At 41.1% G+C, this 57671-nt stretch carries 51 protein-coding genes, 2 tRNA genes and 1 pseudogene (1 of these 54 running past the window's edge); 40 read left to right on the forward strand and 14 right to left on the reverse strand.

Features of this window, described 5'->3' with window-relative positions; genetic code table 11:
- The first annotated feature begins 41 nt into the window (after nucleotides 1–41).
- From ACE3G9_RS10745 to nfsA, 3 genes are all read left to right on the forward strand, one after another.
- Nucleotides 42–118: transfer RNA gene (locus ACE3G9_RS10745), tRNA-Asp, on the forward strand.
- Nucleotides 119–186: 68 nt separating this feature from the next.
- Nucleotides 187–263, forward strand: a tRNA-Trp gene (locus tag ACE3G9_RS10750).
- Nucleotides 264–479: 216 nt separating this feature from the next.
- Nucleotides 480–1202 carry an oxygen-insensitive NADPH nitroreductase gene (nfsA, locus tag ACE3G9_RS10755; RefSeq protein WP_449219117.1) on the forward strand — a complete coding sequence of 241 codons (723 nt, stop codon included), beginning with the start codon at nucleotides 480–482 and terminating at the stop codon, nucleotides 1200–1202.
- Between the two features lie 93 nt (nucleotides 1203–1295).
- Here the strand turns inward: nfsA and ACE3G9_RS10760 are convergent, their stop codons facing one another.
- The 3 genes from ACE3G9_RS10760 to rdgC all read right to left on the reverse strand — a co-directional run bounded on the left by ACE3G9_RS10760 (nucleotide 1296) and on the right by rdgC (nucleotide 4049).
- A complete protein-coding gene (locus ACE3G9_RS10760; protein WP_027696743.1) occupies nucleotides 1296–1550 on the reverse strand; it encodes a YfhL family 4Fe-4S dicluster ferredoxin in 255 nt (84 codons plus the stop codon).
- Between the two features lies 1 nt (nucleotide 1551).
- Nucleotides 1552–2955, reverse strand: a complete 1404-nt coding sequence (trhP, locus tag ACE3G9_RS10765; RefSeq protein ID WP_449219118.1) for a prephenate-dependent tRNA uridine(34) hydroxylase TrhP — start codon at nucleotides 2953–2955, stop codon at nucleotides 1552–1554.
- 182 nt (nucleotides 2956–3137) lie between these two features.
- The gene (gene rdgC, locus ACE3G9_RS10770) at nucleotides 3138–4049 is read right to left on the reverse strand and encodes a recombination-associated protein RdgC (protein ID WP_417879455.1); all 912 of its coding nucleotides are present in this window, start codon (nucleotides 4047–4049) and stop codon (nucleotides 3138–3140) included.
- Between the two features lie 258 nt (nucleotides 4050–4307).
- On the opposite strand from rdgC, the gene phoB reads away from it, so the two are divergent.
- Genes phoB through ACE3G9_RS10785 form a run of 3 tightly spaced genes read left to right on the forward strand, consistent with a single transcriptional unit; the run spans nucleotide 4308 to nucleotide 7320 of the window.
- Nucleotides 4308–4997 (forward strand): phosphate regulon transcriptional regulator PhoB, encoded by a 690-nt coding sequence (gene phoB, locus ACE3G9_RS10775; protein ID WP_237296403.1) that lies wholly within the window; start codon nucleotides 4308–4310, stop codon nucleotides 4995–4997.
- Nucleotides 4998–5033: 36 nt separating this feature from the next.
- A complete protein-coding gene (gene phoR, locus ACE3G9_RS10780; protein ID WP_417879454.1) occupies nucleotides 5034–6341 on the forward strand; it encodes a phosphate regulon sensor histidine kinase PhoR in 1308 nt (435 codons plus the stop codon).
- Between the two features lie 16 nt (nucleotides 6342–6357).
- Nucleotides 6358–7320: a PstS family phosphate ABC transporter substrate-binding protein gene (locus ACE3G9_RS10785; protein ID WP_417879453.1), complete on the forward strand. Its 963-nt coding sequence runs from the start codon at nucleotides 6358–6360 to the stop codon at nucleotides 7318–7320.
- Nucleotides 7321–7457: 137 nt separating this feature from the next.
- Here ACE3G9_RS10785 and ppx read toward each other — a convergent pair whose 3' ends face one another.
- Both ppx and ppk1 read right to left on the reverse strand, forming a co-directional pair.
- Nucleotides 7458–8999 (reverse strand): exopolyphosphatase, encoded by a 1542-nt coding sequence (ppx, locus tag ACE3G9_RS10790; protein ID WP_417879452.1) that lies wholly within the window; start codon nucleotides 8997–8999, stop codon nucleotides 7458–7460.
- A 10-nt stretch (nucleotides 9000–9009) separates the two neighbouring features.
- Entirely contained in the window at nucleotides 9010–11085 is a 2076-nt protein-coding gene (gene ppk1 / locus ACE3G9_RS10795; RefSeq protein WP_417879451.1) for a polyphosphate kinase 1, read from the reverse strand.
- 214 nt (nucleotides 11086–11299) lie between these two features.
- Here ppk1 and ACE3G9_RS10800 point away from each other — a divergent pair, with 214 nt between their 5' ends.
- From ACE3G9_RS10800 to phoU, 4 genes are read left to right on the forward strand one after another with little or no spacing between them, the layout of a single operon-like run.
- Nucleotides 11300–13591, forward strand: a complete 2292-nt coding sequence (locus ACE3G9_RS10800; protein WP_449219119.1) for an ABC transporter permease subunit — start codon at nucleotides 11300–11302, stop codon at nucleotides 13589–13591.
- A 57-nt stretch (nucleotides 13592–13648) separates the two neighbouring features.
- Nucleotides 13649–15310, forward strand: a complete 1662-nt coding sequence (gene pstA, locus ACE3G9_RS10805; RefSeq protein WP_449219120.1) for a phosphate ABC transporter permease PstA — start codon at nucleotides 13649–13651, stop codon at nucleotides 15308–15310.
- Between the two features lies 1 nt (nucleotide 15311).
- Nucleotides 15312–16130 carry a phosphate ABC transporter ATP-binding protein PstB gene (gene pstB / locus ACE3G9_RS10810; protein ID WP_417879448.1) on the forward strand — a complete coding sequence of 273 codons (819 nt, stop codon included), beginning with the start codon at nucleotides 15312–15314 and terminating at the stop codon, nucleotides 16128–16130.
- Between the two features lie 46 nt (nucleotides 16131–16176).
- Nucleotides 16177–16869 (forward strand): phosphate signaling complex protein PhoU, encoded by a 693-nt coding sequence (phoU, locus tag ACE3G9_RS10815; RefSeq protein WP_417879447.1) that lies wholly within the window; start codon nucleotides 16177–16179, stop codon nucleotides 16867–16869.
- A 97-nt stretch (nucleotides 16870–16966) separates the two neighbouring features.
- On the opposite strand, the gene ACE3G9_RS10820 is transcribed toward phoU, so the two are convergent.
- Nucleotides 16967–17710: a copper homeostasis protein CutC gene (locus ACE3G9_RS10820; protein WP_417879446.1), complete on the reverse strand. Its 744-nt coding sequence runs from the start codon at nucleotides 17708–17710 to the stop codon at nucleotides 16967–16969.
- Between the two features lie 89 nt (nucleotides 17711–17799).
- Nucleotides 17800–18411, reverse strand: a complete 612-nt coding sequence (locus ACE3G9_RS10825; protein WP_027696756.1) for a peroxiredoxin C — start codon at nucleotides 18409–18411, stop codon at nucleotides 17800–17802.
- Nucleotides 18412–18612: 201 nt separating this feature from the next.
- On the opposite strand from ACE3G9_RS10825, the gene ACE3G9_RS10830 reads away from it, so the two are divergent.
- The 6 genes from ACE3G9_RS10830 (at nucleotide 18613) to secF (ending at nucleotide 25184) form a co-directional block, all read left to right on the forward strand.
- The gene (locus ACE3G9_RS10830; RefSeq protein WP_417879445.1) at nucleotides 18613–19518 is read left to right on the forward strand and encodes a hydrogen peroxide-inducible genes activator; all 906 of its coding nucleotides are present in this window, start codon (nucleotides 18613–18615) and stop codon (nucleotides 19516–19518) included.
- Nucleotides 19519–19611: 93 nt separating this feature from the next.
- Complete coding sequence (queA, locus tag ACE3G9_RS10835; protein ID WP_417879444.1) at nucleotides 19612–20664, forward strand: tRNA preQ1(34) S-adenosylmethionine ribosyltransferase-isomerase QueA; 1053 nt, start codon at nucleotides 19612–19614, stop codon at nucleotides 20662–20664.
- Nucleotides 20665–20751: 87 nt separating this feature from the next.
- Complete coding sequence (gene tgt, locus ACE3G9_RS10840; RefSeq protein WP_417879443.1) at nucleotides 20752–21903, forward strand: tRNA guanosine(34) transglycosylase Tgt; 1152 nt, start codon at nucleotides 20752–20754, stop codon at nucleotides 21901–21903.
- Between the two features lie 102 nt (nucleotides 21904–22005).
- Nucleotides 22006–22338, forward strand: coding sequence for a preprotein translocase subunit YajC (gene yajC, locus ACE3G9_RS10845; RefSeq protein WP_417879442.1), 333 nt, complete (start codon nucleotides 22006–22008; stop codon nucleotides 22336–22338).
- Nucleotides 22339–22373: 35 nt separating this feature from the next.
- Complete coding sequence (secD, locus tag ACE3G9_RS10850) at nucleotides 22374–24224, forward strand: protein translocase subunit SecD (protein ID WP_449219121.1); 1851 nt, start codon at nucleotides 22374–22376, stop codon at nucleotides 24222–24224.
- Between the two features lie 9 nt (nucleotides 24225–24233).
- Nucleotides 24234–25184, forward strand: a complete 951-nt coding sequence (gene secF, locus ACE3G9_RS10855; RefSeq protein WP_417879440.1) for a protein translocase subunit SecF — start codon at nucleotides 24234–24236, stop codon at nucleotides 25182–25184.
- 137 nt (nucleotides 25185–25321) lie between these two features.
- On the opposite strand, the gene suhB is transcribed toward secF, so the two are convergent.
- Complete coding sequence (suhB, locus tag ACE3G9_RS10860) at nucleotides 25322–26125, reverse strand: inositol-1-monophosphatase (protein WP_144388254.1); 804 nt, start codon at nucleotides 26123–26125, stop codon at nucleotides 25322–25324.
- A gap of 176 nt (nucleotides 26126–26301) precedes the next feature.
- On the opposite strand from suhB, the gene trmJ reads away from it, so the two are divergent.
- The 19 genes from trmJ to der all read left to right on the forward strand — a co-directional run bounded on the left by trmJ (nucleotide 26302) and on the right by der (nucleotide 44165).
- Nucleotides 26302–27033: a tRNA (cytosine(32)/uridine(32)-2'-O)-methyltransferase TrmJ gene (trmJ, locus tag ACE3G9_RS10865; protein ID WP_449219168.1), complete on the forward strand. Its 732-nt coding sequence runs from the start codon at nucleotides 26302–26304 to the stop codon at nucleotides 27031–27033.
- Between the two features lie 101 nt (nucleotides 27034–27134).
- Entirely contained in the window at nucleotides 27135–27659 is a 525-nt protein-coding gene (gene iscR, locus ACE3G9_RS10870; protein ID WP_417879439.1) for a Fe-S cluster assembly transcriptional regulator IscR, read from the forward strand.
- A 33-nt stretch (nucleotides 27660–27692) separates the two neighbouring features.
- Nucleotides 27693–28907: an IscS subfamily cysteine desulfurase gene (locus tag ACE3G9_RS10875; protein WP_449219122.1), complete on the forward strand. Its 1215-nt coding sequence runs from the start codon at nucleotides 27693–27695 to the stop codon at nucleotides 28905–28907.
- A gap of 33 nt (nucleotides 28908–28940) precedes the next feature.
- Nucleotides 28941–29324, forward strand: a complete 384-nt coding sequence (iscU, locus tag ACE3G9_RS10880; protein ID WP_089123499.1) for a Fe-S cluster assembly scaffold IscU — start codon at nucleotides 28941–28943, stop codon at nucleotides 29322–29324.
- A gap of 92 nt (nucleotides 29325–29416) precedes the next feature.
- Complete coding sequence (gene iscA, locus ACE3G9_RS10885) at nucleotides 29417–29740, forward strand: iron-sulfur cluster assembly protein IscA (RefSeq protein ID WP_089123498.1); 324 nt, start codon at nucleotides 29417–29419, stop codon at nucleotides 29738–29740.
- Between the two features lie 111 nt (nucleotides 29741–29851).
- Nucleotides 29852–30367, forward strand: a complete 516-nt coding sequence (gene hscB / locus ACE3G9_RS10890) for a co-chaperone HscB (protein WP_417879437.1) — start codon at nucleotides 29852–29854, stop codon at nucleotides 30365–30367.
- Between the two features lie 67 nt (nucleotides 30368–30434).
- Nucleotides 30435–32285 (forward strand): Fe-S protein assembly chaperone HscA, encoded by a 1851-nt coding sequence (gene hscA / locus ACE3G9_RS10895; RefSeq protein WP_417879436.1) that lies wholly within the window; start codon nucleotides 30435–30437, stop codon nucleotides 32283–32285.
- Nucleotides 32286–32381: 96 nt separating this feature from the next.
- Entirely contained in the window at nucleotides 32382–32720 is a 339-nt protein-coding gene (gene fdx, locus ACE3G9_RS10900; RefSeq protein ID WP_449219123.1) for an ISC system 2Fe-2S type ferredoxin, read from the forward strand.
- 25 nt (nucleotides 32721–32745) lie between these two features.
- A complete protein-coding gene (gene iscX / locus ACE3G9_RS10905; protein ID WP_417879434.1) occupies nucleotides 32746–32943 on the forward strand; it encodes a Fe-S cluster assembly protein IscX in 198 nt (65 codons plus the stop codon).
- A gap of 393 nt (nucleotides 32944–33336) precedes the next feature.
- Complete coding sequence (pepB, locus tag ACE3G9_RS10910; protein WP_417879433.1) at nucleotides 33337–34632, forward strand: aminopeptidase PepB; 1296 nt, start codon at nucleotides 33337–33339, stop codon at nucleotides 34630–34632.
- Between the two features lie 76 nt (nucleotides 34633–34708).
- Nucleotides 34709–35134, forward strand: coding sequence for a nucleoside-diphosphate kinase (gene ndk / locus ACE3G9_RS10915; RefSeq protein ID WP_237296382.1), 426 nt, complete (start codon nucleotides 34709–34711; stop codon nucleotides 35132–35134).
- Nucleotides 35135–35301: 167 nt separating this feature from the next.
- On the forward strand, nucleotides 35302–36420 hold the full coding sequence (locus ACE3G9_RS10920; RefSeq protein WP_449219124.1) for a bifunctional tRNA (adenosine(37)-C2)-methyltransferase TrmG/ribosomal RNA large subunit methyltransferase RlmN: 1119 nt from the start codon (nucleotides 35302–35304) through the stop codon (nucleotides 36418–36420).
- Nucleotides 36421–36467: 47 nt separating this feature from the next.
- A complete protein-coding gene (pilW, locus tag ACE3G9_RS10925; protein ID WP_417879431.1) occupies nucleotides 36468–37229 on the forward strand; it encodes a type IV pilus biogenesis/stability protein PilW in 762 nt (253 codons plus the stop codon).
- Complete coding sequence (rodZ, locus tag ACE3G9_RS10930) at nucleotides 37219–38196, forward strand: cytoskeleton protein RodZ (RefSeq protein ID WP_449219125.1); 978 nt, start codon at nucleotides 37219–37221, stop codon at nucleotides 38194–38196. Before pilW ends, rodZ begins: the two co-directional genes overlap by 11 nt.
- A 7-nt stretch (nucleotides 38197–38203) precedes the next feature.
- A complete protein-coding gene (gene ispG, locus ACE3G9_RS10935) occupies nucleotides 38204–39325 on the forward strand; it encodes a flavodoxin-dependent (E)-4-hydroxy-3-methylbut-2-enyl-diphosphate synthase (protein WP_417879429.1) in 1122 nt (373 codons plus the stop codon).
- A gap of 30 nt (nucleotides 39326–39355) precedes the next feature.
- The gene (hisS, locus tag ACE3G9_RS10940) at nucleotides 39356–40624 is read left to right on the forward strand and encodes a histidine--tRNA ligase (RefSeq protein ID WP_449219126.1); all 1269 of its coding nucleotides are present in this window, start codon (nucleotides 39356–39358) and stop codon (nucleotides 40622–40624) included.
- Nucleotides 40625–40659: 35 nt separating this feature from the next.
- The gene (locus ACE3G9_RS10945; RefSeq protein ID WP_417879427.1) at nucleotides 40660–41277 is read left to right on the forward strand and encodes a YfgM family protein; all 618 of its coding nucleotides are present in this window, start codon (nucleotides 40660–40662) and stop codon (nucleotides 41275–41277) included.
- A gap of 12 nt (nucleotides 41278–41289) precedes the next feature.
- The gene (gene bamB, locus ACE3G9_RS10950) at nucleotides 41290–42456 is read left to right on the forward strand and encodes an outer membrane protein assembly factor BamB (protein WP_449219127.1); all 1167 of its coding nucleotides are present in this window, start codon (nucleotides 41290–41292) and stop codon (nucleotides 42454–42456) included.
- Nucleotides 42457–42659: 203 nt separating this feature from the next.
- Nucleotides 42660–44165, forward strand: coding sequence for a ribosome biogenesis GTPase Der (gene der, locus ACE3G9_RS10955; RefSeq protein WP_089123484.1), 1506 nt, complete (start codon nucleotides 42660–42662; stop codon nucleotides 44163–44165).
- 1054 nt (nucleotides 44166–45219) lie between these two features.
- On the opposite strand, the gene xseA is transcribed toward der, so the two are convergent.
- Nucleotides 45220–46551 carry an exodeoxyribonuclease VII large subunit gene (xseA, locus tag ACE3G9_RS10960; RefSeq protein ID WP_449219128.1) on the reverse strand — a complete coding sequence of 444 codons (1332 nt, stop codon included), beginning with the start codon at nucleotides 46549–46551 and terminating at the stop codon, nucleotides 45220–45222.
- Nucleotides 46552–46900: 349 nt separating this feature from the next.
- Between xseA and guaB the strand changes: the two genes are divergently transcribed.
- Nucleotides 46901–48364, forward strand: coding sequence for an IMP dehydrogenase (gene guaB / locus ACE3G9_RS10965; RefSeq protein WP_417879423.1), 1464 nt, complete (start codon nucleotides 46901–46903; stop codon nucleotides 48362–48364).
- Between the two features lie 188 nt (nucleotides 48365–48552).
- Nucleotides 48553–50130 (forward strand): glutamine-hydrolyzing GMP synthase, encoded by a 1578-nt coding sequence (gene guaA, locus ACE3G9_RS10970; protein ID WP_449219129.1) that lies wholly within the window; start codon nucleotides 48553–48555, stop codon nucleotides 50128–50130.
- Between the two features lie 87 nt (nucleotides 50131–50217).
- Here guaA and ACE3G9_RS10975 read toward each other — a convergent pair whose 3' ends face one another.
- Nucleotides 50218–50370 carry a hypothetical protein gene (locus ACE3G9_RS10975; RefSeq protein ID WP_449219171.1) on the reverse strand — a complete coding sequence of 51 codons (153 nt, stop codon included), beginning with the start codon at nucleotides 50368–50370 and terminating at the stop codon, nucleotides 50218–50220.
- On the opposite strand from ACE3G9_RS10975, the pseudogene ACE3G9_RS10980 reads away from it, so the two are divergent.
- Nucleotides 50322–50696 (forward strand): annotated as a pseudogene (locus ACE3G9_RS10980) (tyrosine-type recombinase/integrase); the annotation flags it as partial. The gene ACE3G9_RS10975 and the pseudogene ACE3G9_RS10980 sit on opposite strands and share 49 nt — an antisense overlap.
- Nucleotides 50697–50980: 284 nt before the next feature.
- On the opposite strand, the gene soxR reads toward ACE3G9_RS10980, so the two are convergent.
- Nucleotides 50981–51421 (reverse strand): redox-sensitive transcriptional activator SoxR, encoded by a 441-nt coding sequence (gene soxR / locus ACE3G9_RS10985; protein WP_017634100.1) that lies wholly within the window; start codon nucleotides 51419–51421, stop codon nucleotides 50981–50983.
- Nucleotides 51422–51733: 312 nt separating this feature from the next.
- Here soxR and ACE3G9_RS10990 point away from each other — a divergent pair, with 312 nt between their 5' ends.
- Nucleotides 51734–52615: a DMT family transporter gene (locus ACE3G9_RS10990; RefSeq protein ID WP_449219130.1), complete on the forward strand. Its 882-nt coding sequence runs from the start codon at nucleotides 51734–51736 to the stop codon at nucleotides 52613–52615.
- Nucleotides 52616–54201: 1586 nt separating this feature from the next.
- On the opposite strand, the gene ACE3G9_RS10995 is transcribed toward ACE3G9_RS10990, so the two are convergent.
- The 3 genes from ACE3G9_RS10995 to ACE3G9_RS11005 all read right to left on the reverse strand — a co-directional run bounded on the left by ACE3G9_RS10995 (nucleotide 54202) and on the right by ACE3G9_RS11005 (nucleotide 56734).
- Nucleotides 54202–55116 carry a pirin family protein gene (locus ACE3G9_RS10995; protein ID WP_417879398.1) on the reverse strand — a complete coding sequence of 305 codons (915 nt, stop codon included), beginning with the start codon at nucleotides 55114–55116 and terminating at the stop codon, nucleotides 54202–54204.
- Nucleotides 55117–55184: 68 nt separating this feature from the next.
- The gene (ycaC, locus tag ACE3G9_RS11000) at nucleotides 55185–55811 is read right to left on the reverse strand and encodes an isochorismate family cysteine hydrolase YcaC (RefSeq protein ID WP_417879397.1); all 627 of its coding nucleotides are present in this window, start codon (nucleotides 55809–55811) and stop codon (nucleotides 55185–55187) included.
- Between the two features lie 62 nt (nucleotides 55812–55873).
- The gene (locus tag ACE3G9_RS11005; protein WP_449219131.1) at nucleotides 55874–56734 is read right to left on the reverse strand and encodes a pirin family protein; all 861 of its coding nucleotides are present in this window, start codon (nucleotides 56732–56734) and stop codon (nucleotides 55874–55876) included.
- Nucleotides 56735–56836: 102 nt separating this feature from the next.
- On the opposite strand from ACE3G9_RS11005, the gene ACE3G9_RS11010 reads away from it, so the two are divergent.
- On the forward strand, nucleotides 56837–57671 hold the 5' portion of the coding sequence (locus tag ACE3G9_RS11010; RefSeq protein WP_449219132.1) for a LysR family transcriptional regulator. It continues 71 nt past the right edge of the window; only the first 835 of its 906 coding nucleotides appear in the window; its start codon is at nucleotides 56837–56839; its stop codon lies beyond the right edge, outside the window.

Consider the following 57671-nt stretch of genomic DNA (forward strand, 5'->3'; position numbering starts at 1 on the left):
AAATCTAAAGGCAAAAGATTGAAATACTGAATAGACACTGCGGAGTGGTAGTTCAGTTGGTTAGAATACCGGCCTGTCACGCCGGGGGTCGCGGGTTCGAGTCCCGTCCACTCCGCCACTTTTTTAAATATTAGAAAAAGATAATTTACTTTATTAGAAATTATAAGGTAATATAAACAAAGTTTTAGGGGTGTAGCTCCAATTGGCAGAGCAGCGGATTCCAAATCCGCGTGTTGGGAGTTCGAATCTCTCCACCCCTGCCATATTAAAGGCCTTAGCAGAAATGCTGAGGCCTTTTTTAGGTCTAATGGATCTGATACAAAGGATAAGGTTCTCGTAATATAAGACTAGTCATATTGTACTTTAAGATTTAAATTCAAGTATAAATATGACTTTTATTCATATTCTCTTTGTATATTCTCAATTAAAGCAAAGCGAGATAGTGTGGTAAAGTTACGGCAATATTAGAGGAGAAAGATATGAATTCGACTATTGAAACTATGCTTAACCATCGCTCAATTCGTAAGTTTACCGAGCAATCTATCGCCTCTGAGCAATTAGAGTCTATCTTGTCTGCAGGTATCTCAGCATCATCATCTAGCTTTCTCCAAACTACCTCGATCATTCGTGTTACCGACCCTGCTAAACGTGCTGCATTGGCTGAGTTTGCCGGCGGGCAAAAATATGTTGAAACGGCAGCTGAATTTTTAGTGTTTTGTATCGATTATCAACGTCACTTTCAATTATCACCCGAAGTGAAACCAGAGTTCACTGAACTGACATTAATTGGCGCGATTGATGCCGGTATTATGGCGCAAAATACATTACTTGCTGCAGAGTCTCTAGGGTTGGGTGGTGTTTATATTGGCGGGTTACGTAATTCACCTAAAGACGTCGATGAATTGTTAGGTCTTCCGAAATATTGTGCGGTGATGTTTGGAATGTGTTTAGGTTACCCAGATCAAGATCCAAAAATTAAGCCTCGTTTACCACAGAAGGTCATGATCCATCAAGATGAATACCAACCGCTTTCAGAGCAAGCGGTCGCAGAATACGACGCTGAGACTAGTCATTATTATCAGACGCGCGGTAGTAATCAAAAATCAGGATCTTGGTCGGATCATATTAGTAATCGACTAAGCCAAGAGTCACGTCCGTTTATCCGTGATTACTTAAATTCCAAAGGGCTAGCGACGAAGTAATTCATCTTTAAACAAGTATAAAAATGGCCTGTTACATGATAAATATAGCAGGCCATTTTGTTTATAGAATTTCAATTAGCTAACAGTTGATGATTAGGCCAAGTTTTGGATAACCACAAACTTTTCAAGTAGCTGATCTTCCGTTTCTATATGCTTAGGATCGGTAATGATGCAATTGTTAATTGGGCATACCGATTGGCAGGTAGGTTTATCGTAATGTCCTTTACATTCAGTGCATAGGTTATGATCAATTTCATAAATGCTATCACCCATGCTGATTGCGCCATTTGGGCATTCGGGGTCGCACATATCACAATTGATGCACTTATCTGTAATTAATAAGGCCATATTACTTTGCTTCTGCTGTCGCGACTGAAACTGGATTACGCGTATTTTGTCCATTAGACAGATTACGCATTAATAAACCGTAGCTTAAATCTAGATCTTCCGGTACTGGGATAAATACAAAGTGTCCGTTACCTTTGGCGTCATCCACTTTTTCTGACTTACGATTTTCCATTTCTTCTAAAGTGAAGTTGATATTTCCGTTTGGTGTCATTAGCTCTAAGCTATCACCTAGCAAGAATTTATTTTTCACTTCAACTTCAGCTAAATGTCCACGGCGTTTACCAGTAAATTCACCAACAAACTGTTGAGAGTCCGATACTGAATAGCCGTAATCATAGTTTTGGTATGAATCGTGAGTATGACGACGTAAGAAGCCTTCGGTATAACCACGGTGAGCAAGGCTTTCTAGTGTACCCATTAGGCTTTCATCGAAAGGATTACCCGCTACCGCATCATCAATCGCCTTGCGATAAACTTGAGCAGTACGTGCGCAGTAATAGAAAGACTTAGTACGGCCTTCAATTTTTAATGAATGAACTCCCATTTTTGTTAAGCGTTCAACATGTTGGATCGCACGTAGATCTTTCGAGTTCATGATGTAGGTACCATGCTCATCTTCAAATGCCGCCATTTTTTCTTCAGGGCGGTGAGATTCTGACAGTAATACTACTTCATCAGTTGGTTTACCAAGGCCTAAGGTATTTTCAGGACGTTGCTCTTGAACTTCAATACCTTGTGCTTGGCTTGGATCGAATTGTTCAACGATCTGGCCAGCATCATTTTCGGTGCCTTTTTCTACTTTATATTCCCAGCGACAAGCATTCGTGCACGTTCCTTGGTTTGGATCTCGTTTGTTCATGTAGCCAGATAACAAACAACGGCCAGAGTAAGCCATACATAGCGCACCATGAACGAAAATTTCTAATTCAGTTTCTGGGCAATGTTCACGAATTTCTTCAATTTCTTCTAGAGAAAGCTCACGCGATAAAATCACACGCTCAACACCTTGAGTCGACCAGAACTTCACAGTTGCCCAGTTAACTGCATTGGCTTGAACTGATAAGTGGATTGGCATTTGAGGAAAAGCTTCACGTACCATCATGATTAAACCTGGATCCGACATGATCAACGCATCCGGCCCCATATCAACGACGGGCTTTAAGTCACGAATAAAAGTTTTAAGTTTCGAATTGTGTGGTTGGATATTACATACCACATACAATTTCTTACCTAAAGCATGCGCCTCATCGATACCGATTTGCAGGTTTTCATGATTGAATTCATTATTACGTACACGCAGGCTATAACGTGGTTGTCCCGCGTAAACCGCATCGGCACCATAAGCGAATGCATAGCGCATATTTTTTAGGCTGCCAGCAGGAGACAGTAGTTCTGGTTTAAACATAATGTATTTCTCTAGGTCTGATTTCAGGTCAGATTTATACCACCAAGCGGTATAAATTAAGGGAGCGAATTTTACGCCAAGTTAAGAAGAAAAGCGAGAAAAGCACAAAGGAAGTAGGGAATAAAAAAACAACAGTGCTTTGCGGTGTCACAAAGCTCTGTATCGTTGAGAGGAGCACATGATTAGTCGTTTTTTGGTAATCCACCTAGTGCATCAAATAGTTGTGGGAAAAATGCGTCGAATTCACTGCACATTAGAACAAAATCGGCATCAAAACGTTGCGCTTGGTCTTCACGAGGAATGTCTTCATTGGTGTCTTTTAATTCATCGTTGAACTTTAAACGTTTAATGCTTGCATCGGCCGCCAGTACAAATTCAATACGTTCCTGCCAATCAAGTGCCAGTTTTGTTACCACTTTATCGGCAGCGATATGGTTTTGAATTTCTTCTGCGCTTAGTTCTTGTTTCTTACAGCGAATGATCCCGCCTTCTTCTTGCAGAGAGTGGAATTCAGCTTCATCTAATAGTTGCAGGCCTTGTGGTAGGTCACCGGTTTTTACCCACTCGGTTAAGCTGGTTTCAATTGCAACTTCAGGAATAGCTGGCACAACGGGAAGACTTCCTAAGGTTTTGCGTAGTAGAGCTAGCGCATCTTCTGCTTTTTTACTGCTGCTTGAGTCCACCACAATAAAACCAAGTGTTGGCATGATTAAAATTGATGTGAAGTTATGACGACTAAACGCGCGTGGTAACAAGTCGATTAAGATTTCATCTTTAAGATCATCTTTTTCTTTTTTCTTAAGAGGTCGACCTTCTTGCTGCTCAAGCAGATCAATTTTATCTTGTAGAGAGTCTTTAATAACGGAGGCAGGAAGCAGTTTCTCTTCTTTTTTTGCTTTGATCAGAATGTGATCACCAGCGATGTGAGTTAATACATCTGAGTGCTTATTCAGTACACTCGTCCAACCAAACTTTTGCTTATCTTGGCTACCACAAGGCGTGAACTTAAATTCAGCGAGTTGAGATTCGAGCTTATCAACATCAAAGTTAATTTCACGATTGAAACGGTACACTAAACAATTCTTAAACCACATAACTCTCATACACTCAGTCTGGAAATTGGACGCCTATCATAGAAGATTTATTCACTTAATCAAAGTGAAGGAGAGAATTCAAAGCAGTTCTGACTTAAAGAAATGGTGCCTATGACAAAATAACCATGATTGGTTGACAGTTATATGAAAATTACTTTGCAGAAGTCACAAAACTGTCATACTTAAGACACATAATAAGTAGCAGATTAATTTTGGCTAATTTAAATTAGTAAAGTAGACGCGAAAGGATTTTTGGGTATGTCGAGAAGAATTTTGGTTGTTGAAGATGAAGCTCCTATCAGGGAAATGTTGTGCTTTGTTTTAGAACAAAAAGGGTATCAACCGGTTGAAGCTGAAGATTACGATACCGCCATTAATAAATTGTGCGAACCCTATCCGGATTTGATTTTATTAGATTGGATGTTACCAGGTGGTTCCGGTATTAATTTTATTAAACACCTTAAGCGTGAAGAGCTAACTCGAAATATTCCTGTCGTGATGCTTACTGCACGTGGTGAAGAAGAAGATAAAGTTCGCGGTTTAGAAGTGGGGGCGGATGATTACATTACCAAACCTTTTTCTCCTAAAGAACTCGTTGCTCGCTTAAAAGCGGTTATTCGTCGTGTTACACCTACAGCAGTAGAAGATGTCATTGATGTGCAAGGATTAAAACTTGATCCTGTTTCTCATCGTGTGACAGCAAATGATTCTCCACTCGACATGGGGCCGACTGAGTTTAAAATGCTACATTTCTTTATGACGCATCAAGAGCGAGTCTATAGTCGTGAACAGTTATTGAATAACGTTTGGGGTACTAATGTTTATGTTGAAGATCGTACGGTAGATGTCCATATTCGTCGCTTGAGAAAAGCGTTGGAGCAAGAGGGACATGATAAGCTTGTTCAAACTGTACGTGGTGCTGGTTACCGTTTCTCAACACGAGCTTAATTTATATTTTATCCGAATGACGGAGTATCTAACTGAATGGTTGAAAGGTTAACCAGAAAAAAGCTAGCTTGGTCGCTGGCTTTTTTTTACCTTCCGTGGCTAATAATTGGCTGGTTTTTTGGTTATATGGGCTGGCTCTTATTTGCCGCTACCGTATTACAACTCTTATGGCAATTTCATAACCAAATACGCTTATCTGAATGGCTGTGGGATGAAAAACGCTTGAGCCCACCTTCAGGTACTGGCCATTGGGAACCCGTATTTAACGGTATTTATCACTTGCAACAAAAGCAGCGTCGTCGTAGAAAAGAACTCGCTAATTTAATTCGTCGTTTTAGAAATGGTGCAGAATCCTTACCCGATGCCGTGGTGGTATTTCGCAGTGAAGGTAATATCGTTTGGTGTAATAAACTTGCACAATCGCTGCTTGGCTTTCGTTGGCCAGATGATTCAGGGCAACCGATCGCTAATTTAATTCGTACGCCTGATTTTATTAAATACCTTTCTAAGCAAGACTTTACTGAACCGCTTGAAATGCTATCTCCGCTTACGCCTGAGCGTATTTTAGAATTACGTATTGTGCCTTATACCGATGGTGAGCACTTGATGGTTGTGCGTGATGTGACGCAATTAAAACAACTAGAAGGGATGCGGAGAAATTTCTTTGCTAATGTTTCCCATGAATTAAGAACGCCAATGACGGTATTACAAGGTTATCTTGAGATGACTGAAGATCCTGAAATCTTAGCAGGACCAATGTGGTCGAAGGCACATGGTGTGATGACTGAACAATTATCTCGTATGAATGCTTTAGTCGAACAATTACTGACACTCTCTAAGATTGAAGCATCACCGATTCATGAGCTTGATGAAATTGTTAATGTTCCGGCGATGTTAGAGATTTTAGAAAAAGAAGCTATTGCATTAAGTGGCGATAATCAACATAAAATCGTGTTTGATATCGATAAGAACATGATGGTATATGGTGATGAAGATCAGCTACGCAGTGCCATTTCAAACCTTGTATATAACGCGGTTAAGTACACCCCTGCTGGGGCAGATGTACATGTTAAATGGTATGAAACATCTAATGGTGCATGTTTATCGGTTGAAGACTCTGGAGATGGTATTGAGCCTCAACATATTAACCGATTAACCGAACGTTTCTATCGAGTAGATAAAGCTCGATCTCGTGAAACAGGTGGTAGTGGGCTTGGTTTGGCGATTGCTAAGCATGCATTAAGTCATCATGAATCTTATTTAGAGATCACCAGTGAAGTCGATAAAGGTAGCTGCTTTTCGTTTGTATTGCCCAAAAAGCTTATCGCGCGCTCAACTTTATAACTTACAAAGGAAGCATATGCGTAACGCAATACTCGTTTATTTGATGGTCGCATTTTCAATGCCTTGTTTGGCAAAGGAAATCGTTAATGATGAGCTTGATAGCTATGATAAAATATCCGGAATGTCTGGAACTATTTCTTCTGTAGGTTCGGACACCCTTGCGACCTTGACCTCTGTGTGGGCGGAAGATTTTCAACGTATTTACCCTAATATTAATATGCAGCTTCAATCTTCAGGCTCATCAACGGCACCAACAGCTTTGACCGAGGGAACGTCACAACTAGGCCCAATGAGTCGCCCTATGAAAGTCAAAGAATTGGAGGCTTTTGAGCGTCAATATGGATATCCACCGATTCAATTAAAAATCGCCATTGATGCAATTGGTATTTTTGTACATAAAGATAATCCAATTGAAGGTTTGAACTTTTCACAAGTGGATGCCATTTTTTCATCCACATTAAAATGTGGGGCAACTGCGCCATTAAATAAATGGCAACAACTAGGGATAGATACCGAGTGGGCTAAGTTAGGTTTCCAACTGTTTGGTCGTAATTCGGTATCAGGCACTTATGGTTACTTTAAGCAACATGCACTGTGTAAAGGTGATTTTAAAAGGCAAGTGAATGAACAACCTGGTTCGGCTTCTGTTGTGCAATCTGTCGCCTCATCAATTAACAGCATTGGTTATTCTGGAGTGGGTTATCAAGTATCAAAAGCGAAATTGATTCCTATTGCTCTGAAAGGGCAAGATTATATTTACCCAACCAGAGATAATATTTTAGATGGTCGTTATCCACTCGCTCGTTATTTATATATTTATGTAAATAAAAATCCATTAAAGCCTCTGCCCCGGCCACAGGCTGAATTTTTAAAGTTTATCTATTCCAAACAAGGGCAGATAGGAGTAGAGAAGGATGGTTATGTTGCGTTATCACGTGAACTGGCCAATGCTCAACTGCAGAAGGTCGGCTTGCGTTAATTTATTCGAGAATTCATTAGAAAAATGATAAACGTTTTCTAAACAGCTTAGGTATAATCTCTAGCAATAAAAACAGTCTTGGAAAAGGCTGTTTTAACGATCAAAAAAGTTGTAATGGCAATCAAGGGTATATCACTTTAAAAACTGAGGTTCCAACCCGCATTGGTCCAATATTGCTGCTCTGTTTGTAAGTCGGCATGTAATAAGCGATTATTATCTAGCCAATCTTCATCTTCACAAGCCAGCTTCCATCGTTGATCTGTGCCTTCTTCATCCTTTCCACCGTTTATTGTTTCCACGGAAATAGTCAATTTAGGCAGCTCATTTTCTTCTTTTCTCTGTCCATTAACGACGATCGCTAAACGTAATATGGCAATTAAAGGCAGTATTTGTTTTTTCTTATAAATGGTTAATTCGGGCATTTCTTGCAGTTTAAGGGCTTTACGTTGAAAGCGAACTAATGCAGCAAGAACTTGTTGTTGTTCTTGGTTAAATCCCGGCATGTTGGTGTGTTGAAGGATATAAGCAGAATGGCGATGAAAGCCTTTATAGCTAATACTAAGCCCTACTTCATGTAGTAAGGCTCCCCAGGATAATAAGCTGCAAAGTCCACTTTTAGGTTTTATATCGAGTTCTGAACCTACTTGTTTTAAAAAGCGCTCTGCTTGATTGCGTACATTTTTAGCATGACTCACATCAACTTGATGTTTATCGGCAAGGTTTTCTGCGGTACGCATGCGAATATCTGAACGCTGGAATCGTTCTTCCATTTCATACATTAAACCTTCACGTAATGCACCATCGGAAAAATGCAGTTGTTTAATGCAAAACGATTCAAATATAGCTAATAAAATTGCAACACCCGCTGCAAATACAGGTTTACGTTCATCGGTTAAACCTTCGAGCTTAATATCATCAATTTGATCGAGTTTGCACAATTCTTCAACCAGTTGGTTGAGTCGTTCTAAGGTGATTATGCCATCTTCATGCCCCATACCAATGAGGACTTCTCGGATTGCTTTTATCGTACCCGAAGATCCTATTGCCGCATCCCAACCTAACTTCTTATATGGTTTACATAAGGCTTCTAACTTTTGCTGAGCCGCTAAGATAGCTTTAGAGAAATTCTTTTTGGATAATTTTCCATTGTGGAAAAACTTATTGGTATAACTGACGCAACCTAACTGCTTACTATTAAGTCGTTGAGGTTCAAAGCCTGCACCAATGATCATTTCAGTACTACCACCACCGATATCAATAACAAACTTTTTCTTCCATTCAGGTTGAGTATGAGCAACGCCTAAATAAATTAAACGCGCTTCTTCAACACCATCAATCACTTCAATTGGAAAGGGTAATATATGGCGAGCACGAGAGAGAAATATATGGGCATTATTGGCTTGGCGAAGCGTGTGTGTAGCCGCGATTCTAACGTTATCGGCATCGAAGTCTTGTATACGTTCAGCAAACATGGCGAGACAATCCAAGCCACGTTGCATTGCGGTATTGTCTAGGTTCATGTGTGAGTCCAAACCATCAGCTAACCGAACACGTTGTTTATGGCGACTGACAATTTGCAAATCATGATCAGTGACTTTGGCCACCACCATGTGAAAACTGTTTGAGCCTAAATCGATAGCGGCAATGTGCCTAATACTTAGTTCGGTTGCTAGATTCATAAATACCTATTTATTCTGTTTTTAAACGAGCCTTCCTTTCAATTTGCTTTAAATAATCATAAATAGCAATTTGTGAACGAACTTTTTTTCGGTTGCCGCGTGGTACATAGTTGTTACTCATCTCTTTATCGATACGCCTAGCTTTGACGGTATCAATAAAATGAATATTGAGAATATCGATGATCCGTTGTTTTAATCGTTGAGAGTGGATAGGAGTGGCAACTTCAATTCGATAATCTAAGTTACGTGTCATCCAGTCGGCTGAAGAAATATAAACTTTTGGATCGCCATTATTTTCAGTCACAACGACCCTAGGGTGTTCTAAAAATCGGTCGACAATACTAATAATTGAGATGTTTTCACTTACCCCAGGGATGCCAGGTACTAATGAACACATACCGCGAACGATCATGCGGATTTTAACCCCAGCATTGCTTGCACCGTATAACTTATTAACGAGGCCTTTATCGACTAGGTTGTTTACTTTTAAAGTAATACCAGCGGGGCGACCTTCTTTAGCAATGGCGATTTCATTGTCTATTAATTTATAAATTTGTTGGCGAGCATTACGTGGTGACACCATTAATTGAGTGAATTTGACTGGGCGATATGGATTTTCGATATAGCCGAAGACACTTTTCACTTCGCTGGTTAATTGTGGATCTGCAGTTAACAAAGCGAAGTCGGTATAAATTCGTGCGGTTTTTTCGTGAAAGTTACCAGTACCAATATGAGCGTAACGCTTTAATTCATCATCTTCTCTACGAGTAATCAGTAATAGTTTTGAGTGTATTTTTAATCCTGGTGCGCCGAAAATAACATGTACACCGGCATCCGTTAGTAATTTAGCCCATTCAATATTGGCTTCTTCGTCAAAACGAGCTTGCAGCTCAACCACAACAGTGACTTTCTTTTTGTTGTGTACCGCATCCATCAATGAATTCATTAGCTTTGAGTTTTTGGCAACACGATAAATATTGATTTTGATACTGATTACTTTGGGATCAAAAGATGCCTGTCGAACCAACTCGGTAATATGGTCAAAGCTGTGATACGGGTAATACAATAAAATATCTTGCGCACTGATGGCTTCAAAGTTATTTGGATAACCATCAAAATCAGCACATTTAAGTGGAGCTAACGGTTTGTTTTCTAAATAATCTCTTCCTACGTTTGGAAAGCCAGTGAAATCTTTGAAGTTATGATAACGACCACCAGGAATTAAGCTGTCATAACTACTCATATTGAGTTTTTCACATAAATATTTCAGTAGATCTTCTGGCATATCTCGTTGATAGACGAGTCGCACAGGCATAGCAGTCAGACGTTGGTTGACCCCTTCCGACATCTGCTCTAATAAACTGTGTTCAACCTCATGGCGTAAATCATATTCAGCGTCACGAGTCATGGTCATGGTGTAACAATTAAGCTCATCGTATTGAAAGAAGCCTTTGAAAATATCATCCAGACAAAAGCGAATAATATTATCAAGCAATATAATTGTTTTACGCCTCTTACCTTTTTGTTCCGGTACCATAATGAAGCGAGGGAGATGATCGGTTGGAATATCAATTAAGGCATAATTCTTTTGGTCTTGATGAATGATTTCCGCAGTAAGGTAAGAATGTTCATCCTTTAAAAAGCTCAGTACATCGGTATCTTTATTCATCAAAAAGGGAGTGATGTGAGGAAGCACTTCACGTTGGAAATATTTTCTGATCCATTTTTGTTGAGATTCTTGCAACTGTGATTCATTAACTAAGAATATGCGACGTCGAGCCATTTCAAGTATTAATTCATTATATAATTCATCAAATCTTTGATTTAGCTTTAATACTTTTGACTGCATCTTGGTTAAAAGATGTTTAGGGCTGTCGTTATTACCACTTTCTTGGCTAATTAAAATACGGCGTTTTACATCAGCAAAGCGAACTTTATAAAACTCATCTAAATTACTAGAAAAGATCCCTAAAAAACGTACACGTTCAATCAGGGGAACGGTTTTATCGGCCGCTTCTTGTAAGACTCGTTCATTAAAAGATAGCCAACTTAGTTCTTTTTCTATGTAGAGTTTCTCGGAGCTCATTTTACCATCCAGCATGTATTAGTAGAGAAGGGGAGAATGGAATCCTTTATCATATCTAATAGAGTACGTTAGTGGTTTTTTGTGACACTTTTATTTCAATGAGGCTTATATAAAGAAGCAATGGTAGTAAAATCAAGTACAAATCAAAGTATAGTAATAAAACTGTCACACAATCGACATATTATGTCATTAATCAAAAAAGGTACTGTGGAACATGGCTCAAGTCGATACTTTCTTTCAACAACGAGATAAAAGGCGATGGCTAACAGATCGCTTTGCAAGCTCGGTGATTAAACTGGGGGGGATTAGTGTTCTTATCGCTTTAGTATTACTGATTTTCTATTTGATTGTAGTCATTGCACCTATATTTTCTCCTTCAGGTATAAAGCTAAAAAGTGAATACTTACTTACCCCTGGTCAATCTATAAATAAAATACTTGCTGTTGGTGTCGATGATGATGGTAGTACGGTTTTTCGTTTTACTGATGATGGGAAATTAGTTTTTTCTACACTCAACCCATCTTTAAATTCCTCTGTTAACACTAGTCAAAAGGTCGATCCGTTATTGGTGAGCCAAATTGTTGAGCACCCGGTAGCCTTTAAGGCAGCTGAAATCAGTTCTCGTTGGTATGCTTATGCCGATAACCAAGGAAGAATCTATGCGGTTCAACCCAAGTTTACGACTGTGTTTACCTCTGATGGTCGTCAGTCTTCTCCCAGCTTTAGTTCTTTTGCCGATAATCCAGTCTCCCTTGATCGTGATGGGGTCGCGATTCGCCAGTTTGATTTTTCTATACAGGCGAAACAGGCGACCTTTGTTGGTATTAATCAGCATGGTGAGTGGCGCGCTATTGGTTATCAAAATACTTCTCAATTTGGGGATGTTGAATCACACTGGCAAAGCTCTTCATTGAATCTACCCAGTTTATCTCCTAATGTGAAAGATTTTGTACTCACACAAGATGGGCAGACCTTATATGTGCTATATCCTGATTCGATCAGTGTTTTAAAGCGTAATGATGCAGGTTTTCTATTGCGGGAAAGTGTCGCTTTAGTGAGTACTTCTATTAAGAAAGATACTCAAAAAGAAAAGGCGCCATCGGTACAAGGCGTTAAGCTGGATTTACTTTCTGGGGCTTATTCCGTTTTAGTTACTCAATCGGATGGTACGGTTTCTCAATGGTTTGATGTATTGAAAGAAGGAAAGCGACAGTTTACTCACATTCGTGATTTTGATTCAGGTAACAAGATCAAAACGGCTTTTGTTTTGCCAGACTTTTATCGTAAAGGTTTCTTTTTGTTTGATGAAATGGGGCGAGTCAATAATTTTTATACAACTTCAGATGATAAAGTATTCTCGAAAAAAATTGCTCAAACATTACCTATAGCTGCGGCGACCTCATCCAATGAGCAATTTTTAATTACCGCTTTTCAAGACAAACTATCGCTATTTAAGGTTGATAATCCTCATCCTGATATTTCGTTTACCTCTTTATGGAAAAAGGTATGGTATGAGGGATACCCTGAACCTGAGTTTATTTGGCAATCTACAGCTGCTAGCAATGATTTTGAAGTGAAGTTTAGTCTGGTTCCTATCGCCTTTGGTACTTTAAAATCAGCATTATTTGCCATGATCTTTGCTGTGCCAATTTCTATTTGTGGTGCGGTTTATACGGCGTACTTTATGACACCAAAAATGCGCCGTTACGTAAAACCGACTATTGAGTTAATGGAAGCTTTGCCTACGGTGATTATTGGTTTTCTAGCGGGCTTATGGTTAGCCCCAATTGTTGAGTTAAATTTACTCAATACCATCTTGTTTATCGTGTTGTCACCTGTGGTGATTTTACTCGCAGCACTATTGTGGCAAGCAATGAGGAAATTTACTGGGATAGGTGAATATCAAGGTTGGATAGCGTTATTTCTAGTGCCTGTGATTATCGGTTTTGCTTGGTTGGTATTCAGCTATGGCCACTACCTTGAACATTGGTTGTTTGGTGGTGATGTTCGATTATTTATGTCCAATATGGGTATCGACTTCGATCAAAGAAATGCATTAATTGTTGGTTTTGCAATGGGTTTTGCGGTAATACCAACCATTTTTACCATTGCGGAAGATGCTATATTCTCCGTACCAAAACATTTATCCGATGGTGCTAGTGCACTTGGTGCGACGCCTTGGCAATGTTTAACTACCGTAGTGTTAGTCACTGCATCTCCCGGGATATTTTCAGCGGTGATGATGGGACTAGGGCGCGCGGTTGGTGAAACCATGATTGTACTGATGGCAACCGGTAATACTCCTGTGATGGATTGGAATATATTTGAAGGCATGCGTACTTTATCGGCCAATATTGCGATTGAGATGCCGGAATCAGAAGTCGGCAGTTCTCATTTCAGATTGTTGTTTTTATCGGCTTTCTTATTGTTTATTTTTACCTTTGTCGTCAACTCGATAGCAGAGCTAATCCGCCAACGTTTAAGGGATAAGTACAGTGCTTTATAGTTCATCGACAAAAGGTGGCTTGATATTTGGAGTGATACTTGGATTAAGAGGTCTGCCATGTTAAGCCGTTATCAATTTATTTGGATCAAATCTGGCAATCCTTGGGTATGGCTGACGGCTGGCGCGGTGAGTATTAGCCTTATTTCAGTATTAGGCTTACTGTTATTAATTGGCTGGAAGGGGCTGGTGTACTTTTGGCCTGCACCTTTATATCAATGGCAAGATGAGCATGGGCAGCGCTTGATAGGTCAGATTTATCAGCAAAGTTATGTTTCTCTTGATCAGCTATCAAATCAAGATAGGACGTGGCCAGACTCTGTATTGCAATCAGGGCAAGCACAGCGATTATCGATCAAGGTGGCTAACCGTGATATTTATCCGCGAGATTTTATTTCGGTATTATCAATAGATTTATATCATCAAGATACGCCTCGAGATCTTGCTGTTTTTGAGCGTACACATTCCGGGGACTTTTTTGGTCAACCCATATCATTTGAAAGCGAAGGCCAAGTTTATAAAAACTCATTACCTAAGCGCATTGCGATTGCGATACAAAATGCGGATGCGGTTCGAGAGAAAATTGATCATATTTTACAAAATGAGCTACAAGTTGTGACTCAACAACTTAATAAGTTACGTATTGAGAGGCTATTAAAGCAGAAAAAAGGCAAAGTGGCAGTCGTTAATCTTAAAACCTTAGATCAACGACAAGATGCGTTAGAATCTAAGTTTACTTTGGCTGAAAGTAAGATTTTAGCATTGCAGGAACAACTATCATCAGCACGAGTGCTAGTGAAAGATATGAAAGGTGAGATTATTTCTTTACCTTTAGACTCAATATTAGATGTTTGGTACCCCAACGCAATGAGTTGGGGAGAAAAGGCTCATCATTGGGTTAAACAAGTTGGGAAGTTTTTACTCGATAATCCAAGAGAGTCGAATTCAGAGGGAGGTGTCTTTCCGGCTATTTTCGGTACAGTATTATTAGTGATTATCATGTCGGTGGTGGTGATGCCACTTGGTGTTATTGCTGCAGTTTATCTGCATGAGTACGCCGGAAATACCATGCTTACACGATTGATTCGAATCTCAGTAGTTAATCTCGCTGGTGTACCATCGATTGTCTATGGCGTGTTTGGTCTAGGTTTCTTTGTCTATACTATAGGTAATTCGATTGATGAGTTGTTCTATTCTGATACCTTACCTACGCCGACGTTTGGTACTCCTGGTTTGCTATGGTCTGCGATGACGTTAGCAATATTAACTTTACCCGTAGTGATTGTTGCTACAGAAGAAGGATTAGCTCGGGTCCCAAACTCAGTTCGACATGGCTCTTATGCTCTAGGAGCAACTAAGTTCGAAATGCTATGGCGAACCGTGTTGCCTATGGTTAGTCCAGCAATTATGACGGGTTTAATTCTTGCGGTTGCAAGGGCGGCAGGAGAAGTGGCCCCTTTGATGCTGGTAGGGGTTGTGAAGTTGGCTTCTAATTTACCAGTTGATGGTAATTTCCCATTCCTACACTTAGAAAGAAAATTTATGCATCTTGGTTTTCACGTTTATGATGTGGGTTTCCAAACGCCGAATATTGAAGCGGCAAGGCCATTGGTATTTGCGACGTCATTTTTATTGATCACAGTAGTCGTCGGTCTCAATATTACTGCAATCATGATCCGTAATAATTTACGCGAAAAGTTTAAGATATTAGGAAACGATTAATATGCTTTCGATTCATTCGGCGCTTGGGTATCCTGAACCTTTAGATGTTCATAACTTAACTGAAAAACAAACGGCGATTTCTATTGATGGCTTGGACTTGTTTTACCATAAAACTCAAGCCTTAAAAGATATTAGTATGCGTATTCCTAAAGGCCAGGTGACGGCTTTTATCGGACCTTCTGGTTGTGGTAAATCGACCTTGTTGCGCTGTATCAACCGTATGAATGACTTGGTAGATGGTTGCCGAGTGGAAGGCGAAGTTCTTTTAAATGGTAATAATATTTATCACCCTAATGTCGATGTCGCGAGCTTACGTCGACGAGTGGGGATGGTATTCCAACGTCCTAACCCTTTCCCTAAATCAATTTATGAGAATGTGGTGTATGGGTTACGTTTGCAAGGGATCAAAGATTCTCGTTCTTTAGATGATGCTGTTGAGCGTTCATTACGAGCGGCGGCCTTATGGACTGAAGTCAAAGATCGCCTACATGAAAGTGCTTTTGGATTATCTGGTGGTCAGCAGCAACGTTTAGTGATAGCTCGCGCCATCGCCATTGAGCCTGAAGTCTTATTACTCGATGAACCGACATCTGCTTTAGATCCGATTTCGACATTGACGATTGAGGAGCTGATCTCGGAATTAAAAACCAAATACACAGTGGTGATTGTTACACATAATATGCAGCAAGCTGCGCGAGTAAGTGATCATACCGCTTTTGTGCACATGGGACAGCTGGTGGAGTATAGCGATACCGATTCAATTTTTACTTCGCCAAGAATGAAGAAAACTGAAGATTACATTACTGGACGATACGGTTAATCTATTGTCAGTAAATAAGTGATGGTAAATAAGGATTTAAAATAGCATGCAACTTGGTCGTCATATTTCAGGGCAGTTTAATGTCGAACTTGAATCCATTCGTACTCACGTATTAGCGATGGGTGGCTTAGTTGAAGAGCAACTTTCTCTGGCATTACATGCGCTGTATAAACGCGATTCTCAATTAGCCACTAAGGTTAAGCGTAATGATGACAAAGTGAATCAAATGGAAGTGGCGATTGATGAAGCTTGTACACGCATTATTGCCAAAAGGCAACCAACCGCAAAAGATTTACGTTTGGTGATGGCGATCATTAAAACTATTTCCGATCTGGAACGAATTGGTGATGTCGCGACTAAATTAAGTTATGTCGCACAAGAAGCATTTGCACCGAAACAAGAAACTTTGATTGTTTCAGTCGAAGCGTTTGGTCGCATGGCGGTCAATATGTTACATCAAGTGTTAGATGCTTATGCTCGCATGGATGTTCAAGCCGCAGCGGCGGTATATCGTATGGATGATCAGTTAGATGCAGAACATAAAAAAGTTCAGCAGCAGATGATCAATTTTATGATGCAAGACCCTAGTTCAGTACCCAAAGTGATGCAAATAGTTGCCTGCGCTCAATCGATAGAAAGGGTCGGTGATCGTTGCCAGAACATCTGTGAATACATCATTTACTTCGTACAAGGTAAAGATGTTCGTCATGATAAGGATTATTTAGAATCTTTAATGTAAGGTAAATAGTTAGCTTTTCATTGTGAAAATGGCGACCAATTGAGGTCGCCATTTTTATTCAATTGCTATTAAATGCCTGTTTTTAAATGTCTACTTTTCAAAAGCACTGGATGGTTTGCTTCACCGCTTGAATGATTTGTTTACTGGTTACCGGAATTGCAAAATCATCGATTGAATCTGAACCCATTTTTGCGCTATCAGCGTGCAGTTTCATGTGACTAGGGCGAGTAGTTTTTCCTGAAAGGTGAATCTCGTGAATGCCAGTTTGCTTGATTATTTGCGCTGCATTATCAATGTTGACACCTGCGCCAGCCATAATCGAAAATCGCCCTTGAGCTTGTTCAACCATTTCCGCGATAACGTTAATACCTTGTTCTGCGGTACTTGCCAGCCCTGACGTTAATATGCGCTCACAACCTAGTTCTGCAATATCTTCTAATGCTTGTTTAGGATCTCGACATTGATCAATCGCTCGGTGAAAAGTCACGCCCATACCTGAAGCCGCTTCGATAAGACGCTGACATATTGCTTTATTTACCTCACCTTCTTCGGTAAGTGCACCAATTACAATGCCTTGCAAGCCCGCTTGTTTAGCGCAAAGCACATCTTCTAACATCGATTCAACATCTTGCTCGCTATACAGAAAGTCACCTTGGCGAGGGCGAATCATGGCGTAAACCGGGACACTTGAGTATTGCGCGGCTTTCTTCATAAAACCATAGCTAGGAGTTAAGCCACCTAACGCAAGGGATGAACATAGTTCAATACGAGTCGCACCACCTTCAATCGCAAGGTGTAGGGATTCTAAATTATCAATACAGACTTCTAATTCAATGGTCATGATAAGCTCTAAGCTAAAAAGTGATGGTGTATTGTAAAACAAAAAAAGCCCCGCACAATGGCGGGGCTCAATAAACCGTTTAGGCTAAATTATTTTTTGCCTAGGTCATCTGAGTGCTCAGATAGGAACGAAGCAACACCTTTTGGAGATGCGTCCATACCTGCTTTACCTTCTTCCCACTGTGCTGGGCAAACTTCACCGTGTTTTTGGTGGAAGTTTAGTGCGTCAACCATACGCAGCATTTCATCAATGTTACGACCTAGAGGAAGATCGTTAACCACTTGGTGACGTACAAGACCATCTTCGTCGATTAGGAAAGAACCACGGAAAGCAACGCCTGCTTCTGGGTGCTCAACATCGTATGCTTTAACGATTTCGTGTTTAACGTCAGCAACTAGAGGGTATTTAACTTGACCGATACCGCCGTCAGCGATAGCAGTGTTACGCCATGCGTTGTGTGAGAATTGTGAATCGATAGAAACACCGATTACTTCAACACCTTTAGCTTGGAAATCTTCGAAACGCTTGTCGAAAGCGATTAGCTCTGATGGGCAAACGAATGTGAAGTCTAGAGGGTAGAAGAAAACAACGGCTTTCTTGCCTTTAGTGAATTCTGCAAAGTTGAATGTATCAACAATTTCACCGTTACCTAGAACTGCTGCTGCTGTGAAATCTGGGGCTTGACGACCTACTAGTACCATTTTATTGCTCCTAAATTTTTCTTTGATATAAAAATCAATACTCAAACTTCTGTGTCTGAGTTTTGTTTCAACGCGACAAACTATAGTACAAGTTGTAGTATGAAAAAAAGCGAAATAAACCGATTAACCTTATCGAAAAAAGCGATTATCTTTAATTTGTGATCGCAGCATGATTTCACGACAACTTCATCGAAATTTAATATGACTAAATGGCCAAGTTTAAAACAGCTACATTATCTGGTGACGCTTTATGAAACACGTCACTTTAGCGAAGCGGCAGAGCGTTGCTTTGTTAGTCAATCGACTTTGAGTAAAGGTATTCAAAATTTAGAATCCTTAATTGGTTGCCCACTTTACGAAAAAAAAGATAAAAAGAGCCCGCTGGTTTTTACTTTGGCAGGTAAGCAAGTGGTGAAGCAAGGACGGGACCTCTTAGCCAAAAGCCAAGATCTACTTGAATTAGGATCGTTGTGTCAGGGTCATACGATGCAAGGTCAATTAAGAGTTGGCTGCATTCCTACCATTGCACCGTTTTTACTGGGAGGATTGGTACAGGAAGTTAATCAACGCTTTCCGCAACTGACTTTATTATTACGTGAAGATACTACGACCAATTTATTAAAAGCTTTGCGTAATGGTGATTTGGATGTGTTGATCTTGGCGATGCCGATGGAAATTGATGGAATGGAATGTAGAATCGTTGGCCAAGACCCGTTTCGTATGATCATCAGCCGAGAGCAGGCCGGTTCGATCCGCATTCCTCTGCGTTATGATGATCTTCCGGATGAATCGGTGTTCTTGCTTGAAAATGAACATTGCTTAACTGAGCACGCGGTGTCGGCATGTAAATTAACCAAGAAAGAAAAAATTAACCCATTTTCCGCCACTAGTTTGCATACTTTAGTGCAAATGGTGGCCAATGGATTAGGCACGACTTTTATTCCTCAAATGGCGATTAACCACGGTTTAGTGGATAACCAAAACATTGTTATAATTGAGCCTCCGGAGAAAAGTGCTCACCGTCAAATTGGTTTGATTTGGCGACCAAGCTCAAATCGTACGACGACCTTTGAAACATTAGCCAATGTAGTAGAAGGTTTACTTTGATTCAATGAGCATCAAACTCTATACTAGCGCCAGATTTTTACACCGCTAATATCCAAATTGAATAATTGTTTAGCCTTAAAAAAGTGACCCTTCATGCAAGTATCTGATTTTGACTTCGAACTACCCGATGAGCTGATCGCTCGTTACCCTCAGCCACAGCGTACAGCAAGCCGACTATTACAGTTAGATGGCAATAGTGGTGATCTAACGGATGGGAAGTTTACCGATGTGTTGGATCTCGTTCAGCCGGGTGACTTAGTGGTATTCAATAATACTCGTGTTATTCCTGCTCGTGTGTTTGGACGTAAAGAGTCAGGCGGTAAAATTGAAGTATTAGTCGAGCGTGTATTGGATGAACATTCGATTCTTGCTCATGTCCGTGCGTCAAAATCCCCGAAGCCAGGAAATGCACTATTTTTAGGTGAAAATGACGAATATCAAGCCACCATGGTTGCGCGTCATGATGCATTATTTGAGATTCATTTTGATCATGAAAAAGGCGTGTTTGATATTTTAAATGAAATCGGCCACATGCCACTCCCGCCTTACATCGATCGCCCTGATGAAGATACCGATAAAGAGCGTTATCAAACCGTCTATAATCAAAAGCCAGGTGCGGTTGCCGCGCCAACCGCCGGATTGCATTTTGATAATGAACTTTTAGAGAAAATTAAAGCCAAAGGTGTCGAGTTTGCGTATGTGACTCTACATGTTGGTGCTGGTACTTTTCAGCCAGTTCGTGTCGATGATATTAACGACCACCACATGCATTCTGAATATGTGGAAGTGCCACAAGATGTGGTTGACGCTATTAACGCGACTAAAACTCGTGGTGGACGAATTGTTGCCGTAGGAACAACTTCGGTGCGTTCATTAGAAAGTGCAGCGCAAAATGCTAAGCAAAAAGGCACCGAGCTTGTCCCATTTTTTGGTGATACAGAAATTTTCATTTACCCAGGTTATGAATATCAATTAGTTGACGTACTTATCACTAATTTTCATTTGCCTGAGTCTACTTTGATTATGTTAGTGAGTGCTTTTGCTGGCTATGAGCATGTGATGAACGCTTATCAACATGCTGTAAATAAAGAATATCGCTTCTTCAGTTATGGTGATGCGATGTTTGTTACAAAGCGAGACTCGTAAGCTCGAATCTCGTTACTCGATATACGAGGCTCGATAGACGAGCCTCGATTTTTCGTTGGACTGTTTATCCGACATTTTGGAGGCTTCGTGAAATACGAACTAATTAAAAAAGACGGCGTCGCTCGTCGTGGACGCTTAACCTTTAAGCGTGGATCGGTTGAAACCCCTGCATTTATGCCGGTGGGTACTTATGGTACTGTTAAAGGTATGACGCCAGAAGAAGTGAAAGATACTGGTGCGGAAATTTTGTTGGGTAACACTTTCCACTTATGGCTTCGTCCTGGTCAAGAGATCATGAAATTACATGGTGATTTGCATGACTTCATGAACTGGCAAGGCCCTATTTTGACCGATTCAGGCGGCTTCCAAGTATTTAGCTTAGGTAAAATGCGCAAAATTACCGAAGAAGGCGTGCACTTTCGCAATCCTGTAAATGGTGATCGAATTTTTATGGACGCAGAAAAGTCGATGGAAATTCAAAAAGATCTAGGCTCTGACATCGTAATGATTTTCGATGAATGTACGCCATATCCTGCTACCTATGAAGAAGCGCGTAAGTCGATGGAAATGTCATTACGCTGGGCACAACGTAGTCGTGACCATTTCGATAAGCTTGAAAATCCAAATTCTCTATTCGGAATCGTTCAAGGTGGTGTGTACGGTGATTTACGTGACGTTTCAGTCAAAGGCTTAACGGAAATTGGCTTTGATGGTTACGCGGTGGGTGGTCTTGCGGTAGGTGAACCGAAAGAAGATATGCACCACATGTTAGAGCATACTTGCCCACAACTACCGGAAGACAAACCTCGTTACTTAATGGGAGTTGGCAAACCGGAAGATTTAGTTGAAGGTGTACGTCGTGGTATTGATATGTTCGACTGTGTGATGCCAACTCGAAATGCGCGTAACGGGCATCTGTTTGTAACAGGTGGCGTAATTAAGATTCGTAATGCGTCACATAAAACGGATACATCACCGCTTGATCCACAGTGTGATTGTTACACTTGTAAAAATTACTCAAAGTCTTATTTACATCATCTTGATCGTTGTAACGAGATTTTAGGTGCGCGTTTAAACACTATTCATAATCTTCGTTATTATCAACGTTTAATGGCAAGCATTCGCCTTGCAATTGATGAAGATCGTTTTGAAGAATTTGTACAAGAGTTTTATGCTCGTCGTGATCGAGAAGTACCACCACTACAAAAAGAACTACGAATGAGTGATTCATCACAATAACATCGTATTTTAAGTGAGGTAAGCGGCTCTTTGCCTTGAAAAAAGTAGAGAGCACCCCAATCTAAAACCAAATTATCAAAATCAGAAAAAGGAAATGTTTTAATGAGCTTATTTATTTCAGAAGCACACGCTGCAAGTGCTGGCCCAACTGGCGGTGGTATGGAAATGTTCATCATGCTTGGTATGTTTGCGTTGATCTTTTATTTTATGATCTACCGCCCTCAAGCAAAACGAGTAAAAGAGCATAAAAACTTAATGGCTGCGATGTCAAAGGGTGATGAAGTGATTACTGGTGGTGGCCTTGTAGGTAAAATCGTTAAGATTTCTGACGATAACGACTACATCCTACTAGCTTTAAATGAAAACAATGAAGTAACAATCAAGAAAGATTTCGTTACGGCTGTGCTACCTAAGGGTACACTTAAATCTCTTTAATTATAGTTAGCTATAAAAGCTAAAGGATACCCGCTGTGCTAAACCGTTACCCGTTATGGAAGTATCTGATGGTGGCTACTGCCATCTTAATCAGCGCGCTCTATGCCCTTCCAAATATTTACGGTGAAGATCCTGCGGTACAAGTCACTGGGGCGCGCGGCGCCTCAGTTGACATGTCTACACTGGATTCTATTAATACCGTATTAAAAGAAAACGATCTTGAAACACAGTCTGTTGCACTAGAAAATGGTTCTGTTCTCATTCGTTTCAAAGATACTGACTCTCAAATCAGTGCTCGCGATGTAATCAGCCAATCTATGGGTAAAGATTATATCGTTGCGTTAAACCTTGCCCCAGCGACACCGAACTGGCTTGACTCAATCGGTGCTACCCCAATGAAGCTTGGCCTTGATTTACGTGGTGGCGTTCACTTCTTAATGGAAGTGGATATGGATGCTGCGATGGAAAAACTCGTTGGCCAACAAGAAGAATCTTTCCGTAGTGATCTTCGTGATGAACGTATTCGCTACCGTGCTATTCGACCTTCAGGTAAAGATGCTGTTGAAGTGGTTTTACGTAATGAAGAACAGCTTGATCAAGCGAAAAGTATTCTTTCCGATAAGTATCGCGATATGGTGTTTATTGAAGGTAAAAACAATACATTGATCGCTAAGTTTAATGAAGCTCGCTTACTTGAAATCCGTAACTACGCGGTTGAGCAAAATATTACGATTTTACGTAACCGTGTTAATGAACTAGGTGTTGCTGAACCACTTGTTCAACGTCAAGGTGCAAGCCGCATTGTCGTTGAATTACCAGGTGTTCAAGACACTGCGCGTGCTAAAGAAATTCTTGGTGCCACCGCAACGCTTGAATTCCGTCAGGTTGATGATAAAGCTGATTTGGCTGCCGCTGCCGCAGGTCGTGTACCAGCGGGTAGTGAAGTTAAATTTGATAAAGATGGCCGTCCGGCTGTACTGAAAAAGCGTGTAATTCTTGGCGGTTCAAGTATTACTGATGCAAGCTCTAGTACCGATGAGTATGGTCGCCCTCAAGTAAATATTTCTCTTGATAGCGAAGGCGGCAATAAAATGGCTGACTTCTCGAAGAAAAATATTGGCAAGTTAATGGCGACAGTCTTTACAGAATATAAAGACAGCGGTAAACGTACACCAGAAGGTAAAGTGGTATTGGCTAAACACGAAGAAGTGATTAACCAAGCAACCATCCAATCTGCTCTAGGCCGTAGCTTCCGTATTACTGGTATTGATTCAGCAGCTGAAGCGCATAACTTAGCACTATTATTACGTGCTGGTGCTTTGATTGCACCTATTTCAATTGTAGAAGAACGCACCATTGGTCCATCAATGGGGCAACAAAATATTGATAAAGGTATTCAAGCTTGTGTTTGGGGTATGGTGGCAGTAATGCTATTTACTCTGATCTATTACCGTCGATTTGGCTTTATTGCCAATATGGCATTAATGGCTAACTTAGTGTTAATTATTGGTGTGATGTCGTTGATTCCTGGGGCAACAATGACCCTGCCGGGTATTGCTGGTATCGTATTAACAGTTGGTATGGCAGTGGATGCGAACGTTCTTATCTTTGAGCGGATACGTGAAGAGCTAAAAGAAGGGCGTAGTCCTCAACAAGCGATCCACCAAGGTTATGCTAATGCCTTTAGTACCATTGCAGATGCAAACATTACCACGCTTATCACAGCAATTATTCTATTTGCAGTGGGGACTGGTGCGATTAAAGGCTTTGCGGTTACTCTGTCTATCGGTATTTTAACGTCTATGTTTACCGCTATCATTGGCACACGTTGTGTGGTTAACCTGATGTATGGCGGCAAACGTAATATCAAGAAATTGTCGATCTAAGGAAGAGTCATGTTTCAAATATTGAAAGCTAACAAAGCGATCGACTTTATGAGTTGGTCTAAGTTTGCCTTTGTGTTCTCTGGACTAATGATCGCAGCATCTTTGTTTACCATTTCAACTAAATGGTTTAACTGGGGGCTAGATTTTACCGGTGGTACTTTGATTGAGGTGTCATTTGAACATCCAGCCAACCTGCCGGTGCTACGTGAATCACTAGCTAAAGATGGCTTTGCCGATGCTACTGTTCAAAATTTTGGTTCTGCGCATGATGTGATGGTGCGTATGCGTCCACGGGAAGATGCAAAAGGTGAAGTCATTGGTAACCAAGTCCTTGAATCATTAAAACAAGGTACTGGTGATCAAGTAACACTTAAGCGTATTGAATTCGTTGGACCTAACGTTGGCGATGAGTTAGCCGAAGCGGGGGGGTTAGCGATTCTGATTTCTCTCCTTTGTATCTTAATGTATGTATCGATGCGTTTTGAGTGGCGTTTGTCTGCGGGGGCGGTATTATCACTCGCACACGATGTCACCATTACTCTCGGTATCTTCTCATTGCTACAAATTGAGATTGATTTGACCATCGTGGCAGCCTTGTTGACGGTAGTCGGTTACTCACTTAACGATACCATCGTAGTATTTGACCGTATCCGTGAGAACTTTCGTAAGATGCGTAATGGTCTACCGGGCGATATCATGAACTATTCAATCACTCAGACATTGAGCCGTACTTTGATTACATCTGGTACCACTTTGTTTGTGGTTATTGCTTTGTTCACTCAAGGTGGGGCGAATATTCACGGTTTTGCACTAGCATTATTGCTTGGTATTACTGTAGGTACTTACTCGTCAATTTACGTAGCTTCTGCACTAGCATTGAAACTAGGCTTAACACGTGAGCACTTGATGCCAACACAAGTTGAGAAAGAAGGTGCTGATCAAGAGTCAATGCTCCCTTAATTGGATATCAGCTCAAAAACAAAGGCTTTGGATTTTGGTTCAAAGCCTTTTTTATATTGAGTAACGCACAAACAAAAACGCCCGCAGAATATCAGCGGGCGTTTCTTCTATTCAATAGATATCCATCAAAGGATGAATTATTTCATCATACCTTCGTTAGAATGTTCACGAACGTGTTTTAAGATATGTTTCACACCACGTGCACTTGAAGCAACTAAGTTACCAGAAGCTAAGTAGTTAGTACCGCCAGCAAAATCAGTTAAGATAGCACCTGCTTCACGAGCGATAAGTTCACCTGCTGCGATATCCCAAGGCTTCAAGCCAAGTTCAAAGTAACCATCAACACGACCAGATGCTAAGTAACATAAATCTAGAGCTGCAGAACCAGTACGACGGAAGTCTGAACATTCTGTGAATAGGCCACCAACGATTTTTACGAAGCTTTCAGCGTGTTGTTTTTGTTTAAATGGGAAGCCAGTAGCAAGAATAGCACCATTCAAATCTTTAATAGGGTTAATACGTAGACGAGCGTTGTTTAACTGTGCGCCAGAACCACGTTGAGCGGTAAATAGCTCATTACGAATTGGATCGTAAACACAAGCAACTTCAGTTTTACCGCGCATACGTACAGCAATTGATACTGAGAAGTGAGGGAAACCTTTTACAAAGTTATTAGTGCCATCCAGTGGGTCAATGATCCATTGAACATCAGTATCTTTACCTTCGATAGAACCACCTTCTTCACCTACGATGCAGTGATCAGGGTAAGACTTCTTGATAGTATCGATAATCAGTTGTTCTGCTTCTTTGTCGACGTTTGTGACAAAGTCGTTCTGACCTTTTTGAGTAGATTCAATCTTGTCAGTATTTTCTAATGATTTTGCAATATGGTTGCCAGCCATTCGTGCAGCACGAATAGCGATATTTAGCATAGGATGCATATAATTTTCCCAACGGATGTTAAAGAACGAAAAAAGCGGCGTGCAGTATACCAGAGTTTCTTTAAATAGAAAGCGTCTATTTTTTGTTCACTCGTAAATTGTCTCGATTAAGGTTGCATTTATTTGGTTTGGAATATGGTATTATTCAGTGAATTTTCACTATGACGAAGACTGCAATGTTAGACAACGTAAAAGTAATTTTAGTCGGTACCTCACATTCTGGGAATATAGGTTCTGCGGCAAGAGCAATGAAGGTGATGGGGCTAACCGAATTAGTCTTAGTGGCACCACAGTGTCAAGTTGATGAACAGACACTTTCTTTAGCATCTGGTGCTGGTGATGTAGCGGAAAATGCTCGCATTGTAGAAAGCTTAGATGAAGCTGTGTCAGACTGCGCATTAGTGGTTGGATCAAGTGCTCGTTCTCGTACGCTTGAATGGCCAATGCTTGAACCTCGTGAGTGTGGTGAAAAATTTATTCAAGAAGCTGAAAAAGGCAAAGTCGCTTTAGTGTTTGGTCGTGAAAGAACCGGGCTAACCAATGAAGAACTACAAAAGTGTCATTATCATGTTTGTATTCCGGCAAACCCTGAATATAGCTCGCTTAATTTAGCGATGGCAGTACAAACTTTAAGCTATGAGATCCGTATGGCTTGGCTTAACAAACAAGCAGGGCAATATCCAGAAGCCGTCGCTGAAGAATACCCAAGACATAAAGAATTGGAATTATTTTATCAACACCTTGAAAACACTATCTTGAATACCCAATTTATCTCTCAAGGTAAGCCAAATTTGGTGATGAATAAATTACGTCGCCTGTTTAGTCGTGCACGTCCTGAAATCCAAGAATTAAACATGTTAAGAGGTATTCTAACCTCGATTGAAAAGTCTATTCCTGAGAAAAAATAGTTACTTATAAATACCCGACTAAAATGGTCAAATGAATACTTGACCATTTTAGTCAGGTATGAAATCATAGTTCCCATATACTTACTGTGGGTACGGTGCATATGAGACTTACATCAAAAGGAAGATACGCGGTAACAGCAATGTTGGATGTAGCTTTACATTCAAATCAAGGGCCTGTGCCGTTAGCGGATATTTCGGAACGCCAAGGGATTTCACTATCTTACTTGGAGCAACTTTTTTCACGATTACGTAAAGCTGGATTAGTAGCGAGCGTACGTGGTCCAGGTGGTGGTTACCGCCTAGGTATCGAAGCGGATCAGATCGCAGTCGGTACTGTGATTTCAGCCGTTGATGAATCGGTTGATGCAACAAAATGTCAAGGTAAAGGCGATTGCCAAGGTGGCGTACGCTGCTTAACTCACACCCTGTGGCATGATTTAAGTGCTCGCATTAGTGAGTTCTTAGATGGTATTACGCTTGGTGAACTTATGATGAACAATGAAGTTCTTGATATCACCGAACGCCAGAATATAGAACTAATAGTGAATAACAGCTTTGGTAATAAAAATTACACTTCAGAAAAGAGTGATAAAGCGGGCACTGTTGGTATGAATGCTCATCTTTAACGTGAGCGAAAAGTTTTTACATTGGAGTAAAGAATGAAACTGCCTATTTATTTTGACTATTCAGCGACATGTCCGGTTGACCAACGTGTGGCGGAAAAAATGGTTCAATTTATGACGATGGATGGCACCTTTGGTAATCCTGCATCACGTTCTCACCGATTTGGTTGGCAGGCAGAAGAAGCGGTTGATCATGCTCGTGAGCAAATTGCAGACATCTTAAATGCAGACCCACGTGAAATTGTATTTACTTCTGGTGCGACAGAATCAGATAACCTTGCGATTAAAGGTGCTGCGCACTTTTATGGTAAGCAAGGCAAACATATCATCACTTGTAAAACTGAGCATAAAGCTGTACTAGACCCATGTCGTCAGCTAGAGCGTGAAGGTTATGAAGTGACTTATCTTGAGCCGGAAAGTACTGGCTTAATTGATATTGAGAAGTTTAAAGCAGCACTACGTGAAGATACGGTTTTAGTTTCTATCATGCACGTCAACAATGAAATCGGTGTGATTCAAGATATCGAAGCGATTGGTGAATTATGTCGTGCAAACAAAACGATCTTTCATGTCGATGCAGCACAATCAGCAGGTAAACTACCTATTGATACCAAAGCATTAAAAGTTGATTTACTCTCTTTATCGGCGCATAAAATTTATGGCCCTAAAGGTATCGGTGCACTTTATATTCGCCGTAAACCGCGTATTCGTTTAGAAGCACAAATGCATGGTGGTGGTCATGAACGTGGTTTCCGTTCTGGTACTCTAGCAACTCATCAAATTGTTGGTATGGGTGAAGCTTTTGCTGTTGCTAAACAAGATATGCAAAAAGATTACGACCATGCATTAGCACTGCGTAATCGCTTGTTAGATGGCATCAAAGATATGGAAGCTGTGACAATTAATGGCGATCTTGAGCAACGTCTACCACACAACTTAAATGTAAGCTTTGCATTTGTTGAAGGTGAATCATTATTGATGGCACTAAAAGATCTTGCGGTATCTTCGGGTTCTGCATGTACATCTGCCAGCCTTGAGCCTTCGTACGTATTACGTGCACTAGGGCTAGATGATGAATTAGCACACAGCTCAGTTCGTTTCTCTTTTGGTCGTTTTACGACAGAAGAAGAAATTGACTATGCCGTTAAACAAATTCGTGTAGCAGTAGACAAACTCCGTGACATGTCACCATTATGGGACATGTACAAAGAAGGGATTGATTTGAACACCGTTGAGTGGGCTCATCATTAATCTCAAGGAAGTAGAGGATTCGAGGTAAACATTATGGCGTATAGCGAAAAAGTAATTGAACATTATGAGAACCCACGTAACGTTGGTTCTTTTGATAAAGAAGATCCTTCTATCGGTAGCGGTATGGTAGGTGCTCCAGCTTGTGGTGACGTAATGAAACTGCAAATTAAAGTATCACCAGAAGGCATTATCGAAGATGCGAAATTTAAAACCTATGGTTGTGGTTCTGCCATTGCATCAAGCTCATTAGTAACCGAGTGGGTTAAAGGCAAAAGCCTAGATGAAGCGGCTTCAATTAAAAACGCTGAAATCGCAGAAGAATTGGCATTGCCACCAGTAAAAGTCCACTGTTCAATTCTTGCAGAAGATGCAATTAAAGCGGCAGTGTCGGATTATAAAAAGAAACATCAACAATAATGTGAAATCAGGGGAAGGGTCCCCTTTCCTTGTTTTACTTAGGCATCTTTTTAATTTTTTACTCTATTTATTGATATTCACAAGGTTGCAGTATGGCCATTACCATGACAGACGCGGCAGCAAATCGCGTAAGAACATTCTTGGAAAACCGAGGCAAGGGCATTGGTCTTCGTTTAGGTGTTAGAACTACTGGGTGTTCAGGTATGGCGTATGTTTTAGAGTTTGTTGATCAACTAAACGAAGAAGATCAAACTTTTGAACATGATGGGGTAAAGATTATTATTGATCCTAAAAGTTTAGTTTACCTTGATGGCACCGAACTTGATTTCGTCAAAGAGGGGCTAAATGAAGGCTTTCAGTTTAATAACCCTAATGTGAAAGGTGAGTGTGGTTGTGGTGAAAGCTTCAACGTATAACCCTTCATGATAGGTACGATGGCACTCTAATTAGGGTGCCATTGCCATTTTAAGACGTCAATCATGTGTGAATACCATGTAACTGACTAGCATTAGGTCCGAGTTATTACCATGAACCATTTTGAATTATTTGGCTTACCGAATCAGTTTGAGTTAGATAATAATACTTTGTCGGAAACGTTCCGTGATCTGCAACGTCGTTTTCATCCAGATAAGTTTGCCTCTGCTTCTGAGCGAGATCGATTAATGGCTGTGCAGAAAGCGGCAGAAATTAACGACGCCTATCAAACCTTAAAGTCTCCTATTTCTCGAGCAGAATATATCCTTGTTCTACAAGGTGTTGATATTCGAGCTGAACAGCAGACAATGAGTGATTCAATGTTCTTAATGGAACAGATGGAATTGCGAGAAGAAATTGAAACTATCGCTCAATCTGATGAGCCAGAAAGTGCTTTATTTGATTTTGATAGTAAAGTTCAAAAAATGTATCAGCAGCAACTCGTACAATTAAAATCACAGCTTGAAAATGAGCAGTGGGATAATGCTGCAGATGGCGTTCGAAAGCTTAAGTTTGTTAATAAATTAAGATATGAAATCGAGCAACTTGAAGATAAGTTGCTTGGCTAAAGCTTTGGAGTTAAAGCTAAAGCTCGTTTAATCTCTATTAGCCAATATAGAAAGGATAGTTCCGAATATGCTACTTCAAATTGCAGAACCTGGTCAAAGTGCAGCACCACATGAGCATAAGTTCGCCGTAGGGATTGATTTAGGTACTACCAACTCTCTTGTTGCCGCAGTAAGAAGTGGCTCATGCACTCCTTTGGTTGATGAAAACCAAAAAGCGATTTTGCCTTCAGTGGTCCATTACTCTCAAGATGGTGTGTCTGTCGGCGTGCAGGCAAAACAAAAAGCGCAACAAGATCCCCAAAATACTATTAGTTCAGTGAAACGTCTTATTGGTCGTTCACTTGATGACGTGCAATCTCGTTACTCTGATCTACCTTATCAATTTCAAGCCAGTGACAACGGTCTACCACTTATTCAAGTGCCTACGGGCTTAGTCAATCCTATTCAGGTTTCGAGTGAAATTTTAAAAAGCTTAGTTGAACGAGCAGAAAGCACTTTAGCTCATGAGATCGAAGGCGTTGTGATCACCGTTCCTGCTTATTTTGATGATGCTCAGCGCGCGGGCACTAAAGATGCTGCCGAGTTAGCCGGATTGAAAGTACTTCGTTTATTAAATGAACCAACTGCCGCGGCGATAGCTTATGGTTTAGATTCAGGTCAAGAAGGTGTGATTGCAGTTTATGACCTAGGTGGTGGTACTTTTGATATCTCATTACTACGTCTATCAAAAGGTGTATTTGAAGTGCTGGCTACCGGCGGCGATTCTGCACTAGGTGGTGATGACTTTGATGATCTATTATTAGGTTATTTTAAACAGCAAGTTGGTCAGCTTGATAAATTAAGCGCCGAGCAACACCGAGTGTTATTGGATGCGGCAACTCAAGCTAAAATCGGTTTGTCAGATAATGAACAAGTGAGTGTAGAAGTGCTGGGACAAACCATCACATTAACTCGTGAACAATTTAATGACATTATTCAACCACTAGTTAAAAGGACCTTACTATCGTGCCGTAGAGCATTAAAAGATGCCGATGTGACTGCGGAAGATGTTGGTGAAGTTGTGATGGTAGGTGGTTCAACTCGTACTCCACTTGTTCGTACTATGGTTGGAGAGTTTTTCGGCCGTACACCTCTAACTAGCATTAACCCAGATGAGGTTGTAGCAATTGGTGCTGGTATTCAAGCGGATATCTTAGTTGGTAACAAACCTGATTCAGACATGCTGTTATTGGATGTGATCCCCCTTTCTCTTGGTATTGAAACCATGGGAGGCTTAGTTGAGAAAATCATTCCACGCAATACCACTATTCCAGTGGCTAAAGCACAAGAGTTCACCACATTCAAAGATGGTCAAACCGCTATGTTGGTTCACGTCGCACAAGGTGAACGTGAAATGGTTGATGACTGTCGTTCATTAGCTCGTTTTACTCTGAACGGTATTCCACCAATGAAAGCGGGCGCTGCGCATATCCGAGTGACTTATCAAGTTGATGCTGACGGATTGCTTTCAGTGACTGCAATGGAGAAGAGCACTGGTGTACAAGCCGATATCCAAGTGAAACCTTCTTACGGCTTAAGTGATACTGAAATCGCCGACATGCTGAGATCATCAATGACTCATGCCAAAGAAGATATGCAAGCTCGTGCGTTAGCGGAACAGAAAGTTGAAGCTGATCGAGTGATTGAAGGCCTGCTTGTAGCTTTGCAAGAAAATGGTGAAGATCTACTAAGTAAGGAAGAATACTTAGCATTAGAAAACTCAGTAAGAACCTTGATCCAACTACGTAACGGCCAAGATGCTGATGCGATTGAGCAAGGAATTAAAGAGACTGACAAAGCAAGCCAAGACTTTGCATCACGTCGAATGGATGTATCAATTCGCGCGGCATTATCCGGGCAGTCAGTCGATAATATTTAATGAATGGGTATTGGTTAAAAGTACCTAACCAGTTGCATAGACAATATATTATAAGTAAAGAAAACTTATAATAACTCTATTGAAGTAGGATGGATTATGCCTAAGATTGTTGTATTACCTCACGAAGATTTATGTCCAGAAGGTGCTGTATTAGAAGCGAAAACAGGGGAATCTGTATTAGATGTCGCATTAAAAAATGGCATTGGTATTGAGCATGCTTGTGAAAAATCATGTGCCTGTACAACTTGTCATATTGTGATTCGTGAAGGCTTTGATTCATTAGAAGAAAGTGAAGAATTAGAAGATGATATGTTAGATAAAGCATGGGGCCTGGAGCCTGAATCTCGTTTAGGCTGTCAGGCGAAAGTCGCCGAACAAGATTTGGTGGTTGAAATTCCTCGCTATACCATTAACTTAGCATCGGAAAATCATTAATACTACTGGTAGCAAGGAGCAGAACATGGGATTAAAATGGACGGATTCACAAGATATTGCCATTGAACTCGCGGATAAATTTCCAGATCTCGATCCTCAAACGGTACGTTTTACGGATATGCACCAATGGATCACTGAGCTTGAGGATTTTGATGACGAGCCAAGTCGTTCCAATGAAAAAATCTTAGAAGCTATTTTGCTTTGTTGGTTAGATGAAATTTAACGCTAGATAACACATTAGAGTTTCATTTATAGAAAGCTTCTTCGGAGGCTTTTATTTTGTCACTAGCATATAAATTACTTTAGAGAAAAACTGATTAGATTTTCAGCAAAGAAAGGTCAAAGTCACAAGTTATCATGGCTATTATGATACTTGTGATGAATCGCATTATGATATAGCTTAACTTTATACCCTTCGTACTTGAAGTTGCAGCTTTGTTGAAAGCGTTCATTCGCCCGACTGCAACTCCAATTACTTTGAGTATAGCTCTTATGTATATACCCAAATAATTTAAAGGTGCGAGTTTAGAGGGCAAATTTGTACTCGCTATCTTCTCAAATAATGACAGCCTATTTGCTTTTAAGGGCTCCCCGGACATTTAGGTAAGGAGTAAAAATGTCAACACAACTATCAGTGAGTATTACTCGTGAAGAGGCTCCATCTCAATGGGGCGAAAAGGCACTACTTTCTTTTTCGGCCGAAGGTGCGATTGTTCACCTACCATCAGCATCTGATTTTGATTCGGCACAACGTGCAGCACGCAAACTTGACTCACAAGGTATTAAACATGTTGAGCTAACAGGTGAAGACTGGGATTTGGAAATGATCTGGGCTTTCGTTCAAGGTTTCCGTTCTTCTAAAAAAGGAAATACCGTTACTTGGCCTCAGTTAGATAACGAAGAACAACTAGAGTTAGAAGCGCGCATTAAGGTGACGGATTGGGTTCGTGACATTATTAATAAAAGTGCCGAAGAAGTGGCACCTCGTCAATTGGCCACGATGGCGGGCGAGTTTATTAAATCTTTAGCTCCAGAAGGCAGTGTTAACTACAAGATCGTAAAAGATAAAGATCTACTAACCGAAGGCTGGGAAGGAATCTATGCAGTAGGTCGTGGCTCTGAGCGCACCTCTGCTATGTTACAACTCGACTTTAACCCAACAGGCGATGCTGACGCGCCTGTCTATGCATGTTTAGTCGGTAAAGGCATCACGTTTGATTCGGGCGGTTATAGTATTAAACCATCGGGTTTTATGGATTCAATGAAAGCTGATATGGGCGGCTCTGGTACTATTACTGGTGGACTAGCATTAGCTATTGCTCGCGGATTGAATAAGCGCGTAAAACTCATTTTATGCTGCGCGGAGAATATGATTTCTGGCCGAGCATTAAAATTGGGCGACATTATTACTTATAAAAATGGCAAAACCGTTGAAGTAATGAATACTGATGCGGAAGGCCGACTAGTATTAGCTGATGGCTTAATGTACGCCAGTGAGCAAAAACCAAAACTGATTATTGATTGTGCTACTTTAACCGGCGCAGCCAAAAACGCTTTAGGTAACGATTATCACGCTCTACTTACTTTCGATAACAAGCTAGCACAGAAAGCGCTAAAAAGTGCGGAGCAGGAATCAGAAGGCTTGTGGCAATTACCATTAGCTGATTTCCATCGTAACATGTTGCCATCAAACTTTGCTGATATGTCGAATATCTCGTCAGCGGCGTATAGTCCAGGTGCAAGTACAGCAGCAGCCTTTTTGTCTTACTTTGTTGAAGACTATAAAAAAGGTTGGTTACATTTTGATTGTGCCGGTACTTACCGTAAATCATCAAGTGACAAATGGTCAGCTGGAGCGACAGGGATGGGCGTAAGAACGTTAGCTAGAATTTTGATTGATCAAGCAAAATAACGACAATATAAAGCTTAGAGGGAGTGATTTTCTCCTTCTAGCTAACAATGATAAAAATAAGAGTAAAGGATTTTATATGGCTTTAGAAAGAACATTTTCAATCATCAAGCCTGATGCCGTTGAACGTAACCTGATTGGCGCTATTTATCAACGAATGGAAAAAGCTGGACTGTCTATCGTTGCTGCTAAAATGGTGCATTTGACTGCAGAGCAAGCAAGTGGTTTTTATGCTGAGCATGAAGGCAAACCGTTTTTTGAGCCGTTAAAAGAATTTATGACATCTGGACCGATTATGGTGCAAGTATTGGAAGGTGAAAATGCTATTGCTCGTTACCGTGAACTAATGGGAAAAACCAACCCAGAAGAAGCGGCTTGTGGCACTTTACGTGCAGATTATGCACTTAGCATGCGTCATAATTCAGTTCATGGTTCAGATAGCCCTGAATCGGCAGCACGTGAGATCGAATACTTCTTCCCTCAATCGGAAATCTGCCCACGATAATTACACGTTTATTCAGATAGATAAAGTTCCACTATACTAAAGAGACCTGATATTAAGGTCTCTTTTTTATGTGTGATTTAATCGGTAAGGCTGAACAAACCTTGTTGTGAATGTATAAACCCTGTACAATTCGCGCCCTTATTTATCGTTCCATTAGTGAGAAAACCATGACCATGACAAAAGTAAATCTGCTGGATTTTGACCGTAAAGGTATGCGCCAGTTTTTTACCGAAGAGCTGAATGAAAAGGCATTTCGCGCCGATCAGATCATGAAATGGATCTATCATTTTGGTTGTGATGATTTCTCACAAATGAGTAATATCAATAAAGCCCTTAAAACCAAGTTAGAAGCACGTTGTGAAATTCGTGCGCCTTATGTATCCGAAGCTCAACATTCTACTGATGGTACAATCAAATGGGCTATGCGTGTCGGCGATCAAGATGTCGAGACAGTTTACATTCCTGATGGCGATCGCGCGACATTATGTGTGTCATCTCAAGTTGGTTGTGCATTAGCTTGTACTTTTTGCTCAACGGCGCAACAAGGCTTTAATCGTAACTTAAAAGTGTCAGAAATTGTTGGCCAAATTTGGCGTGCATCACGTGAAATTGGCTTAGAGAAAGTCACTGGTCGTCGTCCGATTACCAACGTGGTAATGATGGGAATGGGTGAGCCGTTACTGAACATGAAAAACTTGATGCCATCACTGGAGATCATGCTAGACGATCTTGGTTTTGGATTATCGAAACGTCGTGTGACAGTATCAACCTCAGGTGTGGTATCTGGCCTTGACCAAATGACTGGAAACATCGATGTGGCGCTTGCGATCTCATTGCATGCGCCTAATGATGAATTGCGTAGTCAGATTATGCCAATTAACGATCGCTGGGATATTCAAGATTTCTTAGAATCAGTTCGTCGTTATATTGCCACTTCAAATGCCAACCGAGGTAAAGTGACGATTGAATATGTTTTACTCGATCATGTTAATGATGATATGGAACATGCTAGGCAGCTCGCAGACTTACTAAAAGATACCCCTGCAAAAATTAATTTAATTCCATTTAACCCTTATCCTGGGTCACCATACAAGAAGCCGAGTAATTCTCGCATTGATCGTTTTATGAAAACCTTAATGCAATACGATTACACGGTGACGGTGCGTAAAACTCGTGGTGATGATATTGATGCGGCATGTGGTCAGCTTGTCGGAGATGTGATCGATCGAACAAAACGTACAAAGCAAAAGCAGCATGGGGAACCTATTCCAGTAAAAGCCGTCTAATAAGTATAGATGGCATTGGTTCCCACTCCTGAATTAGGTGGAATCCAATGTTTTCTATAAAAAAGTTAGTTTTTACTTTAGTAGTTAGTTTCTTAGTTGGTTGTGTTACAGTGACTGACAAGCCAAACACTGCTAAATTTGATAATATAAAAGCGTCGGAAGCAAGAATCTCATTAGGTTTGGGATACTTGGAAGAAGGCAATATGGTTAAAGCTCGAGAAAACCTTGAGATAGCAGTTAAATATGCACCATCTTATTACCGAGCTTTGAATTCGGTAGCGTATTTTTATCAAAGAGTTGGTGAATATGAATTAGCTGAAGAGGCTTATGAAGATGCATTGGATAGTTCTCCTAACAATGGAGATGTCTTAAATAACTACGGTGCATTTTTATGTCGACAAGGCGAATACAAAAAAGCGGATGAATTTTTTAACCGCGCGATAGAGCAACCTTATTATTACTTAGTCGCAGCAAGTTATGAAAATGCTGGTTTATGCGCCCTCAAAAGTGGTAATAAGGAGAAGGCAAGGAATTATTTCTCTCGTGCTCTTGATCATGATCCCAGCAGGTCTCAGTCGTTATTACAATTGGCTGAGTTGGAAATCGAAAAGGACGAGTTTTCCAATGCAAGGGGTCGACTATTAAAGTTTAATAAGAGATATGGGTACCGTCCAGTTAGCTTAGGCCTGTTAATAAAACTAGAAAACAAAGCCAATAATCCTGAGCTAGTGTCTAAATATGGCAACATACTTAAGACTAAATACCCAGATTCTGTTCAATATCAGAAGTACAGGAAAAATGAGTACTGAAAATAACGACTTAGAGATAAAATCAAACAATCACAAAATCCTTCCTGGTGAAATATTACGCCAAAGAAGAGAAGAATTAGGGTTAACTCAGAAGGACATTTCTGAACGTTTACGCCTAAAAATATCTGTGATTGAAAACATCGAAAGTAATCATTTCGATAGCCATCATGTAGCCACATTTATTCGTGGCTACTTTCGATCTTACGCTAAGGCCGTTGGTATTAAAGAGAAAGATATTCTTGCTGCTCTAGAAGAATCAGGAAGAGGGCAGCATAAAGAGCAACCTATGCATAGCTTTTCTCAAAAAACTAAGAAACAACAACATGATAACCGTATCATGCGTTTAACTTGGGGGATCTTAGTGATTATTATTGGGATCTCGTCAGTATGGTGGTGGCAGAATCATCAACTTGATACATTATCCCCATCTTCTTTGTCTTCACAGCAGCAAGAAAGCGCTGTGAGTGAGCCTGAACAGCTAGAAGACGCCCCACAAGCTTTTGTTTCAGAAGTGCCGGCTCCTGAAGATGCAACAGCGGAATTATCAACGACATCAGAGCAAGGCTTAGTCGCGACAGACGATAATCTATCTGAAATCGTTACTCAATCAAAAGCGCTAGAAACAGGACAAGTTTCATCGAATGATAATGCAGTTGAATCTTCAGAAACACTGAAATCAGTTCAAGCTGAAAGCCAAGATGCCACTCAAGATTCAGAGCAACAAAAAGCGGATAATGTTCTCGCAATGCACTTTAAAGATGATTGCTGGATACAAGTAAAAGATAGCTCAGGCTCAGTCCTTGCGACTGGACTGAAAAAAACTGGTGACTCTTTAACCTTAACGGGTAAAGCACCTTACTCTATCATTTTAGGCGCTCCTGAAGGGGTGTCTATTTCGTTAGCCGAAGAACCTGTTGATCTTTCTGAGTATACTCCAGGTAAAGTGGCCCGATTGACATTACCGTAGAATTATTATGCAACACGAATCTCCTATTAAACGACGCAAGTCAACCCGTATTTATGTTGGTAACGTGCCTGTTGGCGACGGTGCACCGATTGCTGTTCAGTCAATGACGAACACTCGTACTACTGATGTTGAAGCAACCGTCGCGCAAATTAAAGCACTTGAAAAAGTTGGTGCGGATATTGTTCGCGTATCAGTACCAACCATGGATGCAGCTGAAGCCTTTAAGTTGATTAAACAACAAGTGAATGTTCCTCTTGTTGCTGACATCCATTTTGACTATCGCATCGCGTTAAAAGTAGCGGAATATGGCGTGGATTGTTTGCGAATCAACCCTGGTAATATTGGCAACGAAGAACGTATTCGTGCAGTTGTGGATTGCGCTCGCGACAAAAACATTCCAATTCGAATTGGTGTTAATGGTGGCTCTTTAGAAAAAGAAATCCAACAAAAATATGGCGAACCGACTGCGGAAGCATTAGTGGAATCAGCAATGCGCCATGTGGATATTCTTGACCGCCTTAACTTTGATCAGTTTAAAGTCAGCGTGAAAGCCTCTGATGTATTCCTAGCCGTCGATTCTTATCGTTTATTGGCTAAACAAATTGAGCAACCATTGCACCTAGGGATCACCGAAGCAGGTGGTGCTCGTGCTGGCTCTGTTAAATCAGCGGTTGGCTTAGGTATGCTGTTAGCGGAAGGTATCGGCGATACACTACGTATTTCTCTAGCGGCTAATCCTGTTGAAGAAATTAAAGTTGGCTTCGATATATTGAAGTCGCTGCGTATTCGTTCTCGTGGCATCAACTTCATTGCATGCCCTACCTGTTCTCGTCAAGAATTTGACGTCATTGGTACTGTGAATGCACTAGAAGAACGTTTAGAAGACATCATTACTCCAATGGATGTCTCTATTATCGGTTGTGTGGTTAATGGCCCAGGTGAAGCTGAGGTTTCGCACATGGGTATCGCTGGCGGTAATAAGAAAAGTGCGTTTTATGAAGATGGTAAACGCCAAAAAGAACGCTTTGATAATGATAAAGTTATCGATCAATTAGAAGCAAAAATTCGCGCCAAAGCATCCATGTTAGATAGCAATAACCGTATTGATATCAGCCACATCGATAAATAATCACCTATACGAATATAAACGGTAAAGACTGTGAGTAAAACAATTCAAGCAATTCGAGGCATGAACGACTGCCTTCCGACTCAATCTCCACTGTGGCATAAAGTTGAAGACGCGGTGAAGCGTGTCGTTAGCTCTTATGGATACAGTGAGATCCGTATGCCAATCGTTGAGATGACAAACCTATTCAAGCGTGCGATTGGTGAAGTTACCGATGTGGTTGAAAAGGAAATGTATACCTTTGAAGACCGTAATAGTGATAGTTTAACTCTGCGTCCTGAAGGGACTGCGGGTTGTGTGCGTGCTGGAATTGAAAATGGTTTGATTTATAACCAAGAGCAGCGTTTGTGGTACATGGGCCCAATGTTTCGCCATGAACGTCCACAAAAAGGTCGTTATCGCCAATTCCACCAAGTTGGTGTAGAAGTGTTTGGTTTACAAGGACCAGATGTTGACGCTGAATTGATCATGATGACTGCACGTCTATGGCGTGAGTTGGGGATCGATAAGCACGTTCGCCTTGAATTGAACTCGATTGGCTCTTTAGAAGCTCGTCAACACTACCGTAATGTCTTGATTGAATTTTTAGAGCAGCATATTGAGGTACTGGACGAAGACTGCAAACGTCGTATGTACACCAATCCTCTGCGTGTATTAGATACTAAAAATCCTGAGATCCAAGCGATTTTAGTCGATGTACCTCAACTAGCCGATTATCTTGATGATGATTCAAAAGCTCACTTTGCAGGTCTATGTGAATTACTCGATGCTGCGGGCATTGAATATCAAGTCAATCAACGTTTAGTTCGTGGTTTAGATTATTACAATAAGACTGTTTTTGAGTGGATAACCGAAAGCCTAGGATCACAAGGTACTGTTTGTGGTGGTGGTCGTTATGATGGTCTCGTTGAGCAGCTTGGTGGTAAGCCTGCTCCTGCTGTAGGGTTTGCAATGGGACTTGAGCGTTTAGTCTTAATGTTAGAAACCTTAGAGCTTAATGACACTCGTAAATCGGTTGACGTTTACTTAGTAACAGCAGGTGAAGGTACTTTAGTTAATGGTATGAAGCTTGCTGAACAATTACGAGAATCAGTACCGGGACTTCGTCTGATGACTCACTTTGGTGGCGGTAACTTTAAGAAGCAATTCAAACGTGCAGATAAAGTAGGCGCAACCATTGCACTGGTATTGGGTGAAAATGAAGTGGCCGAGCAAACGGTTGTGGTTAAAGATCTTGCTGGTGGTGAACAACAAACTATGCCACAAGCCGATGTTGCTGTTCATTTAGCTAACATTATTTAATTTATATTGAGTCGATTTATTTAAGAGGACAAGACGTGAGTATCTACGACGCTGATGAAGAACAACAAGTAGAAGCAATTAAAGATTGGTGGCATGCGAACGGTAAAGCTGTGATTATCGGTATTGTTGTTGGTATTGGTGGCATTGTGGGATGGCGTTACTATCAAGACACTCAAACAAAGGCACAAGAAACCGCATCACATGGTTATACCGCCATCGTTTCGAATATTGAAGCGAAAGGTATTGATGCCGCTGCATCAGCACAAGAGTTCATTGATAATAACAATAAAACGTCTTATGCGGTTTTAACAGCATTACAACTAGCAAAAGCACAAATCGATGCTGATAAGCTCGATGATGCACTTACTCAGTTGAAATGGGCTCAAGCTAATACCAAAGATGAAACTTTAACGCCAATTATCGCTTACCGTACTGCACGCGTGCTTGCGGCACAAGGCGAGTATGATAATGCGATTAAAACGGTTTCATCTGTAAAATCAGAAGCTTGGAAGGCAAGAAACCAAGAGCTTATCGGTGATATTTATTTACTAAAGGGCGATAAAGACGCCGCAGTGAAAGCATATACTCAAGCCCAACAAGATGGTTCAACCAATCAAACACTGCAAATTAAACTTGATGATCTTGCAAAGTAAGGGATGTCTTGCATGAAAAAAATGTTTAACCGTAGCTTAGCGATTTCAGCTATTGCACTTGGTATACTCGGCTGTTCTAGCGAAGAAGATACGATTGTGATGGCCCCGCTACCAGTCGTAAATAGCCAATTTACTCCGACAACAGAATGGAGTAGTTCTATCGGTAATGGAGTTGGACATTATTTTTCAAAACTTTCTCCAGTGTATGCTTATGACAAAGTATTTGTTGCAAGCCGAGATGGTGAAGTTAAAGCTCTGGATCCTGAAACTGGAGATACCCTCTGGGAACAAGATTTATCTGAAGATAGCCCCGCTCGTTTATCCGGTGGCTTAACCGCCTCTTATGACAAGTTATATATCGGTACTGAAAATGGCGAAGCATTTGCCCTGTCGGTAGAAGATGGTTCTATTGTTTGGCAACAGAAAGTTGATGGTGAGATCTTAGCAAAGCCACTAGCTGATGAAAGTCTAGTGATGTTGCATACCAGTAAAGGCTCTCTGATTGCTTTAAAGCAAGATTCTGGCGAGAAAGTTTGGGATATCACTAATGAAGTGCCTAACTTAACTTTACGTGGTGATAGTTCTCCCGTGTCTATTTCTGGCGGTGTGTTTTGGGGGATGGCAAATGGTCGTCTTGCTGCAGCCTTGATTCAACGTGGTCAGTTATTGTGGCAACAACCGATTGGTACTCCAAAAGGATCAACAGAAATAGATCGTCTTGTCGATGTTGATGCTAGCCCATTAATTATCGGGGCTAACCTATATGCGGTTGGTGTAAATGGTCAGTTGGTCGCGATTGATTTACGTTCAGGTGCACCAATGTGGAAGCGTACTTATTCTTCTGCAACTGACCTTGCGACTGACGGTAGCCGTATTTTTGTAGTGACTGATAAAGATCATATTTCGGCTGTAGATATCCGTAGTGGCACGGAGATTTGGAGTAATGAATCCCTAGAGTATCGACAGTTAACCGCACCTGTAATGATAGGTAACTACCTTGTCGTGGCGGATGGAGAAGGTTATCTACATTGGCTAGATAGAACGTCAGGTAAATTTGTCGCCCAACAGTTAATTGATGATGAAGGTATCGCGACAGCACCAATTGAAACAGATGATGGCTTTATCATCATAGATCGTGATGGGGGTATAAAGAAAATGCAGATCCCTGAAGGATCGTGATATAATCTGCGCCCCTGATTTTATCAGTATGAGTAATCGGCTCCTATCCAACTCGGATTATAGGAGCCGTTGTTATTCTTAGCTATGGCTATTTTAGCCGTTATCTAAGAATGTTGAATAGATTAAGTAGTTATAGGTAACCATCATGTCGATGATCATTACCTATAACTACTGATGTGATTTTAAAGATTGTAGAGGTAAATATGATTCCTGTAGTGGCTCTAGTTGGGCGTCCAAACGTTGGTAAATCCACGTTATTTAATCGTCTTACACGTACACGTGACGCGCTGGTGGCTGACTTTCCAGGCTTAACTCGCGATCGTAAATATGGTCAAGCTAAATCGGGTGAGCACGAGTTCATCGTAATCGATACCGGTGGTATTGATGGCACCGAAGACGGCGTAGAAACCAAAATGGCTGAACAATCATTAGCGGCGATTGAAGAAGCGGATGTCGTTTTATTTATGGTGGATGGCCGTGCTGGTCTAACCGTGGCTGATGAGGCAATCGCCCGTCACCTACGTATGCGTGAAAAACCAAGCATGTTAGTGGTTAATAAAGTTGACGGTATTGATGCTGACGCGGCAAGCGCTGAATTTTGGCAGCTAGGTATGGATAAGATTTATCAAATCGCAGCAGCGCATGGCCGTGGTGTTATGAGCTTAATTGATAAAGCATTAAAGCCTTTTTCAGACGAACTTGCAGCAGAACAAGCACTACTCAATGGTGGGATTGAAGATCTTACTGGTGATGTGGATGTGGAAGAAGAGCAGCTTGAATACACGGAAGAGCAAGCGGAAGCTGAGTTTAAACGTCTACAAGATCAACCGATTAAACTTGCTATCATTGGTCGACCAAACGTTGGTAAATCAACGCTGACTAACCGCATTCTAGGTGAAGAGCGTGTCGTGGTTTACGATATGCCAGGAACCACTCGCGACTCTATCTATATCCCAATGAAGCGTGATGAGCGTGAATATGTGTTGATTGATACTGCTGGTGTTCGTCGTCGTAAGCGTATTAATGAAGCGGTTGAAAAGTTCTCGGTCATTAAAACTTTGAAAGCGATTGAAGATGCTAACGTGGTATTAGTGATCATTGATGCTCGTGAGAATATTTCCGACCAAGATCTTAGCTTATTAGGCTTTGCGCTCAATGCGGGGCGTTCACTAGTGATTGCGGTGAATAAGTGGGATGGTCTTGATACCGATGTCAAAGAGCGCGTAAAGAAAGAGCTAGACCGCCGTTTAGGTTTCGTTGATTTTGCTCGTATTCACTTTATCTCGGCATTACATGGTACGGGCGTTGGACATTTGTTCGAATCCGTACAAGAAGCGTATAAATCTGCCACGACACGTGTTGGTACTTCTGTGCTAACTCGTATCATGAAGATGGCGCAAGATGATCACCAACCGCCGCTTATCCGTGGTCGTCGTGTGAAGATGAAATATGCCCACGCCGGTGGTTATAACCCGCCAATCGTGGTGGTGCATGGTAACCAAGTAAAAGATCTACCGGATTCTTACAAGCGCTATTTAATGAACTACTTCCGTCGTTCTTTGGAAATCATGGGTACGCCAATCCGTATTCAATTCCAAAATAGTGAGAACCCATTTGAGAATCAAGCGCCAACCAAAAAAGCAGGCTATTCTGAAGAGCAGAAGCGTAAGCGTATGGTGAGTTTGATTAAGCGTGGCCGTAAAAAGTAGTTTTCTACACGCACAATAACCTGTAACGTTAAATACCACTCCAATTGAGTGGTATTTTTTGTATATACCCAAGTAACATTAAGATAGGAGTTTCAACAAGAATAAAACAAGCTATAGGAAAGGAAAATTGAATATGATCATAGTTATTCTATCTCTGTTCAATTTAATGCAGCATAAAGCTTGTTTTAACTTGCCCTTCGAAGACTCATCTAGCCCCCTTCTTTTTTATAAGAGATAGGTAGCGTCAAATTGGTTTGAAAGGTACCTACATTCCTTCGCCAATCTTTCTTATTTAAAGGTTTGGATGATAACTCTAAATTCTGCACTTTAAAGTCACTTGGGTATAGCTCCAGTGAATTTAGTTATATCAATCCATCTTCTAGATAAGTGCATTGGAAGCACTAATTCCAATTAGAAGTTGCTTCTCCTGTAGGACAATGATCTTTTAGTTTAATAGCCTAAATAGAGTTTTATGAAATGTTGAAAATATCGGATCGTGACATTTTAAAATTAATATTTAGATTATTATGCTTTTTAAAATTGAAATGCAGAACATGTAACTTATGCTTTCGGTATATGGTGATATAAATATTCTTAATGGGGTAGATCGCTGATCACGTGGTAGAAAGCGGAAGATCGGTGGAAGATCTATTAATCTTATCTAAAATGCAAAAGTGTCGAAAGTGCTACCATCTGCAAAATAGATTGGTACGTCATAGTAGGCAACCATACCTAGTTTGATGTCAGGATTATCTTTTCATTATCCCGCTTTAGAGTGTTGGAGATATGTAGAGGTGAGTCAGTTTATACTACATGATGATAATATAAGTTATGACAAAAGGCTTTCTTAGCTCCAATATAGTCAGGATTATCAGCCTTAATATTGGCCTTTATGACTTCCATGCTACCGGAATTTTTATGAATAATCAGCGCGACCAGTACTTCGGTAAGGCCAGTAACTAAGTCTACGATCTCTTGTCAGAGTGATGTCCAAATTTCTTTATGCTGATTCAAATCAAACCTCGCTACTGGAATGCATAGTGCTCAAAAAAACTCACACAATAACTGAGTATATATCACCATCAATAAATTTTGTATTAATTGTCTGGCCTGAACGGAGTTGCTTAGTATCCGTGATCAGCTTGCCATTTTCATCTCGAGTTATCGAATAACCACGCTTTAAAGTGGAAAGAGGACTGACGGTATCGAGTTTTTCTGCTTGAAGAGAAACTCGGTAGTGTTGATTTAATAAATGTTGGTTAATAGCTTGGATCAATCGTTCTTTATTGTTTTTTAGGTGGTACTGATTACGCTCAATAGCCTTATTTGGTGAGTAAAAGTTGAGCCTTTGTTGCGCTCGTTCCAATTGATTTCTTGATTGTGTTATTTGCCTAATTAAAGCTTGCTGCATACGAGAAGTAAGGCTATCTAACTTTTGGCTTTGCTTTTCTAACTGATAGCGAGGATGCTGCTTTTCTAATGCAAATTGTAATCGATTGAGCTGTATTTTTTGCTGATGCTTATAATGACGCCAAGCATTCATTAACGCTTGTTGCTTGCTTAAAATAGTTTGTGCTTTATGGCTATTATCTCGGCTAACTAGTTCTGCCGCAACCGATGGGGTCGGAGCACGGACATCGGCAACAAAATCAGCAATCGTGACATCAATTTCATGACCAACCGCACTGACGATTGGAATTTGGCTTGACGCTATGGTTCTTGCCACAATTTCATGGTTAAAACACCATAGATCTTCTAGCGAACCACCGCCTCGTCCAACAATCAAAATATCGCATTCATTACGGCTGTTCGCTCGTCCAATCGCTTGGGCAATTTTAAATGCGGCGTCTTCCCCTTGTACCGTCGTTGGGTAGACGATGACGGGTAGGTTAGGATCGCGACGTTTTAAAACATCGAGAATGTCATATAAAGCCGCGCCGGTTTTGGAAGTAATCACCCCAATACGTTTCGGATTATCGGGCAGGGGCTTTTTAAGGTGCTGAGCAAATAAGCCTTCACTGGCTAATTTCATTTTTAATTCATCGAACATTTGTTGTAAGCGGCCATCGCCTTCAGGCTGCATACTTTCGACGATCAATTGGTAGTCGCCACGCGGTTCATATAAAGATAAACGTGCTTTAACTAATACTTGGTTGCCATTAAGTGGTTTAAAACTCACTCGTCGGTTATTGCCTTTAAACATGGCACATTTGACTTGAGCACGAGCATCTTTTAATGAGAAGTACCAATGGCCAGAAACCGGCGCTGAAAAGTTTGATAGCTCACCCACTAACCACACAATGCCCATTTCATTTTCAAGTAGCATTCTGACTTCGGCATTTAAACGAGATACGGTAAAAATATTAGGGTTAGAATTTAGGGTCATTAGCAGCCATTTTGAAAGTTATGTGAATATCAGCAATCAATTTTATTATAGCGTTTGTTGGCTTTATAGCCTAATACTGTTGGTGATTTCAACGCAAAAAATAATGCCTATAAAGCTAATAAATAAACGAATTTTCAGCATATTTACCATCAATAATTTTATGGATGAAAATATCATGAAGAAACTATTAAAAACGGCTAGTCAAACGATTGCGTGAGGCGTATAATCCCGCTGCAATATCAAATCCCAAATTCATTTTATTATGCGAAACGATGAAATGAGTTTATCGCGGAGAGTTCAAGCTCAATGCGGGATTTATTCCTCCAAAACTCTTATGTGAGATATTGCAATGTTACGAATCGCTAAAGAAGCTCTAACGTTTGATGACGTACTGCTCGTCCCAGCACACTCTACTGTTCTTCCAAATACAGCTGATCTTCGCACTCAGTTGACTAAAAAGATCACCCTTAATGTACCAATGATCTCTGCCGCTATGGATACGGTAACAGAAGCTCGTTTGGCTATTGCTCTAGCTCAAGAAGGCGGTATCGGTTTTATTCACAAAAATATGTCGATTGAGCAACAAGCTGAAGAAGTTCGCTTAGTAAAAATTTACGAAGCGGGTGTGGTTAGCAATCCTGTGACAATCCGTCCTGATGAAACCATAGCTGATGTAAAAGCATTAACCGAGAAACACGGTTTTGCTGGTTTTCCTGTTGTGACAGAAAGCAACGATCTTGTCGGTATTATTACCGGTCGTGACGTGCGTTTTGTAACCGATTTAACAAAAAAAGTTGAACAAGTAATGACACCCAAAGATCGCCTTGCTTCTGTAAAAGAAGGCGCATCAATGAGTGAAGTTCAGCAATGCATGCAAGCCCATCGTGTGGAGAAAGTATTGGTCGTTAATGACGCTTTCCAACTTTCAGGTATGATAACGGCAAAAGATTTCCAAAAAGCTGAACGTAAACCGAACGCTTGTAAAGATGAGCGTGGCCGTTTACGTGTTGGTGCTGCAGTTGGCGCTGGTGCTGGTAACGAAGAACGTGTTAAAGCGTTAGTTGAAGCCGGTGTTGATGTGTTATTGATTGACTCATCACATGGCCACTCGCAAGGCGTACTTGATCGCATTAAAGAAACACGCGCTCTATACCCTGATCTACAAATCATCGGTGGTAACGTAGCAACGGCTTCCGGCGCTCGTGCACTCATTGATGCTGGTGTTGATGCGGTTAAAGTCGGTATCGGCCCAGGTTCTATTTGTACTACTCGTATCGTAACAGGCGTAGGCGTTCCACAAATTACGGCTATTTCAGAAGCGGCAAGTGCTGCCGCTGAATTTGGCATTCCTGTGATTGCTGATGGTGGTATCCGTTTCTCTGGTGATATCTGTAAAGCGATTGCCGCTGGTGCATCTTGCGTGATGGTTGGCTCTATGTTCGCAGGTACGGAAGAAGCGCCGGGTGAAGTAATTCTTTTCCAAGGTCGCTCTTACAAGTCTTACCGCGGTATGGGCTCATTAGGGGCGATGTCCCAAGGCTCATCAGACCGTTACTTCCAATCGGATAATGCTGCAGACAAGCTAGTACCTGAAGGTATTGAAGGTCGCATTGCATACAAAGGTCGCCTAAAAGAAATTATCCACCAACAAATGGGTGGTTTACGTTCAAGCATGGGCTTAACGGGTAGTGCAACCATCGAAGATATGCGTACTAAAGCGGAATTTGTTCGTATTTCAGGTGCAGGCATTCAAGAGTCGCATGTGCATGATGTACAGATCACCAAAGAAGCGCCAAACTACAATAGAATGTAACTTGTTAATCTATGGGGTAAAGTGAGTTATAACGGTAAAGCTTTACTCCAGATAATATTTTAAAGGTATGAGTGTTTGAGTTTAGATACAGGGAGGCTAGTCTTCTCGAAACTCGAAACTCGAAACTCGAAACTCGAAACTCGAAACTCGTACCACACCCACTTTGATTAGATTATTAGAGAACACTAATGACAACCAATATCCATGCTGAACGCATTTTAATTTTAGATTTTGGCTCTCAATACACCCAATTGATTGCTCGTCGTATCCGTGAAATCGGTGTGTATTGTGAACTGTGGAGCTGGGATGTAGACGAAGCGGATATCCGTGAATTTAATCCAAACGGTATTATCTTATCGGGTGGTCCAGAAAGTGTAACTGAAGCCGGTTCACCTCGCGCTCCTGAGTATGTTTTTAATGCTGGCGTACCGGTATTTGGTATTTGTTACGGCATGCAGACGATGTCTGAGCAACTAGGCGGCAAAGTGGCCGGTTCCAGCGAGCGTGAATTTGGTTATGCTCAAGTTCAATCTGTAGCGGATTGTGCCTTATTCAAAAACATCGAAGATGCAATCTCTGAAGATGGCAAACCACTTTTAGATGTATGGATGAGTCATGGCGATAAAGTAGTTGAGATTCCAAGCAATTTCACCAAAGTTGCTCAAACTGATACTTGTCCGTACGCGGCAATGGCCAACGAAGAAAAACGTTTCTACGGTGTTCAGTTCCACCCAGAAGTCACGCACACTCGCCAAGGCTTACGTATGCTTGAAAACTTTGTGCTAAATATCTGTGGCTGTAGCAAATTATGGACACCATCTTCAATCATCGAAGACGCAGTTGCTCGCATTAAAGAGCAAGTGGGTGATGATGAAGTGATTTTAGGTTTATCTGGTGGTGTTGATTCATCAGTGGTTGCGATGCTAATCCACCGTGCGATTGGTCCTAAATTAACTTGTGTGTTTGTTGATAACGGTTTACTACGTTTGAATGAAGCAGATCAAGTAATGGAAATGTTTGGCGATCATTTTGGTCTTAATATCATTCATGTCGATGCAGAAAACCGTTTCCTTGAAGCTTTAGGTGGTGAAGATGAGCCAGAAGCCAAACGTAAAATCATTGGTCGCGTATTCGTAGAAATCTTTGATGAAGAATCGAAGAAACTGAAGAACGCTAAATGGTTAGCACAAGGTACTATTTATCCTGATGTGATTGAATCTGCAGCATCGAAAACAGGTAAAGCGCATGTAATTAAATCTCACCATAATGTTGGTGGCTTGCCAGATGATATGGCAATGGGCTTGGTTGAACCATTACGTGAATTATTTAAAGATGAAGTCCGTAAAATTGGTCTAGAACTAGGTCTACCATACAATATGCTTTACCGTCACCCATTCCCAGGCCCTGGTCTAGGTGTACGTGTTCTAGGTGAGGTGAAGAAAGAATATTGTGATTTACTACGTCGTGCCGATGCTATCTTTATTGAAGAACTTCACGCTGCGGATCTTTACAATAAAGTTTCTCAAGCCTTTACGGTATTCCTACCCGTACGTTCGGTTGGCGTAATGGGCGATGGTCGTAAATACGATTGGGTTGTGTCACTACGTGCGGTAGAAACGATTGATTTCATGACAGCACACTGGGCGCACTTACCATACGATTTCCTAGGTAAGGTTTCTAACCGTATCATCAATGAAATCGATGGCATTTCTCGTGTAGTTTATGATATTTCTGGTAAGCCACCAGCGACTATCGAGTGGGAATAATCCTCCTTTAAGAAAGGTCTGGCATTAACAGGCACTAAATCAACCTTAAGTCCGCGTAATTGCGGACTTTTTTTGTTTTTGGCTTAGTCAGTTTTGGTAATGTCTGGCAACGCCAAGCACGGTTTGACCGTGGTATTTTGATGGGTATGATTCATCGGTAATGCCATGGATTACGCCCGATACCATGCTGAGTGTTTTTGTCACGCCAGGCGATGGACATTCTGATTGCCTTGAAGACATTTGCCGGTGGGTCTGATTATATTCTTCCTTCCCGTTATGACTCTGATGCTCCAATGAGCAGTGCGACAATGAATCGTGTATTGGCTCTAACGTACAAGGCTGCGCAGAAGGATGGGCAGTCGCTAAGTAAGTTTGGGCCGAATGACCTGCGTCGAACAGCTAGCACGCTATTGCATGAAGCTGGATATAACACGGATTGGATAGAAAAATGCATGGCACACGAACAGAAAGGGGTGAGGGCAGTTTACAACAAAGCCGAGTACCGAGAACAGCGCGCGGCTATGTTGCAAGATTGGGCTGACATGATTGATGAGTGGACCACTTAGTATCTTGCTATCAATTATACGAGTAAGTCTTAACTTGATCTGTCAGATGTGGTTAATAGAAATTAATCACATCTGACCGCCATATAAATACCATTTTTGACTCGTCTCATTTTAAGCTTATTTGATAACAGACATTCAACGTAACTGATTTTTGGACAAAACCTTGCCAGTGACTTTCCTAAATTAGCACTTAACGGATTACCTTAGATATTGCAACCTCTAACCGACTAGCCGAATTCACTTATCCACTACAGACTGTGTTGAATATAGAATAGCCGAAAACATTATCTAATAATTCGTTGCGCCCCTTGCCCTTGCTCATATAGTCCATCCTCTGGGTTAAATAGGTGACACTTCTTCATACTCAAACAACCACAGCCGATACACCCAGAGAGGTTATCTTTTAGTGACTGGATCTTTACCATTTTTTTGTCCAGATCTTGCTGCCACTTCTTCGCAACTCTATCCCAATCTTGTTTAGTGGCTGTTTTGTTCATAGGTAAGGTACTTAACTCATGCGTTATTTCTTCTAGGGTAAACCCTACTGACTGTGCTACTTGAATAAGTGCGACTCTACGTAGCATAGAAGGCAAGTAACGACGTTGATTACCATTGGTTCGAAAAGATGTGATCAACTGTTTGGTCTCATAAAAACGTAAAGCCGATGTCGCTACACCACTGCGTTCTGATAACTGCCCAACGGTAAGGTAATCATTTCTAATCATAATTATTCTAACTTTTGTTAATTTATCGCTTTACTTAAAGTTAACTTTAACTCTTATACTCCTTTCAAATATAAAACTCAACGCATAAAAGGATATGATCATGCCGCCCCCCCATGAGTGAATAGATGCAAAAATGCAGGTCGGCAGATACGCTGTCAGCGAGAACCTTAATTCCTGTACCTAAACTAGCGCTGGATAGCATAACAATTGATGTTGATGCCGTTACTTTTAAATCGGCTTAGCCAGTACGCCATAATCTGTTCCAACTTTTCATACAGCTCAACCCATTGAACTGCATTTGGATTTTTTACTATGTTTAAAAATTATTTCACTTTGATCGCAATTGGGCTGATTTGGGGATCACAATTTATTTTTCAAGAAACAGCACTAGAAGCATTCACTCCAGTATGGATAGGCACATTACGTGCGGTATTCGGCGCAATAACCCTGTTTATTATTTGTCGTATCATGCGAATTTGCAGTAATACTAAACAGTGGAAACTCTATAGTGTAATCGGTTTTCTTGAAGCAACTGTTCCTTTTGTTCTCGTACCTTTTGCTCAAAAAGAGTTGAGTAGTTCAGTGACTGCAATTTTAATGGGAACATTACCCTTTTACGCACTTCTTCTCGCGCCATTATTTATTAGGAATACAAAGATCACCAAAGGAAACCTGCTCAGTATAACCATCGGTTTTTTGGGTTTAGTTGTACTATTCTACCCTGACATAATTTCAACATCTCAAAGGATTGAGCCTGTCAGTGTGCTAGCTGTCTTACTTGCCGCAGTATGCTTTGCCATTGCTTTGCTATTGCTAAACCGTGTTCAAAAAGAGCATCCTCTGATAGTCGCAAGAAATGTTCTGACCATGGCGAGCATTCAACTGATCATTGTCGCTCTCATTACAACGAAGACAATGACAGATAAAGCACCATCGCCGAGCATTTTTATTGCTGTAATCTATCTTGGTGTCATGTGCGCGGGAGTTGTCTATTACTTATATATGACTAGTGTCAAGAATGCAGGAGCTGTTTTTACGTCAATGACTAACTACCTCGTACCTGCTGTAGGTGTATTAATCGCTGCGCTGGTCACCAATGAAAGCATTCAGGCTACAACTTGGCTGGCTCTTGGTATTATTTTATCAGCTCTTTTATTGAATCAAATTGTCGTAAAGTATGAACAAAAAACTTAGTGGGAATGTTCAGGCTATTATTGCGACTTTTTAGTAAAACAAAACGCTCGATGTACTTCATCGGGCGTGTGTATTTTCAAGCCTTATCTAATCTTACTTGATTATAGATTTCTTTATCCATCAGTCTAACTTGTTTCAAATGTCTTAGGTTCAAATAATAAAACTGAAAACGTTCCACCTCAAAAGAGATACCTATTAGTTTTGATAATAAGTTGTAGCGAATTCCGAAACAAACTTTGGGGTAAAGGCGTGTTTGCCGAGATCGGCGTCAGCGCGTCTTTGGACAATTATCAGTCTCGGAGAATCGAACATCAGTAATTAATGAATAACTTCAGGTATAGCAAATCGGTTATTCCCATGACCAAACCTTATTGCACTGCTCAATCGTTATATGTATGTAAATAACTCCGCTCTCAAATCTGAAGGTTCCACTTCAGAACCCAAAAATAACTTTATTTGCTCAATATAGTCTTTATTAATACCTACAACATATCGATGACACTGATTATATGTAATCATTGCTAAGTAAGTTGTAAAAAGCGGATCTAGGTTCATAGCGTGATTTTGGATTGACGAAAAAGTGATCAACTGATTATTCGATAAAGGCATAATAAACTTAGACTTAAATGCGAACATCTGAGTCAAATCGTCAAAGAGTAGCGGGTTATCTCCCGTTAAAAAGTTGTTCCAACCTCCATATTCTGGCGAAACATGATGGACTTTCCATGATTCATAGTCACTATCATGTACCCTAAAATCAAACGTTAGTAGAGGCAGCATAAAGCTACGAAAGTAATGCCTGAAGCCTGAGTCATTTTCTAATGCGTTTTTTATTTGGTCACAATCGCCAATATTGACCCCATTCAGTGTAATTCTGTCTCCAAACCGTGTTAAGTCTAGAGTTTTAATGTACTGCTCTACAAAGAGATCTAACAAAGGCATTCGCCAAAATTGAAACGCTACAAATACCTTTAGAAGATAAATACCTTTAGAAGATAAATGCCTTCTTTGGATATTAGTTCTTTCTCCGACAGGCCCTTGCGAACTAAATCAAAAAATTGCCCCAATGGTGCTTCAATTGTCCCGTAGAGCTTTTCTAGTGCATCAGTTCGCACACCTCGATGTGTGATTGTATTTCTATGTTTTTCGAATAATATTGTTCGAGGTGTTTGCTTATCTTTCTTGAATTGACCATTCTTCGGGCTATATTACGCAAAGCTCCTTCGTCATCTGCTCCAAGAATTGTAACAGCTCCAGTCAAGCGAACGGCTGCTTCATTAATTAACCTTGCTGTTTCTCCCTTGAGTACTATTGGGTACTCGAAATTATCCCTAACATAATGGAAAAATGCGTCAGCCTGTTTTTGTGTTACTGATTTACTATGCCGCTTAAAGCGCGTAGGTGTAAGGTGAAGCTGCCATAATAGTTCGAGTAGATTATCTACGGTCGCTTGAAATCGGAAATCTAAGGCCGATATTGATGCTCAAGTTTCATAAAATGCCTCAATCGATCTTGAAGTGACCCCAATAGTTGGACAACCAACATTGAGGGTCACTTCACTAGAGCAACGGGTATTATGCTTATTGTTATTCTGGTAGTGGAATAAACTCCTGATCGTCGCCGGGAACTTTGGCAAAACGGCCAGCCTGCCAATCCTCTTGGGCTTTTTCAATCAGCGACTTGTCACTGGCGACAAAATTCCATTCCATATAGCGCTTGCCTACAGGTGCTCCTCCGATTACTACTAACATGGTGTCGTACTTGGCTGTTACTGTGATATTCGCTTCGTTGGAAAAGACTGCCATATTGTGTTCTTTTAAATGGGTATCACTTACGTTGAGTTCACCTTTGACTACATATAAGGCTTTCTCTTCAGTGTTAGGCAATATTAAGCTTTGGCCTGCTTTTAAGCGAGCTTCTATATATAGGGTTTCAGAAAGGGTTTTTACTGGTGAGGTCTCTCCGTAAGCGCTTCCCATCATCACTCGTATTGGTACGCCGTTTTGTTCTATTTCTGGAATATCAGCTTGGTCATAATGAAAAAAACCAGGTTCTGTCTGTTCTAATTCTTTGGGTAAAGCGAGCCAAAGTTGCAAACCATGAATGTCATGTGGACTTGATTTTACCTTCTCCCTTTGGCGTTCAGAATGAACAATTCCACGACCAGCCACCATTAAATTTATGTCACCAGGAAGTATTCTTGCTTCTGTGCCGAGAGAGTCTCGATGTAACATCTCCCCTTCAAATAGGTAAGTAACGGTTGCTAGACCGATGTGAGGGTGAGGACGAACGTCTATGCCTTCATTCTTTTCAAAGTGGGCTGGGCCCATATGATCGAAAAATACCCAAGGGCCGACGCTGCGGCATTCTTTGGTGGGCATGGTACGACGTACGCAAAAGCCACCTAGATCTTTATCATTTGGTTTTAAAATCATTTTTAATGCACTGCAGCTACTAATAACAGTGCAATCTTCAATTAATTTCTCAGAGAGATTACTCATAATTAACTCCTGGTATAAAGGGGGTGTGTGTCCCCCTTTTTAGTTATCATTAAAGTTAGCAGAGTGTTTTAGTCTTCGCTCGTTAATGCGGTGTAACTAGTCATAAGATTGCGATAATCTGGGATATGGTTAGAGAATAACGCTCCTAAACCTTCGATGTCATTGCGCCAATCACGGTGTAATTCACAAGCCGTGCCGAACCAAGTCATAAGTTGCGCCCCTGCTTGTGACATACGATCCAAGGCGGCATCACGAGTCATCGAATTAAAAGTGCCTGAAGCATCGGTAACAACAAAAACTTCGTAACCCTCTTCTAACGCTGATAATACAGGGAAGGAAACACAAACTTCGGTGACAACTCCAGCAATAATTAATTGCTTTTTGCCTGTGGCTTTAACTGCTGCTAGAAATTCTTCATTATCCCAAGCATTAATTTGGCCAGGGCGAGCGATGTAGGGAGCGTTAGGGAATATTTCTTTTAACTCAGGTACTAGAGGACCATTTGGACCACTTTCAAAACTAGTCGTTAAGATAGTAGGCAAATTGAAATATTTAGCGAGATCAGCTAGAGCTAACACATTATTTTTAAATTTATCCGGTTCAATATCACGTACTAAAGATAGAAGACCGGATTGATGGTCGACCAATAATACGGCGGCGTTATCTTTATCTAGGCGGTTGTATTTAAAGTTCATCATTTCCTCCTGGAAATAGTAGTTAGTAGTTTAGGTTGGGAGCCGTATACCGACTCCAGTTTTTACAGGCGTCCGAATTGACCGCGTTGTAGGTCTTCGAAAGCGTGTAAAATGTCTTCCTTGGTGTTCATAACAAAGGGGCCGTAACCTACGATAGGCTCGTTGATGGGCTCGCCACTGATCAGCAGTATTAAACTGTTCTGTGACGTATGCAGCTTCACGCCACTGTTTTGGTGGCTGAGCAATACCATATTACCGTCGCTGACTGGATCGGAGTTGTTGACACAGACTTCGCCTTCTAGCACCACGACGGCTGTGGTCCAACCTTGGGGGAGATCAAACTGAGTTTGCCCACCTACATTGAGGCGTAAGTCCCAAACGTGCATAGGACTGAAGGTATTGGCCGGACCTTGATGGCCGTCAAAGTGACCAGCAATAGGACGCAGAGTGCCTGCGTTGTTGGCTAACGGCACTTCTGGAATATCGACCTTGGTAATAGCCTGATAACCGGGAGGTGTCATCTTGTCCGCTTTGGGCAAGTTGACCCAAAGCTGGACCATCTGTAAATCCCCACCGTTTTGACTGAATGCTCTAGAATGGAACTCTTCATGCATAATGCCAGCGCCTGCGGTCATCCATTGCACATCTCCGGGCCCAATTATGCCGCCCTTGCCAGTGGAATCTCGATGTTCTACCTCGCCTTTGTAGACAATAGTGACTGTTTCGAAACCACGATGGGGGTGCTCTCCTACACCTCGTTTTACACCATCTGCGGGAAAGCGCATCGGTCCAGCGTAATCCAGAAGCAAGAAGGGACTCATCTGATCCGCTTGGTTGTGATAAGAAAATAGCGAGCGAACCGGAAAACCATTTCCCACCCAATGAGGGGAGGGAGCGTGAATAATACCTTGGATAGATTTCATAAGAGTCTCCTTAAATTTCACTTGTTGTGATCATATAGATGGAACAGTAGTTGAGTAGACTGTTAAAATGCACCTCACTGTTGCACTGATGGAACAATGAAAATGCAGGATCTCAATGATCTCTATTATTTTGTGAAAGTGGTGGAGTATGGAGGGTTCGCTCCGGCTAGTAGAGCGTTGTGTATTCCCAAGTCTAAGCTCAGTCGCCGGATTGCAGCGCTGGAAACACGGCTGGATACTAAGCTGATTTATCGCTCCACTCGCAGTTTTCATCTGACTGAAGTAGGGCAGACTTATTTTCAGCACTGCAAGGCGATGCTGGAGGAGGCAGAGTCTGCGCAGGACGCCATCGACTCGTTAAAATCCGAACCTAGAGGCACCATTCGCCTAACATGTCCCATCGCGTTACTGCACGCGCACATAGGCGGCATGTTGACTGAGTTTATGACAGAGTACTCGCAAGTAAATATTCAACTTGAAGCGTCTAATCGCCGTGTGGACTTGATATCTGAAGGTGTAGATGTGGCAATTAGAGTGCGGCCGCCCCCACTTGAAGATAGCGAACTCGTTATGCGAGTATTATCTGAGCGTAGCTTGAGTTTGGTTGCCAGTCCTGCTCTAGTAAATAGTTATGCGTTACCCAATCACCTGACTGACTTATGTCACTGGCCCTCTCTTGGGTTAGGACAACCTCAATACCAATTTGTCTGGAGGTGGTATGCGCCTGACAATAAACTCATTGAAGTACCTTTTAAGCCACGCCTTGTGACCACTGATATGCTCGCGTTGCGTAATGCAGCCATAGCTGGTGTAGGGGTAGTACAATTGCCGACCTTGATGGTTACACAACAGATTAAAGATGGTAGTTTAATTAAGTTACTTGATGGATGGACAGCACCAAAAGAAATTATCCATGTGGTATTTCCTTCCCGTCGAG

It is taken from the genome of Vibrio sp. E150_018 (assembly GCF_053544035.1).

Excerpts from the sequence above, each read along its gene's own strand:
- phoB (WP_237296403.1), top strand. The coding sequence starts at position 4,308 with ATGTCGAGAAGAATTTTGGTTGTTGAAGATGAAGCTCCTATCAGGGAA.
- ispG (WP_417879429.1), top strand. The coding sequence starts at position 38,204 with ATGCAACACGAATCTCCTATTAAACGACGCAAGTCAACCCGTATTTAT.
- ACE3G9_RS10995 (WP_417879398.1), bottom strand. The coding sequence starts at position 55,116 with ATGAGTAATCTCTCTGAGAAATTAATTGAAGATTGCACTGTTATTAGT.
- iscX (WP_417879434.1), top strand. The coding sequence starts at position 32,746 with ATGGGATTAAAATGGACGGATTCACAAGATATTGCCATTGAACTCGCG.
- yajC (WP_417879442.1), top strand. The coding sequence starts at position 22,006 with ATGAGCTTATTTATTTCAGAAGCACACGCTGCAAGTGCTGGCCCAACT.
- rdgC (WP_417879455.1), bottom strand. The coding sequence starts at position 4,049 with ATGTGGTTTAAGAATTGTTTAGTGTACCGTTTCAATCGTGAAATTAAC.
- ACE3G9_RS10975 (WP_449219171.1), bottom strand. The coding sequence starts at position 50,370 with ATGTCTTCAAGGCAATCAGAATGTCCATCGCCTGGCGTGACAAAAACA.
- phoR (WP_417879454.1), top strand. The coding sequence starts at position 5,034 with ATGGTTGAAAGGTTAACCAGAAAAAAGCTAGCTTGGTCGCTGGCTTTT.
- secF (WP_417879440.1), top strand. The coding sequence starts at position 24,234 with ATGTTTCAAATATTGAAAGCTAACAAAGCGATCGACTTTATGAGTTGG.
- soxR (WP_017634100.1), bottom strand. The coding sequence starts at position 51,421 with ATGATTAGAAATGATTACCTTACCGTTGGGCAGTTATCAGAACGCAGT.
- ACE3G9_RS10990 (WP_449219130.1), top strand. The coding sequence starts at position 51,734 with ATGTTTAAAAATTATTTCACTTTGATCGCAATTGGGCTGATTTGGGGA.
- pstA (WP_449219120.1), top strand. The coding sequence starts at position 13,649 with ATGTTAAGCCGTTATCAATTTATTTGGATCAAATCTGGCAATCCTTGG.
- pstB (WP_417879448.1), top strand. The coding sequence starts at position 15,312 with ATGCTTTCGATTCATTCGGCGCTTGGGTATCCTGAACCTTTAGATGTT.
- ACE3G9_RS10760 (WP_027696743.1), bottom strand. The coding sequence starts at position 1,550 with ATGGCCTTATTAATTACAGATAAGTGCATCAATTGTGATATGTGCGAC.
- rodZ (WP_449219125.1), top strand. The coding sequence starts at position 37,219 with ATGAGTACTGAAAATAACGACTTAGAGATAAAATCAAACAATCACAAA.
- ACE3G9_RS10820 (WP_417879446.1), bottom strand. The coding sequence starts at position 17,710 with ATGACCATTGAATTAGAAGTCTGTATTGATAATTTAGAATCCCTACAC.
- ppx (WP_417879452.1), bottom strand. The coding sequence starts at position 8,999 with ATGAATCTAGCAACCGAACTAAGTATTAGGCACATTGCCGCTATCGAT.
- trhP (WP_449219118.1), bottom strand. The coding sequence starts at position 2,955 with ATGTTTAAACCAGAACTACTGTCTCCTGCTGGCAGCCTAAAAAATATG.
- ACE3G9_RS10800 (WP_449219119.1), top strand. The coding sequence starts at position 11,300 with ATGGCTCAAGTCGATACTTTCTTTCAACAACGAGATAAAAGGCGATGG.
- queA (WP_417879444.1), top strand. The coding sequence starts at position 19,612 with ATGCAAGTATCTGATTTTGACTTCGAACTACCCGATGAGCTGATCGCT.
- fdx (WP_449219123.1), top strand. The coding sequence starts at position 32,382 with ATGCCTAAGATTGTTGTATTACCTCACGAAGATTTATGTCCAGAAGGT.
- iscU (WP_089123499.1), top strand. The coding sequence starts at position 28,941 with ATGGCGTATAGCGAAAAAGTAATTGAACATTATGAGAACCCACGTAAC.
- ACE3G9_RS10875 (WP_449219122.1), top strand. The coding sequence starts at position 27,693 with ATGAAACTGCCTATTTATTTTGACTATTCAGCGACATGTCCGGTTGAC.
- pilW (WP_417879431.1), top strand. The coding sequence starts at position 36,468 with ATGTTTTCTATAAAAAAGTTAGTTTTTACTTTAGTAGTTAGTTTCTTA.
- guaB (WP_417879423.1), top strand. The coding sequence starts at position 46,901 with ATGTTACGAATCGCTAAAGAAGCTCTAACGTTTGATGACGTACTGCTC.
- pepB (WP_417879433.1), top strand. The coding sequence starts at position 33,337 with ATGTCAACACAACTATCAGTGAGTATTACTCGTGAAGAGGCTCCATCT.
- phoU (WP_417879447.1), top strand. The coding sequence starts at position 16,177 with ATGCAACTTGGTCGTCATATTTCAGGGCAGTTTAATGTCGAACTTGAA.
- ACE3G9_RS11005 (WP_449219131.1), bottom strand. The coding sequence starts at position 56,734 with ATGAAATCTATCCAAGGTATTATTCACGCTCCCTCCCCTCATTGGGTG.
- ycaC (WP_417879397.1), bottom strand. The coding sequence starts at position 55,811 with ATGAACTTTAAATACAACCGCCTAGATAAAGATAACGCCGCCGTATTA.
- bamB (WP_449219127.1), top strand. The coding sequence starts at position 41,290 with ATGAAAAAAATGTTTAACCGTAGCTTAGCGATTTCAGCTATTGCACTT.
- ACE3G9_RS10785 (WP_417879453.1), top strand. The coding sequence starts at position 6,358 with ATGCGTAACGCAATACTCGTTTATTTGATGGTCGCATTTTCAATGCCT.
- xseA (WP_449219128.1), bottom strand. The coding sequence starts at position 46,551 with ATGACCCTAAATTCTAACCCTAATATTTTTACCGTATCTCGTTTAAAT.
- hscB (WP_417879437.1), top strand. The coding sequence starts at position 29,852 with ATGAACCATTTTGAATTATTTGGCTTACCGAATCAGTTTGAGTTAGAT.
- ndk (WP_237296382.1), top strand. The coding sequence starts at position 34,709 with ATGGCTTTAGAAAGAACATTTTCAATCATCAAGCCTGATGCCGTTGAA.
- nfsA (WP_449219117.1), top strand. The coding sequence starts at position 480 with ATGAATTCGACTATTGAAACTATGCTTAACCATCGCTCAATTCGTAAG.
- ppk1 (WP_417879451.1), bottom strand. The coding sequence starts at position 11,085 with ATGAGCTCCGAGAAACTCTACATAGAAAAAGAACTAAGTTGGCTATCT.
- iscR (WP_417879439.1), top strand. The coding sequence starts at position 27,135 with ATGAGACTTACATCAAAAGGAAGATACGCGGTAACAGCAATGTTGGAT.
- ACE3G9_RS10920 (WP_449219124.1), top strand. The coding sequence starts at position 35,302 with ATGACCATGACAAAAGTAAATCTGCTGGATTTTGACCGTAAAGGTATG.
- guaA (WP_449219129.1), top strand. The coding sequence starts at position 48,553 with ATGACAACCAATATCCATGCTGAACGCATTTTAATTTTAGATTTTGGC.
- ACE3G9_RS10825 (WP_027696756.1), bottom strand. The coding sequence starts at position 18,411 with ATGGTACTAGTAGGTCGTCAAGCCCCAGATTTCACAGCAGCAGCAGTT.
- iscA (WP_089123498.1), top strand. The coding sequence starts at position 29,417 with ATGGCCATTACCATGACAGACGCGGCAGCAAATCGCGTAAGAACATTC.
- trmJ (WP_449219168.1), top strand. The coding sequence starts at position 26,302 with ATGTTAGACAACGTAAAAGTAATTTTAGTCGGTACCTCACATTCTGGG.
- der (WP_089123484.1), top strand. The coding sequence starts at position 42,660 with ATGATTCCTGTAGTGGCTCTAGTTGGGCGTCCAAACGTTGGTAAATCC.
- ACE3G9_RS10830 (WP_417879445.1), top strand. The coding sequence starts at position 18,613 with ATGACTAAATGGCCAAGTTTAAAACAGCTACATTATCTGGTGACGCTT.
- hscA (WP_417879436.1), top strand. The coding sequence starts at position 30,435 with ATGCTACTTCAAATTGCAGAACCTGGTCAAAGTGCAGCACCACATGAG.
- suhB (WP_144388254.1), bottom strand. The coding sequence starts at position 26,125 with ATGCATCCTATGCTAAATATCGCTATTCGTGCTGCACGAATGGCTGGC.